Consider the following 56,507-nt stretch of genomic DNA (forward strand, 5'->3'; position numbering starts at 1 on the left):
AGACACCAAGCAGCTGGCCATGGAGATCGATCGGCAGATCCTGGGCGGCTATCGCCTGTTCCCGGTGCACTACCTGGCCTACGCGCAGTGGGCGGATGCCGACCCCGAGCTGCAGGTACCTGTGGCAGCCGATGTATTTCCGGCCGCCGAGCTGGAAAAGGCGCGTGCCGAATGGCTGCGACGGCTGCGCGAGTGCCCGGTGGAACAACGACCGTTCCTGGTGGTGCAATACGCCACGCCGGTGCGCAACCAGTATCGCGTCAAGGCAGGGCTGCCGCTCTAGGGTCACTCTGGGGCATGGGGTGTCATGCGGCCGTCATGGGTCTGTCATGCGCCCTTCATGCACCCTTCATACAAAACAGGCATCGTGTTGCACCCTCACCCAACACGCTTCGGATGCCCATCATGCTGCACGCCCTGAACCAGGATCGTCTCTACCACATTACCGCCAGCGACGAGCAGGAAGCCCTGATCGACGCCCTGGCGTTCAATGTCCAGGACCGACAGTGGCTGGTGTATTGCGCCTTAGGCGGTCATCAGCACGGTGACTGGCCCGATCTGGACCTGGGCACGGGCATCAGCGTGCTCGACTTCCACCTGCAGGCGGCCTGAAGCCTGCACGCAGCCGAATCCGGCCCATGAAAAAGCCCGCGAACATCGCGGGCTTTTTCATGGCTGGCAGAGGCTGTCAGAAATTGCTCTGGGACAGGGTCTGGCCGATGGTGGCGTCCTTGAACACGCGCGTCAGCGCATCGCTCAGCACATCGCTGACCAGCTTGGTGTTGGTTTCCTGGTTCGGCGCCATGCCGAAACGCTGGTTCAAGGAAGCGCCATAGCGGCCGCTGTAGTGGCGGCCACCGTTGGTCACGTCGGCCTTGAACGTGGCGCCGATGTTGGCCTCGGTGACGTACATCTTGTCCTTGGGCGACTGGTACTTGAGCTCGGCCAGGGTGATGGTCAACGTGGGTGCGCTGCCGTTGTTGCCGGTGGGCGTGAAGCCGAGCAGGCGCACGGCCGCTTCGGCCTGGGCCTGCAGCTTGGGCAGCACGTCGTTGGCGGCAACGCTGACCGCGCTGGTTTCCGGATACAGGCCGCCACGGGTGCCCAGGGTCGGCGAAGGTCGACCGTCGACCACACGCACGGCCACTGCCTGGCCCTGGCCTACGGCGGCGAACTGCGAGGTCAGGCGCGGCTGCGGGCTGAGTTGTTGCGGGCTGTTGGCACAACCGACCAACGTCAGACTGGTCACAGCGATCATAGCGAACAACAGGCGGTGCAACATGCGCATCTCTCCGGCAACGGGCAGTGGATAAGTCGCGAGTATAGCGGGGCCTGCGGGCAATGGACCAGCCATGAAACGCGTGCAGGCCAGTGCGGTGCGGTCCGTGTCATCAGCCTGTCACCGTCGGCGGGCAGTATCGCGTCTACAGTCCACTGCACGCCACCACACGGAGAATCGCTCATGGGTTTTCTCAAGTCTCTGTTCAGCGCCAGCCAGCCCTACCGTTGCTACGTCGCGCTCGACCAGCAGGGCCTGTGCCGCGCCTTCAAGCAGTGCCAACAGGCGCCCGTCGGCGAGGGTTGGGTCGAGGTTGGCGATATTCGCCCACAATGGCTGGGCCAGCCATTGCCTGCCCATGCCCGCGTCAGCTCCCGTGCCACGGGGGCTGGCGGGATTCGGGCCGTGCACGCCTGACCGGCCGGTCACCAAAAGCCTGTAAATAACGATCAACTCGCCGCGTTTCATCGCTATAATCTTCCCCCGATTATAAGGACGTCTCCTGATCGGGCCTCGCAGCACTGCCAACACACTCGTCTTGGCCTCCGCACCGCCCACAGAGAGCCGCCCACGCAGGTCACGCGCTGGCGTTTCCATTCGCTCGTGCCACCCTGCCGCTGCCGATCCTCCAAGCAGCCTTCTTGAGGTTCACGACTCCAAAAGAGCGTGAAATAAACGGGTTTCACAACTTCACAAGAGTGTGGCGAGCAAATGAAAAGTCTTGGATCTGTACCAGCACTATCTGCGTCCCGAACAGCCCAACGAGGAAGGATCGAACGCTTCGCATGATGGCTCCAGTTCGCTGAACGCACGTATCAACCATGGTCCTATGGCGTTGGCGGGCCGAACGTGAGTTCATGGGCAATGCCCGGCAGACTTGTCGGCACAGGCCATTTCAGCGATGCAGTTGCGAAGATTCGGACATGGCGACCCAGGCCTGCACAGACGTACCGGGGTCCCATGCTGTCAATGGGTGCTGAAGATTTTGGAGACGCGTTAAATGGCGCAAAACGAAGCAGTCGACGTGGTATTGGTAGGGGCCGGCATCATGAGTGCCACCTTGGCCGTACTGCTCAAGGAACTCGACCCGGCATTGAAGCTGGAAGTCGTCGAGCTCATGGACTCCGGTGCCGCGGAGAGCTCCAATCCGTGGAACAACGCCGGGACCGGCCATGCCGGCCTGTGTGAGCTCAACTACACGCCGCAGGCCGCCGATGGCTCCATCGACATCAAGAAAGCCGTACAGATCAACACTCAGTTCGAGGTCTCGAAGCAGTTCTGGGCCTACCTGAGCAGGAAGAGCAGCTTCGGCTCGGCACGTTCGTTCATAAGCCCGGTCCCGCACCTGAGCTATGTCGAGGGTGACAAGGGTGTGGCCTTCCTCAGGAAGCGCTATGAAATGCTCAAGGCCCACCATGCCTTCGCCGACATGGAATACACCGAAGACAAGGCAAAGATGGCCGAGTGGATGCCGCTGATGATGCCGGGGCGTCCCGCCGACCAGCAAATCAGTGCCACCCGTGTGATGGGCGGTACCGACGTCAACTTCGGCGCCTTGACCAACAAGCTGCTGGCTCATCTGGCCAGCGCACCCGGCGCGCAGGTGAAGTACTGCAAGAAGGTCACCGGCCTGGCGCGCAAGGGTACTGGCTGGACGGTCAGCGTCAAGGACGTCAACACCGGCAATACCCGCGAGATCGACGCCAAATTCGTATTCCTCGGCGCAGGCGGTGCTGCTTTGCCACTGCTGCAGATGTCCGGGATCGAAGAGGGCAAGGGCTTCGGTGGTTTCCCGGTCAGCGGCCAGTGGCTGCGCTGCGACAATCCCGAGGTGGTCAAGCAGCACCAGGCCAAGGTCTACAGCCAGGCGGCGGTGGGCTCACCGCCCATGTCCGTGCCCCACCTGGACACTCGCGTGGTCGATGGCAACAAGTCGCTGCTGTTCGGCCCTTACGCCGGCTTTACCACCAAGTTCCTCAAGCATGGCTCGTTCCTCGACCTGCCGCTGTCGGTGCGCGCGGCGAATATCGGCCCGATGCTGGCCGTGGCCCGCGACAACATGGACCTGACCAAGTACCTGATGAGCGAAGTGCGTCAGTCCATGGAGCAGCGCCTGGATTCGCTGCGGCGCTTCTACCCGCAGGCCCGGGCCGAGGATTGGCGCCTGGAGGTGGCTGGCCAGCGCGTGCAGATCATCAAGAAGGATCCGAAGAAAGGCGGCGTGCTGCAATTCGGCACCGAGTTGGTATCTGCCGCCGACGGTTCGCTGGCGGCCTTGCTCGGTGCATCACCAGGTGCCTCAGTGACCGTGTCGATCATGCTCGACCTGCTGGAACGCTGCTTCCCCGAGCAGACCCGATCACAGGCGTGGGCGACCAAGCTGGCGGAGATCTTCCCTGCCCGTGAACAGGTGCTGGCGAACGATGCCGAAACCTACCGTCGCGTCAGCCATGACAGCGACGTGGCGCTCGAGCTCGCGGAAAAAGCGGACGGCGTGCAGCATTACGCCTGATACACCGCACGTACCGCCGACGCGGCTCGCGCCGCTGCTACAGGGAATTGCATCGCTCCCGTAGCAGCAGTGCAAGCCGCGTCCGGTGGCACCGCCCTTGTAGCAGCGGTGCAAGCCGCGTCCGGGCTCACCGCGTTTCTACAGACACACCGCGCGTGCCGCCGACGCGGCTTGCGCCGCTGCTACAGGGGTCGTTTCAGGCTCGCTGGATCAGGTCGATGTATTCCTGGGCGTTGCGCTGGTCGCGAATCAAGGTGATGAAATCGTTGCCGTGTTCGTCCTTGCCGTCGAACTCGTAACCGGCTTCCTTGAAGAACACCAGAAAGCGTGCGAAATCATCGACGCGCAGGCCACGGTACGCCTTGATCAGCTTGTGCAGCGACGGCGAGGTGGCATCGACCGGCTCGAAATTCAGGAACAGCTTGATCTGCTCATCGCCGATCTCGTCGCCAATCAATTGCTTCTTGTCTTTACGCATTACCGACTCCAACTCGCTATCACGGTCATTCACGGGGCAGGCAGTTTACCCTCGGCTTGGCGATGGGCTCAACGCGCGCGTAGGCTGCCGGTGTGCAGATCGGCCCAGACATGCCCATTGGGGTAGCTGAGGAACTGCACGTAGACGGTGTCGTTGCGCAGCAGGTCGAGCAGGATCCGGTACTGGCTCAGCGGATAGGTCAGGGCCAAGGTGCCAGTGGCCGCATCGAAGGCTGGCCGCTTCAGGCTTTTGCTCTCGCCATCGAAGGTGATCAGCACTTCGGCCAGTTTCGCGTCCTTGCTCAATGCCTTGCCCTTCAAGCGCAACAGCATGGGCGCGGTCACCGGTATGGGCTGCTGGTTGGAAAGGCGCTGATTGCCCATGACCACCGAGTAGCTGGTCACCTGCACCAGTTGCTGCTGCGGATCGCCTTCGCGCAGGGACTGCTCATCGGGCGGCAGGAACTGTTCATGTACGAGCCCATGCACAGGCGCTGCGGCCAGCGGCAGACAGGTCAGCAAGGCAATGGCGGCAACGGTCAGGCGCATGGGCGGCTCCTTGTGGAAGAGCCGCGGACTTTAGCATGTTGCAAGGGGGGCGGGTCTGCGGCGAGGCCGGACGCGGTTCGCGCCGCTGCTACAAGAACGACGCAACCCCTGTAGCAGCGGCGCAAGCCGCGTCTGACAGCGCACGCAACCCCTGTAGCAGCGGCGCAAGCCGCGTCCGACAGCGCCCGCAATCCCTGTAGCAGCGGCGCAAGCCGCGTCCGGCAGCGCCCGCAACCCTTGTAGCAGCGGCGCAAGCCGCGTCCGACAGCGCCCGCAACCCCTGTAGCAGCAGCGCAAGCCGCGTCGGCAGCGCCCGCAACCCCTGTAGCAGCGGCGCGAGCCGCGTCGGCGGTGCGCGCCATGGGTCTGGAGGAATGCAATAAACCCGGGGTCGGTTTCGGGAGGGAGGCCTTACATCCCCTTGACGGCGAAGATACCCGCAGCGTTGCGCCAGTAGCCCTTGTAGTCCATGCCGTAACCGAAGATATAACGGTCGATGCACGGCAGGCCCACGAAGTCGGCCTTGAGGTCGGGACTGGCCTTGCGGTCGTGGTCCTTGTCGATCAGCACGGCGGTGTGCACGGCGCGGGCGCCGGCGTGCTTGCAGAAATCGATGATGGCGCTGAGCGTGTGGCCCTCGTCCAGGATGTCATCGATGATCAGCACGTCGCGGTCGATGAAAGAGATTTCCGGCTTGGCCTTCCAGAACAGATCGCCGCCGCGGGTTTCGTTGCGATAGCGGGTGGCGTGCAGGTACGACGCCTCCAGCGGGAAATCCAGATGGGTCAGCAGCTTGCCGGAGAAGATCAGCCCGCCGTTCATCACGCAGAACACCACGGGGTTGCGGTCGGCCAGTTCAGCGTTGATCTGTGCGCCGACCTTGGCGATGGCAGCCTCGACCTGGGCTTCTGTGTACAGGCAGTCGGCCTCTCGCATGACTTGACGGATGTGCTCGAGATCAGCGGACATGACGCTCTCCAAGGGGGGCGGTGGAAGAAAAGCGGGCAAAGGTACGCACACACCTGGCATGAATCAAGCACAATCCAGGCTTTCATGCACTAACGTGCAGTATGTCTATAGGACAGCCCGATACAATAGATTAATCTACCGCCGTTTTTTTTGCCCGTTCGGAGCCTTTCCCCATGCCTATCCGTGAGATCCGCCACCCGCTGATCCGCCACAAGCTCGGCCTCATGCGCCGTGCCGACATCAGCACCAAGAACTTCCGCGAGCTCGCCCAGGAAGTGGGAGCCCTGCTCACCTACGAGGCCACCAAGGATCTGCCCCTGGAAAACTACGAAATTGCAGGCTGGGCCGGCCCGGTGGTGGTCGAAAAGATCGCGGGCAAGAAAATCACCGTGGTGCCCATCCTGCGCGCCGGCATCGGCATGCTCGACGGCGTGCTCAGCCTGATCCCGGGTGCCAAGGTCAGCGCCGTCGGCGTTGCGCGCAACGAAGATACGTTGCAGGCGCACACCTACCTGGAAAAGCTGGTCGATGAAATCGACGAGCGCCTGGCGATGATCATCGACCCGATGCTGGCCACCGGGAGCTCCATGGTTGCCACCATCGACCTGTTGAAGAAGGCCGGCTGCAAGGAAATCCGCGCCATGGTGCTGGTGGCTGCCCCCGAGGGCATTGCCGCCGTGGAAAAGGCACATCCCGACGTGCAGATCTACACCGCCTCGATCGACGAGCGCCTGAACGAGCATGGCTACATCATCCCCGGGCTGGGCGATGCCGGTGACAAGATCTTCGGCACCAAGCAGAAGGACGCCTGACCCATGCAGGACGAGTTCAACGATCCGCTCTGGCGGCAGGTGCTGTCAGGCGCGCAAATGCTCTTCGTGGCGTTCGGCGCGCTGGTACTGATGCCGCTGATCACTGGCCTGGACCCGAACGTGGCGCTGTTCACTGCGGGCCTGGGCACGTTGCTGTTCCAACTGGTGACGGGTCGTCAGGTGCCGGTATTCCTGGCATCGAGCTTTGCTTTCATCACACCGATCATTCTCGCCAAGGGCCAGTTCGGCCTGGCCGAGACGATGGGCGGGATCATGGCGGCCGGATTCGTCTACACCTTCCTCGGGCTTGCGGTGAAGATCAAGGGCACCGGCTTCATCGACCGCCTGCTGCCGCCCGTGGTAATCGGCCCGGTCGTGATTTCCATCGGCCTGGCGATGGCGCCGATCGCCGCCAACATGGCGATGGGCAAGGCCGGCGATGGCACCGAACTGATCCCCTACGCCACAGCCATGTGGATCTCCATGCCGGCGCTGCTCACCACCATCGTCGTCGCCGTGTTCGGCAAGGGCATCTTTCGCCTGGTGCCGATCATCGCCGGGGTACTGGTCGGCTTCGCCATGGCATTCGTCTTCGGTGTGGTGGACACGGCCAAGATCGCCGCAGCTTCCTGGCTGGCCCTGCCACACTTCACGGCGCCGGCGTTCAACTGGCAGGCCATCCTGTTCATTGTGCCCGTGGCATTGGCACCGGCCATCGAGCACATTGGTGGCGTGATCGCCGTGGGCAGCGTGACCGGTCGTGACTACCTGAAGAAACCCGGCCTGCACCGCACCCTGCTGGGCGATGGCATTGCCACCACTGCCGCCGGGCTGTTCGGCGGACCGCCCAATACCACTTATGCGGAAGTGACCGGCGCGGTCATGCTGACCAAGAACTACAACCCCAAGATCATGACCTGGGCGTCGATCTTCGCGATCAGCCTGGCGTTCGTCGGCAAGTTCGGCGCGCTGCTGCAGAGCATTCCGGTACCGGTGATGGGCGGCATCCTGTGCCTGCTGTTCGGTTCCATCGCAGCGGTGGGCCTGAACACGATGATTCGCCACAAGGTCGACATGGCCGAGGCGCGCAACCTGGTGATCGTCTCGGTAACCCTGGTGTTCGGTATCGGCGGGGTGCTGGTCGGCACCGGAACCGGGCCCGATGACTTCGGCCTCAAGGGCATTGCCCTGTGCGCCGTGGTGGCGATTGCCCTGAACCTGTTGCTGCCGGGGCATGGTGACTGGAAAAAGAACTCGCAGGCCTGAAGCCGTCAGGGAGCGCCATGGCGGCGCTCCCTGCTGGCAGATTCAGCGTCAAAGCATCAAGGGTGCCCGCTCGCACAGGGTATTCAACGCTTCACCCCATTGCGGGTGATCATTCAGACACGGCACCAGCACCAACTCCTCGCCCCCCGCCTCGCAGAACTGCTCGCGCCCACGGTCGCCGATCTCCTCCAGGGTCTCGATGCAATCGGCGACGAACGCCGGGCACATCACCAGCAACTTCTTCACCCCTTGCTTGGCAAGTTCATCCAGACGCGCCTCGGTGTAGGGCTCGATCCACTTGGCCCGGCCCAGTCGCGACTGGAAGGACACCGACCAGCTACCGTCGGCAAGGCCCATGCGCTCGGCGAAGGCACTGGCCGTACGCAGGCACTGCGCGCGATAGCAGACGGCGAGCACTTCAGGCGGGGCATTCTGGCAGCAGTCGGCGGAACGCAGACAGTGGCCGCCGGTAGGGTCGATCTTGGTCAGGTGCCGTTCGGGCAGTCCGTGGAAGCTCATCAACAGATGGTCATGGGGTTGCGCCAGGTAGGGCTTGGCACTGGCCACCAAGGCATCCACGTATTCCGGCTGGTCATAGAACGGTTGCAGCACGCTGAATTGCATGGCCAGCTTGCGCTCGCGCACCACTTTGCGTGCCTGCTCGATCACCGTGGTCACGGTGCTCTGGGCGAACTGAGGATAAAGCGGAGCCAAGGTGACTTTCTGCACCCCCTGCTCGGCCAGGCGCGCGAGCGCCGTATCCAGCGAAGGCTCGCCATAACGCATGGCGACTTCCACCGGACCATGGCGCCACTGCTCGGCCATGACCGCCTGCAGGCGCCGGGTCAGGACCACCAGCGGCGAGCCGTCCTCCCACCAGATCGAGGCATAGGCGTGTGCCGATTGCACGGGGCGCTTGACCAGAATCAGCGACACGATCAGACGCCGCAGCGGCCATGGCACGTCGATGACATAAGGGTCCATCAGGAACTGGTTGAGATAGCTACGTACATCGGCCACCTGGGTCGATGCGGGCGACCCCAGGTTGACCAGCAGCAGGGCGTGATCGGTCATGCAGCGTCCTATTTCAGGTTCGTCGTTTAAAGCTCAGAGGCGCCGCGACAGTTCGGTCAGGGCGGCGGATAGTTCGCTGTAGCGGAAATTGAAACCTGCGGCCTGCAGCGCCACCGGGCGTGCGCGCTGGCCACCGAGCAACAGCCCTGACAGCTCGCCGAGCCCTGCCTTGAGCAACAGCGACGGCAGTGGCAGGAAAGCCGGGCGATGCAGGGCACGTCCCAGTTGTCGTGCGAATTCACGGTTGCGCACCGGCTCCGGCGCGCAGGCATTATAGGGACCGCGGCACTGGGTCTGGTGCAAGAGAAAATCAATCAAGGCGATTTGATCGTCGATATGAACCCACGGCATCCACTGCCGGCCACTGCCGATCGGGCCTCCCAGCCCCAGCTTGAACGGCAGCATAAGGCGCTTGAGAAAGCCGCCCTGACTTGCCAGCACCAGCCCGGTGCGTACCAGCACCACCCGCACGCCCAACGCTTCGGCGCGCAGGGCCGTCTCTTCCCAGGCAATGCACAAGTGACTGGCGAAGTCCTCCTTGACCGGTTGCGAGGTCTCGTTCAATTCACGTTCGCCACCATCGCCATACCAGCCTACCGCCGAGCCGGAAATCAACACTTCGGGCCGCTGCGCACGGCTTTCCAGCCATGCCAGAAGGCGCTCGGTGAGGGTGATCCGACTGCTCCACAGCAACGCCCGGCGCCGCGCCGTCCACGGACGGTCGGCAATCGGCGCGCCGGCCAGATTGACCACCGCATCCACCGTTTCTTCGCCGATTTCCTCGAGCTGCGCCACGCCACGCACGCTGGCTCCGCACAGCTGCTTGACCTGTCCCGGCTGGCGACTGAGCACCGTCAGCCGATGCCCCTGCCCTACCCAGTGCTGGCAAAGCTTGCGGCCGATGAGCCCGGTGCCGCCGGTCAGCAATATGTGCATAAGGTTTCTCCAATGTGGCGTTGCGTCTGCAGCGCTAGTCTATTTTCATGAGACAGGCACTTTCCATCCGCGTGCCTCTCTCATGAACCATAGGACACCTGAGCAAAAAGGATCCCGTTAACTTATACTTATTAAGTCTTTTGTACAGGTTTGTTTTTCCGAACACACGTGTGCATAGCGCTTACGAAGCTGTTACGAGGGCACTATGAGTTTACCTACGCCGACTTCATCTACGACGACTGGACCTGCAGCGACCGTATCCATTGCAATCATCGGTACCGGCATGGCCGGCCTCTCCGCTGCCCAGGCGTTGCACAAGGCTGGCCATGCCGTGCAGTTGTTCGACAAGGCGCGCGGTGTGGGCGGCCGCATGTCCAGCAAACGCAGCGAGGTCGGCTCCATTGATCTGGGCGCGCAGTATTTCACTGCCCGCGACCGGCGCTTCGTGGCGCAGGTCCAGCAATGGCAGGCCGAAGGTTGCGTGCAGCCGTGGTCGCCGTCGCTGTACAACGCCAAGCAGGGTCGCCTCAGCCCGTCGCCGGACGAGCAGGTACGTTGGGTCGGCGCACCACGCATGAGCGCCATTGCCAAGACCATGGCCGTTGACCTGCCTGCCGCTTTTTCCTGCCGCATCGCCGAGGTGTTCAAGGGCGAGGAATTCTGGGAGCTGCTGGATGCAGAGGGCACCAGCCATGGCCCCTTCAGCCACGTCGTGCTCGCTGTGCCGGCGCCCCAGGCCACGGCGCTGCTGGCCAGTGCGCCCAAGCTCGCCACGCAGGTGGCCGGGGTCAAGATGGACCCTACCTGGTCGGTGGCGCTGAGTTTCGCTACGCCGCTGGACACGCCGATGCAGGGCTGCTTCGTGCAGGACAGTGCACTGGACTGGCTGGCGCGAAGCGGCAGCAAGCCCGGCCGTGACGACAGCAGCGACACCTGGGTACTGCACGCCACCAGCGCGTGGAGCAAACAGCACATCGACCTGTCCCGCGAGGCAGTGATCGAACAGCTGCATGGCGCCTTCGCCGAGCTGGTGAACTGCCCGATGCCTGCGCCAAGCTTCAGCATCGCCCATCGCTGGCTCTACGCGCGCCCGGCCCAGCCCCATGAATGGGGTGCGCTGGCCGACCCCGACCTGGGCCTGTACGTGTGCGGCGACTGGTGCCTGTCAGGCCGCGTCGAAGGCGCCTGGCTCAGTGGCCAGGAAGCCGCGCGGCGCCTGCTCGAGCACCTGCAATGAATGCCCGGCATCGGCTCAATCCGCGCAAGTTGTTGCTGTCGAAATGGACCGCCGTGCGCCCGCTGAACCGGGAAAAGCATTTCCTGGTCAGCGAAGTGTTCTGCGATGACGAAGGCGTCGTGCTGGAGGTCGAGTTGCAGGCGGTTCTCACACACCGTGCCGAGCGCATGCCCTGGCAGGCTTTGCAGGATATGCAGAACTGGAAAATGGGCTGGCAGTGACACCCTGCCAAGAGCTGTATTTCTGTACAAAGCATTTGACCTGTACAAATACGGACCTAAGATGAAACTATGCTGTACAGCGTTGTCAGTATGTACAGGTTTCAGAAGAGGTCCGTCATGCAAGAGCCCAGCGTCAGCAAACCCAAGATCGGAATCAGCGCCTGCTTGCTCGGCGCACCCGTGCGCTACAACGCCGGGCACAAGGAATCGCGCTGGTGCAGTCGGATCCTGGTCGAGCATTTCGAGTTCGTCCCGGTCTGCCCCGAGGTCGCCATCGGCCTGGGTACGCCACGCGAGCCGATTCGCCTGGTCGGCGACAAGGATCACACCCAGGCCGTGGGTACCGTACACCCCGATATCAACGTCACCGCGCTCCTGGCCGCCTACGGCGAACGGATGGCCGGCGAGCTGACCGATCTCTGTGGCTACATCTTCATGCAGAAGTCGCCGTCCTGTGGCCTGGAGCGGGTGAAGATCTATCGAGACAACGGCGCTCCCCAGCGCGAAGGTGGCCGAGGCATCTATGCCCAGGCGTTCTGTGCGCGCCACCCCGATCTGCCAGTGGAAGAGGAAGGTCGCCTGTGCGATCCGGTGCTGCGGGAAAACTTCCTCGTGCGCGTCGGCGCCTATGCCCAGTGGCAAGCGCTGCTGGCGGACGGCTTGACGCGCCGCGCCCTGACCGAATTCCACTCGCGCTTCAAATACCAGCTGATGGCCAACAACCCGCTGCAGTACAAGGTTCTGGGCAAGTTGCTGGGCAGCATGGGCCGCGGCGATGCCGCGCAGATCGGCCCGCAGTATTTCAGTGAGCTGATGCAGGCGCTCAAGCGCTGCGCCACCCGCGGCACCCACAGCAATGTGCTGCAGCACATCAGCGGCTACCTCAAGCGCGACATCGATGCGCAGGACAAGCAAGAACTGCAACAACTGATCAATCAGTACCGCGAGGGCATTGTGCCGCTGGTGGTGCCGATGACGCTGCTCAAGCACCTGTTCCGCATCCATCCAGACCCCTACATTGCCCAGCAGACCTACCTGCAGCCGCACCCGGAAAACCTGAGCTTGCGCAATGCCATCTGACGCCAATGGCACCGACTGGCTGCCGATCCGCGAAGTCACCCGGCAAACCGGCGTGCACCCGGTCACCCTGCGGGCCTGGGAGCGGCGCTACGGCCTGATCGTGCCTCATCGCACCGCCAAGGGCCATCGCCTGTACGACGCCGCGCAGATCGCACGGATCCAGCACGTGCTGACCTGGCTCAACCGGGGCGTGGCCGTCAGTCAGGTGAAGCAACTGCTCGACGCTCCTCGCGATGCCCGGCCGCAAGTCCAGAGCGATTGGCAGCAGCTGCGCCAGACATTGATCCAAGCCATCACCGATATGGCCGAGCGTCAGCTGGATGATCTGTTCAATCAAGCGATGGCCCTGTATCCACCCGCCACCCTGTGCGAGCATTTGCTGCTGCCGCTGCTGACCGATCTGGAGCAGCGTTGGGCCGGCCAGTTCGGCGCGCAGATGCAGCGGGTGTTCTTCCATGGCTGGCTGCGCAGCAAACTGGGTGCGCGCCTCTATCACAATAATCGCCAGCTGAACGGTGGGCCCGTGGTGTTGGTCAATCAGGCCGACGTCACTCCGGACCCTTACCTGTGGCTGGGCGCCTGGCTGATCAGCAGCAGCGATTGCCCGGTGCAGGTGTTCGACGCGCCGCTGCCGGCGGGTGAGCTAGCCCTGGCCTGCGACAAGCTTGAGGCACGCGCTCTGGTGCTGTACGCCGACAAAGCCCTCAACCTCGCGGCGCTGGGGCGGTTGCTGGTCGGTTGCACGTGCCCCAAATGGCTGGTGGGCTCGGCCGTGCTCATTCACCGCGCCGCCGCAGGCGACGGCCCTTCCCCCATTGCCGATCTGCACCTGGCGACCGATCCGTTGCACGCCCAGCAGTTGCTGCAGGCGTCTGGCGTGTTGGCCGACCGGCAACCCTGAATTCGAATGACGAGGCTTTCATGCAATTGATCTGGCTGCGCAGCGACCTGCGAGTGCACGACAACCCCGCCCTGGCGGCCGCCTGCGAGCAGGGCCCGACCCTGGCCGTGTTCCTGCTGAGCCCCAAGCAATGGCTGGAGCACGACGACTCACCGAACAAGGTCGACTTCTGGCTGCGCAATCTCAAGGAACTGAGCGCCAGCCTCAAGGCCCTGCACATCCCCCTGTTGCTGCGTGAAGCCGATACCTGGGACAAGGCACCGAAGGTCATCAGCGCACTCTGCGCCGAGCACAAGATCGAGGCCGTGCATTGCAACGACGAGTTCGGTGTCAACGAGAACCGCCGCGACGAGGCAGTAGGAGCGGCCCTGGCCAAGGTGGACATTCCCCTGCATCGTTATCTGGATCAGGCGCTGTTCAAGCCCGGCAGCGTACTGACCAAAGGCGGCACTTATTTCCAGGTCTTCAGCCAGTTCCGCAAGGTCTGTTACGAACGCCTGCACCAGTCCGTCCCGGCGCTGGTGAAAAAGCCCCACGCGCAGAAACCGGTGCACATTGCCGCCGACACAGTGCCCGATCAGGTGAAGGGCTTCGCCGTCCCCGACAAGGCGCTCATCAAGCTCTGGCCGGCCGGTGAGGAAGAGGCGCACAAGCGCCTGGACACCTTCACCGACCAACCGATCGAAGACTACAAGGTCGAGCGCGATCTACCCGCCCACCCTGGGACCAGCCAGATCTCCGCCTACCTGACTTCCGGCGTGGTTTCTCCACGCCAGTGCCTGCATGCGGCGCTCAACAGCAATCGCGGTGAGTTCGAGAGCGGCAACGTCGGCGCCGTGACCTGGATCGGCGAGTTGATCTGGCGCGAGTTCTACCGGCATATCATGGTGGGCTATCCGCGCGTCTCGATGCACCGGCCGTTTCGCGAGGAATACGCCGCCCTGCCCTGGCGCAAGGCGCCCAGCGAGTTGCAGGCGTGGAAAGAAGGACGCACCGGCATCCCCATCGTCGATGCAGCCATGCGTCAACTGGTGTCCACCGGTTGGATGCATAACCGCCTGCGCATGGTTACCGCCATGTTCCTGAGCAAGAACCTGCTGATCGACTGGCGCGAGGGCGAGCGTTTCTTCATGCAGCATCTGATCGACGGCGACCTGTGTTCCAACAACGGCGGCTGGCAGTGGAGTGCATCCACGGGTACCGATTCGGTGCCCTATTTCCGGATCTTCAACCCGGTAAGCCAGTCGCAGCGTTTCGACGAGCAAGGCGTGTTTCTCAAGCAATGGTTGCCCGAACTGGAAGGGTTGGATCGCAAGCAGGTCCATGCGCCGTCAGGTGACGCACTCAAGCAGAGCGACTATCCCCGGCCGATCGTGGATCTGAAGGAAGGACGCGCACGCGCCTTGGCGGCATTCAAGAACCTGCCACGCAAAGCCAAATAGGAAAGAAGGATTGAAGCAATCGCGGGCAGGGAAACCTGCCCGCGCGACGGCCAATGCTGGCCGAGGGACAGCTTACAGCGGCATGCGGTAGTTCAGGGTGTAGGCTTCGATACCATCGTTTGGCTCTTTGATGCCGGCGTTGGAGTAGTGGATCGCTCTCACACCCAGCTCATGACCGCCACCGAAGCGCAGACCGAAGCCGATACGGTCTTCGAAGTTGAACGAGGAACCCAGCTTGTTGCCTTCGATCTGCGTGTGCGCGAAGGCGGCGACACCGATGCCGGCCTCGATGTAGGGCTTGATCGAACCGCCGCCGAATTCGTAGACGAATACTGGCGCGAACGACAGGCTGTGGTTGTCCTTGAAGTCCTTGCCATCCCAGTAGGTATAGCCGGCATCCCAGTAGCCGGTCAGGCGACCGATGTCGGTCTGGAACCAGCTCTTGTCCCAGTTGGATTGCAAGCCAATGCGATAGACCTGGGACGATTCGCCCGTTTCGCCCGCGGAAAACGATAGGTCGGCCGCGTTCGCGGTCACCGATTGCCCCAACATCAAAGCCGCAAGCGCAGCCAAACTGAACAGTCTCTTCATGAGAAACATCCTACCGAATGCAGTTGTAAGAATTTTTGTCGAAAAAATGGACATGCTATGGAATCGGAGTTGGAACGTAAGTTCAGTGTTACACCCCGTTTTTTTCACATTTTTTTTACAACGTGAATACTTGCACATTGTCAGAAAATTTCCACAGCTTCGGTAGGACATTTCGAAAAATATCTACCGATCCGCTGGTCCAGAACTGCGCGGGCCGCGCCGGCCCGTCAGCCAGCTGGTTTCCGGCACTCAGCAATCGCTGTAGCTGACGCGCTACTGCGGCGCCAGTATCGACCAGCGCCACGTGGGCCGGGACCATGGTCGCCAACAGGGGCTTGAGGAACGGATAGTGCGTGCAGCCCAGAATCAGGGTATCGCAGCCAGCGTCCAGTAACGGTTGCACGTACCCCTGCAGCAACAGACGCAGCGCCGGACTGTCCAGATCGCCGGTTTCAATCAGTTCGACCAGTCCGGGGCACGGCTGGGTGATGACCTGCACTTCGTTGGCAAAACGATCGAGCAGTGCCACGAATTTGGCGCTGCGCAGGGTGCCGGTGGTGGCCAGCACACCGACGACACCACTGCGGGTCGCTGCCGCGGCAGGTTTGACCGCTGGCTCCATGCCAACGATGGGCCAGTCGGGATAGCGTTGACGCAGATCCGCCACTGCAGCGACCGTGGCCGTGTTGCAGGCCAGCACCAATGCCTTGGCGCCCTGGCCGTGAAAAAAATGCGCAACCTTGGCACAACGCTCGCGGATGAATTCGCTGGATTTTTCGCCGTACGGAATGTGCCCGGTGTCGGCCACGTACAGCAGCGATTCGCAAGGCAGCAGCCGTTCGATTTCGCCAAGCACCGACAAGCCGCCGACGCCGGAATCGAACACGCCGACAGGCGCTTCAGACATGTCGGGCGCTGCAGACCGGGCACTTGGGATCGCGCTTGACCCGCATTTCGCGGAAATGGGTGCCCAGTGCGTCGATCAACAGCAGCCGACCGACCAGCACATCGCCGAACTGCGCCAGCAGCTTCAACGCCTCCAGCGCCTGCAGGCTGCCTACCAGCCCCACCAGCGGACCCACCACGCCGGCTTCGCTGCAAGTCAGCTCGGCATCGCTGCCCTCGCCGTACAGGCAGTGATAGCAGGGGCTTTCCGGACGCCGTGGGTCGAACACCGACAACTGCCCTTCCAGGCGGATCGCGGCACCACTGACCAGCGGTTTGCCGGCGGCAAAGCAGGCGGCATTCACCGCGTGGCGCGTGGCGAAGTTGTCGGAACAGTCGAGCACCAGGTCGACGGCGGCAACCGCTGCGCTCAGCGAGTCTTCATCCAACGCGGCGCGGTGCGCCACCAGGGCGATTTCGGGGTTGATCGCCCCCAGCCGGGCAATGGCCGAATCGACCTTGCTGATACCCACCGAGGTGCTGTCGTGCAGCACCTGGCGTTGCAGGTTGGTCACATCGACCGTATCGAAGTCCGCCAGATGCAGCTCGCCGACGCCCGCGGCAGCCAGGTACAGCGCCACCGGCGAGCCCAACCCACCCAGGCCGACGATCAGTGCCCGGCTGCCCTTGAGCCTCAACTGGCCCTGGATGTCGACCTGCGACAGCAGCACCTGCCGGCTGTAGCGCAGCAGCTCCTGATCGGTCAGCACAGCAAACGCCCCAGCGTGATGCGCTCGTGACCGCCGAGATCGATGCGGCTTTCGATCTGCTCGAAATCATGCTGAGCCAGCAGCTCACGCACCACTAGCGCCTGGTCGTAGCCGTGTTCGAGCAGCAGCCAGCCGCCCGGGTGCAGGTGCGCGGGTGCCTGGCCGATGATCAGGCGCAGGTCGTCTAGGCCGTCTTCGCCGGCCACCAGTGCACTGGCGGGCTCGAAGCGCACGTCGCCGGCACGCAGATGAGGGTCGGCACTGGCGATGTACGGCGGGTTGCTGACGATCAGGTCGAAACGCTCGCCCTGCAGGGCGCTGAACCAGTGGCTCTCGAGCACCCGGGCATTGCCCAGGTTCAGCCGCACCCGGTTGCGCTCGGCCAGGGCCACTGCTTCGGCGACGCGGTCGACTGCGGTGACTTGCCAGGCACTGCATTCGCCGGCCAGGGCCAAGGCAATCGCTCCCGTACCCGTGCCCAGATCCAGTACTCGCGCCGAGCTGGCCGGCAGCAATTGCAGCGCAGCCTCTACCAGCAGCTCGGTTTCGGGACGCGGAATCAATGTGTGCGAGGCCACTTCCAGGTCGAGCTTCCAGAACCCTTGCTGGCCCAGGATATAGGCAACCGGCTCGCCCGCCTGGCGACGCTTTATGAAGGCGGCGAAGGCGTTGGCAGCTTCGCTGGGCACGATGCGCTCGGGCCAGGTGTGCAGGTAGCTGCGCGACTTGCCCAGTGCCGCGGCCAGCAGCAGCTCGATATCCAGGCGCGCGGTCGGGGAATCGGGCAGTTCGACAGCGCGCAACAGACTGGCAATGATGGTCATGTTCTATTCACCCAACGCGGCCAACTGATCGGCCTGGTATTCAGCCAGAAGCGGCTCTATCACTGCATCGACGCCGCCGGCCAGCACTTCATCCAGACAGTACAAGGTCAGGTTGACACGATGGTCGGTTACCCGGCCCTGCGGAAAATTGTAGGTACGGATACGCTCGGAACGGTCGCCCGACCCGACCAGCAGCTTGCGCTCGCTGGCGATGGCATTGGCCGCGGCGCTGCTCTGCATATCGTTGAGCTTGGCCGACAGCCAGCTCATGGCGCGGGCGCGGTTCTTGTGCTGCGAGCGCTCTTCCTGACATTCCACCACGATGCCGGTCGGCAGGTGAGTGATGCGGATCGCCGAATCGGTCTTGTTGACGTGCTGGCCACCGGCACCGGAGGACCGGTAGGTGTCCACGCGCAGATCGGCCGGGTTGATCTCGATCGCCACCTGCTCGTCCGGTTCAGGCAATACGGCCACCGTGCAGGCCGAGGTGTGGATGCGGCCCTGGGATTCGGTTTCCGGCACGCGCTGGACACGGTGCGCGCCGGACTCGAACTTGAGCTTGCCGTAGACGCTGTCGCCTTCGACGCGGGCGATGACTTCCTTGTAGCCGCCATGCTCGCCTTCGTTTTCGGAAAGAATCTCCAGGCGCCAGCCACGGCGTTCCGCATAGCGCGAATACATGCGGAACAGATCGCCGGAAAAGATCGCCGCTTCATCGCCGCCGGTACCGGCGCGGATCTCGAGGAAAACGTTGCGACCGTCGTTGGGGTCCTTGGGCAGCAGCATGCGCTGCAGCGCGCCCTCCAGTTGCACCAACTGCTCGCGGGCTTCGCGCACTTCCTCGGCAGCCATCTCGCGCATGTCCGGGTCGTTGTCCTTGAGCAACGCCTGCGCGCCCTCCAGGTCAGCCTGCACCTTGGCCCATTGCTGGTAACCCAGCACCACGGGCTCGACTTCGGCGTATTCCCTGGAATAGGCGCGGAAGCGGGTTTGCTCGGAAATGACTTCAGCGTCGCCCAGCAAGGCGGTCAGTTCCTCGAATCGGTCCTGGAGCGTGTCCAGCTTGTTGAGCAGTGACGCTTTCATTGCGGCGGTTTATCCGTTGAGCCCTCATCGAGGGCAAAGAGTTCCTGGGCCATGGCCAGCGCATCGACGCGGCCTTCGGCAGAGAGCTTTTTCATGTGCACGCTGGGTGCGTGCAGCAACTTGTTGGTCAGGCCCCGGGCCAATTGCGCAAGCACCTCTTCGGCGTTGCCGCCGTTGGCCAGCAGGCGCATGGCCTTCTGCAGCTCCTCGTCGCGCAGGCGCTCGCCCTGCTGGCGGTAGGCCTTGAGCACGTCCACCGCCGCCAGCTCGCGCAGGCGCAGCATGAAATCGTCGGCACCCACGCTTACCAGTTCTTCGGCGGCCTGGGCGGCACCCTGGCGGGTTTTCAGGTTCTCGGCAACCACTTCATGCAGGTCGTCGACGGTATAGAGGTAGACGTCGTCCAGCTCGCCGACCTCGGGTTCGATGTCGCGCGGCACGGCAATATCGACCATGAAGATGGGCTTGTGCTTGCGCAGTTTCAGCGCGCTCTCGACCGCGCCCTTGCCCAGGATCGGCAACTGGCTGGCGGTGGAGCTGATGACGATGTCGCTGTTGACCAGCTCCTGGGGAATATCGGAAAGCAGCACGGCATGGGCGCCGAACTGCGCAGCCAGGGTACTGGCGCGCTCCAGGGTGCGGTTGGCCACCACGATGCGCTTGACCCCCTGCTCGTGCAGGTGACGTGCGACCAGGGTGATGGTTTCGCCGGCGCCGATCAGCAAGGCCTGGCTGCGCGCCAGGTCGCTGAAGATCTGCTTGGCCAGGCTGACGGCGGCAAACGCCACCGAAACCGGGTTCTCGCCGATTGCGGTGTCGGTGCGCACCTGCTTGGCAGCGCTGAAGGTCGCCTGGAACAGACGCCCCAGCAGCGGCCCAATGGTGCCGGCCTCGCGGGCCACGGCGTAGGCGGATTTCATCTGCCCGAGAATCTGCGGCTCGCCCAGCACCAGCGAATCGAGCCCGGACGCCACGCGCATCATGTGACGAACAGCCGCATCTTCTTCGTGCACATAAGCGCTCGCGCGCAGCTCTTCCACACTCAAACGGTGGTAATCGGCCAGCCAGCGCAGCACGGCATCGGCAGCCAGGTGATCCTGTTCGATGTACAGCTCGCTGCGGTTGCAGGTCGAGAGGATCGCGGCCTCACGGCTGTCGGTCAGCCGGCAAAGCTGCTGCAGGGCCTCTACCAGCTGCTCCGGGGTAAACGCCACGCGCTCGCGCACGTCTACCGAAGCAGTCTTATGGTTGATACCGAGGGCGAGAAAGGCCATTCAAGGTCGCTGATGATGTCGAGAAGCCGGTAATTGTCCTACTTCGTCCGGCCCAGAACAACCACCGCTATCTATTGTCCTAATAGGCAACCTCGAGTTATGGGTTTGACCTGTGGCTTGTGTCATGATGATCCGACCGCAGGTAAGCCGCCAAAATCCCCTCTATGAATAGAACCTCCACGTTGCTCCTCGCCTTCGCCTTGCTGCAGGGCTGCCAGTCATGGCCACCCAAAGAGCAGGCGACTCCGGTTCCCGTGGCGCAGCCGGCGCCTGCGCCGGACGAGACGCCCAAGGTCTACGGCTCGTTCAGCGAGGAAACCGTGTTCAGCCTGCTCAGTGCAGAGTTGGCCGGGCAGCGTGATCGCTTCGATCTTGCCCTGGGCAACTACGTGACCCAGGCCCGCAAGACGCAGGATCCGGGCATTGCCGAACGCGCTTTCCGCATCGCCGAATACCTGGGCGCCGATCAGCCAGCGCTGGAGACCGCGCAGTTGTGGGCGAAAAACGCCCCCGCCGACCTCGACGCGCAGCGTGCTGCTGCCATCCAGTTGGCGCGCAATGGCAAGTACGACGAGTCGCTGGTGTACATGGAGAAGGTCCTGCAGGGCCAGGGTGACACCCATTTCGACTTTCTTGCGCTGTCGGCGGCCGACACCGACGAAAGTACCCGGCGCGGCTTGCTGCAAAGTTTCGATCGCCTGCTGGACAAGTACCCCGGCAACGGCCAGCTGATCTTCGGCAAGGCCTTGCTGATGCAACAGGATGGCAATACCGAAGGCGCCCTGGCGTTGCTGGAAGACAATCCACCCCAGGAAGGTGAAATCGCCCCCATCCTGCTGCGCGCCCGTCTGCTCGCCGCGCTGGATCGCGGCAGCGAGGCCATGCCACTGCTGGAAAAAAACCTCAAGAAAATCCCCGACGACAAGCGTCTGCGCCTGACCTATGCGCGCATGCTGGTCGAACAGAACCGCATGGACGACGCCAAGCTGCAGTTCGCGATTCTCGTTCAGCAATACCCGGACGACGACGAACTGCGCTATTCGCTGGCCTTGGTGTGCCTCGAAGGCAAGGCCTGGGACGAAGCCTACAATTACCTCCAGCAACTGGTGGAGCGCGGCAGCCACGTCGACTCCGCACACCTGAACCTGGGCCGGATCGCCGAAGAACGCGGCGATCCACAGACAGCGCTCGATGAGTACGCCCAGGTGGATGTCGGTACCGACTACCTGCCCGCCCAGCTGCGTCAAGCCGACATCCTGATCGCCAACGGCCGCGCCGACGAGGCTTCACGGCGCCTGGCCGAGGCACGCGATGCCCAGCCCGACTACGCGATCCAGCTGTACCTGATCGAAGCCGAAACCCTGGCCAACAACGACAAGACCCAAGCCGCCTGGCTGGTGCTGCAGAACGCCATCAAACAGAATCCGGACGACCTGAACCTGCTGTACACACGGTCGATGCTGGCTGAAAAGCGTAACGACCTGGTACAAATGGAAAAGGACCTGCGGGCCATTCTGGCGCGCGAGCCGGACAATGCCATGGCGCTCAATGCCCTGGGCTACACGCTGTCCGACCGCACCACTCGCTTCGAGGAGGCCCGCACCCTGATCGAGCGGGCCCACCAGATCAACCCCGAAGATCCAGCCGTGCTGGACAGCCTGGGGTGGGTCAATTACCGACTGGGCAACCTCGACGCCGCCGAGCGCTATCTGCGCGACGCGCTGGAACGCTTTCCCGACCACGAAGTGGCCGCCCACCTGGGCGAAGTGCTGTGGGCCAGCGGCAAGCAGCGCGAGGCGCGCAAAATCTGGGGCAAGGCCCTGCAAGAACAACCCGACAGCCCTGTCCTGCGCAGCACCATCCTGCGCCTGACCGGTTCAGAGAATCTTTAATCCATGTCTTTGCGTCCTACCTCCTACATGATGCGTCACCTGCTGGTTGCCACTTTCATCGCCGTGCTCACCGGCTGCGCCGGCATGGGCTCCCACGAAGCCCTGCAGGGTCAGGGCAACCCGCAACAGTGGCAAGTGCACAAACAGCAACTCACCCAGCTCGACGGTTGGGAGATCAACGGCAAGATCGGCATCCGTGCGCCCAAGGACTCCGGTTCCGGCACCCTGTACTGGCTGCAGCGTCAGGATTACTACGACATCCGCCTGTCCGGCCCTCTGGGGCGCGGCGCGGCGCGCCTGACCGGACGCCCGGGCGATGTCAGCCTGGAGGTGGCCAACCAGGGCCGCTACCAGGCCACTACCCCCGAAGAACTGCTGGAACAGCAACTGGGCTGGAAACTGCCGGTTTCGCACCTGTCCTGGTGGGTCCGCGGCCTGCCGGCCCCCGACAGCAAGAGCCAACTGACCCTGGATGGCGACAGCCGCCTCGCGGGACTTTCCCAGGACGGCTGGAAAGTCGAATACCTGAGCTACACCGAACAGAATGGCTACTGGCTGCCCGAGCGGATCAAGCTGCATGGCCAGGACCTGGACGTGACCCTGGTGGTCAAGGATTGGCAGCCGCGCCGGCTGGGACAGTGACATGAGCGCAGGCACTTTCATGAACCCCATACTGACCCTGCCCGCGCCGGCCAAGCTCAACCTGATGCTGCACATCCTCGGCCGGCGCGCGGATGGTTATCACGAGCTGCAGACGCTGTTCCAGTTTCTCGACCACGGTGATGAGCTGGATTTCGCCCTTCGCGACGACGGCGTGGTGTGCCTGCACACCCAGATAGCCGACGTGCCCCACGACAGCAACCTTATCGTCAAGGCCGCGCGGCAGCTGCAGGCACTGACGGGTACGGCGCTGGGCGCCGATATCTGGTTGCGCAAGGTACTGCCCATGGGCGGTGGTATCGGCGGTGGCAGCTCCGATGCCGCCACTACCCTGCTCGCTCTGAACCACCTCTGGCAGACCGGCTGCAGTGAAGATCAGCTCGCGCAGCTGGGGCTTTCCCTGGGCGCCGATGTGCCGGTGTTCGTGCGCGGCCATGCGGCGTTCGCCGAAGGCGTGGGCGAGAAACTGACCCCGGTCGAACTGCCACAGCCCTGGTATCTCGTGCTTGTACCGCAAGTCTCTGTAAGTACAGCGGAAATTTTTTCGGATCCGTTGTTGACACGTGACTCGGCGCCCATTAAAGTGCGCCCCGTTCTTGAGGGAAACAGTCGTAATGACTGCCAGCCAGTAGTAGAGCGTCGTTACCCTGATGTACGTAACGCACTGAATTTGCTTGGCAAATTCACTGAAGCTCGGCTAACAGGCACTGGAAGTTGTGTGTTTGGGGCCTTCCCAAGCAAAGCGGAAGCTGATAGAGTTTCGCACCTTCTTGCAGACACCCTTACAGGGTTCGTGGCCAAGGGAAGCAACGTTTCGATGTTGCATCGCAAGCTGCAGAGTCTGTAACAGGAAACGAGTGCTGGGCACTCGGAAGTTTCAAGCTACAGGGGCGTCGCCAAGCGGTAAGGCAGCAGGTTTTGATCCTGCCATGCGTTGGTTCGAATCCAGCCGCCCCTGCCATTTTCCTATACTCATCCAGGTATACCCTCAGCCGGCAGGTACTGCGCGTGTCCAAGATGATGGTCTTTGCGGGGAATTCAAACCCCGATCTGGCTCGACGCGTTGTGCGTCAGCTGCATATCCCTCTCGGTGATGTCTCCGTCAGCAAGTTTTCCGATGGTGAAATCAGCACCGAGATCAATGAAAACGTTCGCGGTAAAGACGTCTTCATTATCCAGCCTACATGTGCGCCGACCAACGACAACCTGATGGAACTGGTGCTGATGGCCGATGCCTTCCGCCGCTCCTCGGCTTCGCGAATCACCGCCGTGATCCCCTACTTCGGTTACGCTCGTCAAGACCGCCGTCCGCGCTCTGCCCGTGTGGCAATCAGCGCCAAGGTCGTCGCCGACATGCTGACCGTGGTGGGCATCGACCGTGTCCTCACCGTCGACCTTCACGCCGACCAGATTCAAGGCTTCTTCGATATCCCGGTCGATAACATCTACGGTTCTCCGGTTCTGGTGGACGATATCGAAGACCAGCGCTTCGAGAACCTGATGATCGTTTCCCCCGACATCGGTGGCGTGGTGCGTGCACGCGCCGTGGCCAAGTCGCTGGGCGTCGACCTGGGCATCATCGACAAGCGTCGCGAGAAGGCCAACCACTCCGAAGTGATGCACATCATCGGTGATGTCGAAGGCCGTACCTGCATCCTGGTCGACGACATGGTCGATACCGCCGGCACTCTGTGCCACGCGGCCAAGGCCTTGAAAGAACATGGCGCGGCCAAGGTGTTCGCCTATTGCACCCACCCGGTCCTGTCGGGGCGTGCGATCGAGAACATCGAGAAATCCGTGCTGGACGAGCTGGTGGTGACCAACACCATCCCGCTCTCCGCAGCCGCACAAGCCTGCGGGCGTATCCGTCAACTGGATATCGCCCCGGTTGTTGCCGAAGCGATGCGTCGCATCAGCAACGAAGAATCGATCAGCGCGATGTTCCGCTGAGGGCCCTGCCCTTCGCGAACACCGTTCTGACGAAAAGCGCCCCGGCCCGACAGTCTTGTCGGGCCGGGGCTTTTTTTGCCCGTATCGCCTTGGCGCTGGTCGCAAACGCTGGGCGAACGTGGTTATTTTGGAGAAACACATGAACGATTTCACTTTGAATGCCGAAGCGCGTTCCGACCTGGGGAAAGGTGCGAGCCGCCGCCTGCGTCGTCTCGCCAGCCTGGTACCAGCTGTTGTCTACGGTGGCGAAAAAGCCCCTGAGTCGATCAGCATGCTGGCCAAGGAAGTTGCCAAGCTGCTCGAAAACGAGGCTGCCTTCAGCCACGTGATCGAACTGAACGTTGGTGGCACCAAGCAGAACGTCCTGATCAAGGCACTGCAGCGTCACCCAGCCAAGGGTCATGTCCTGCACGCTGACTTCGTACGCGTGATCGCCGGCCAGAAACTGACCGCCATCGTGCCTCTGCACTTCATGAACCAGGAACCGGCTGTCAAGAAAGGCGGCGAGATCTCGCACACCGAGACCGAGCTGGAAGTGACCTGCCTGCCGAAAGACCTGCCTGAGTTCATCGAAGTCGACATGGCTGACGCTGAAATCGGCACCATCATCCACCTGTCCGACCTCAAGGCTCCGCAAGGCGTCGAGTTCGTCGCACTGGCTCATGGTACCGACCTGGCAGTTGCCAACGTCCACGCTCCGCGTATCGTTGCCGACGAAGAAACCGAAGAAGGCGCTGCCGAGTAATCTTACTCGCACGCCGAGCTGTGGATGACACCCTCGGGTGGCGTCCACGACTCGACAAGGAAGAGCCCCTGCCGTGACCGCCATACAACTGATCGTTGGCCTGGGTAACCCCGGCCCCGAATACGAACAGACCCGGCATAACGCAGGGGCTCTTTTCGTTGAGCGCATCGCCCAGGCACACCGTGTGAACCTGGTAGCCGATCGCAAGTATTTCGGCCTGACGGCGCGTTTCAGCCATCAGGGCCATGACGTTCGTCTGTTGATCCCCACCACCTACATGAACCGCAGCGGTCAATCCGTCGCAGCGATGGCGAATTTCTTTCGCATACCGCCGCAAGCGATCCTGGTGGCCCACGACGAACTCGACCTGCCCCCCGGCGTCGCCAAGCTCAAACTGGGCGGCGGGCACGGCGGGCACAACGGCCTGCGCGACATCATCGCGCAGCTCGGCAATGACAATGGCTTTCACCGTCTGCGGCTTGGCATCGGCCACCCGGGTGACAGCAAGTTGGTGTCCAATTTCGTTCTTGGCCGCGCCCCGCGCGCCGAACAGGAAAAGCTGGATGCCAGTATCGATTTTGCCCTCGGTGTGCTGCCGGATATCTTCGCCGGCGAGTGGAATCGCGCGATGAAAAACCTGCACAGCCAAAAGGCCTGACTCTTCGAAGAGGGATTCACCATGGGATTCAACTGCGGCATCGTCGGCCTGCCCAACGTCGGCAAGTCCACCCTGTTCAACGCCTTGACCAAATCCGGGATCGCGGCCGAGAACTTTCCGTTCTGCACCATCGAGCCCAACAGCGGCATCGTGCCGATGCCCGATGCGCGCCTGGAAGCACTGGCTGCCATCGTCAATCCCAAGCGCGTGCTGCCCACCACCATGGAGTTCGTCGACATCGCGGGCCTCGTGGCCGGCGCTTCGAAAGGTGAAGGGCTGGGCAACAAGTTCCTCGCCAACATCCGCGAAACCGACGCCATCGCCCACGTGGTGCGCTGCTTCGAAGACGAGAACGTGATCCACGTTTCCAACAGCGTCGACCCCAAGCGCGACATCGAGATCATCGACCTTGAGCTGATTTTCGCCGACCTCGACAGCTGCGAGAAGCAACTGCAGAAAGTTGCGCGCAACGCCAAGGGCGGCGACAAGGACGCGGTCGTGCAAAAGGGCCTGCTGGAGCAGTTGATTGCCCACTTCACCCTGGGCAAACCGGCCCGCAGCCTGATGCGCACCATGGGCAACGACGAGAAGGCGGTCGTGCGCGGCTTCCATCTGTTGACCACCAAGCCGGTCATGTACATCGCCAACGTTGCCGAAGACGGCTTCGAGAACAACCCGCTGCTGGACGTGGTACGGGTGATTGCCGAAGAAGAAGGCGCGATCGTGGTGCCGGTGTGCAACAAGATCGAAGCCGAAATCGCCGAGCTCGACGACGGCGAAGAGAAGGACATGTTCCTCGAGGCCCTGGGCCTGGAAGAGCCCGGCCTGAACCGGGTGATCCGCGCCGGCTACGAACTGCTCAACCTGCAGACCTACTTCACCGCCGGCGTCGAGGAAGTCCGCGCCTGGACCGTGAAGATCGGCGCCACCGCGCCACAGGCCGCCGGTGTGATCCACACCGACTTCGAAAAAGGCTTCATTCGCGCGGAAGTCATCGCCTACAACGACTTCATCCAGTACAACGGCGAAGCCGGTACCAAGGAAGCAGGCAAATGGCGCCTGGAAGGCAAGGAATACATCGTCAAGGACGGTGATGTGATGCACTTCCGCTTCAACGTCTGATCGGCATATTAAGTTTCAGGGTGTTTTTTGAAACACCGAGAAATTGATCGACCCCCAGTAAAACCGCGCCTTTGCGCGGTTTTGCTGTTTCAGAACGTCCCATTTTGTTTCTGCCGGTTCCATCCAAAAGGTGAGTAGGTTTCTGAGTACAGGAATTTGCCAAGCACCAAAGCGGTGAGTACAGTGGGTTCTCAGCCCACGGAGACCTGAGTTTGCTAACCGATGCCCACTGCCGCAGCGCCAAGCCGAGGGAAAAGCTATATCGGCTCAATGACCAACGTGGTCTGTACCTTGAGGTCAAACCTACAGGCGTGAAAGCATGGCGGTATCGCTTTGCGCTGAATGGCAAGTCCAGCATGATCGGACTAGGCGATTACCCAACCGTGAGGCTGTCAGAAGCAAGAGAACGAAGTGAAGCGGCACGCAAGCTGGTCAAGGAGGGCGTAAATCCAGCCCGCCAAAGGCAGCTCGACCGGGTTAGGCAAGCAAACGAAGCGACCAATACGTTTGATGTCATAGCCAAAGAGTGGTTGCAGACCAAAGACTGGGAGGACATCACCAAAAATCGACGCCTCGATATGTTGGAGCGAGTGGTGTTTCCCAACATTGGAAAACTTCCTGTCCGCGAGGTTACCTCAGCTCAGATACTTAACATCCTCCAGTCAACATTCAAGCGCGGCGCTCCGAGCGTAGCAGCAGAGGCTCGTCGCACCATGTCTGCGGTATTTGAATATGCCGTCGCCACGCTCCGAGCCGATAGCGATCCAGTCTGGCCGGTTCGTAAAGCACTACCCACCAACAAAACACAGCATAAGACTGCCCTAACCACGGATCAGATCGGCAAGCTATTACGTGATTTTGACAACCACCGTTGCAGCTTCCAGCTCAATTACTGCATCCGACTGATGTGGTGGACGCTAGGGCGGCCCAGCGAGGTAGCCGAAGCCGAATGGGAGGAGTTTGATCTTGAAGCAGCGATTTGGCGAGTACCTTCACGGAGAATGAAAGCACGAAAGGAACACATTGTTCCCCTGCCCCACCAAGCAATCCAAATGCTCAACGTACTTAACGGCATCACTGGCAACCGGACGCATTTATTCCCCGGCCGAGATAATCGGCAAATGCCAATGGCCGTCGCATCGATGCGTCAGGCTTTGAAGGTGTTAGGGTGGAGCGGCAAATACAGCCCCCATGGTACGCGGACGACTGGCAGTACTCGGCTAAATGAGCTCGGATACAGACCCGATGCCATCGAAGCTCAACTTGCTCACGCTGACCAGAACAACGTTCGTCGAGCCTATAACCATGCGACATACTTCGACGAACGACGCTCGATGATGCAGGATTGGGCAGATCACCTTGACGCCTGGAGTAAGGAATGAACGAGCCGCGATATCTACCCGAGGGTTTTGCCAGCAGCTTGAGCAAGCAAGAGGCTAAGTTGATCAATATCGTGGCCGGGATCGCCTACAAACGTCGTGAAGCCGGATTGCCCACCATTGGCCAACTCCAGCCATTCTGCATGCAAATATTACAACTTGCGGCCGACTACACCCGACTAAAAGAACATGAGAAGTTGAAGCAAGCTAGAGGTCCTGCGCTTCAAAATATTGCACGTGCATGCTCAGACCTTCAGATCGCACTACAAACGCTGGATCCAGATGGAATTGAGGCGTTAATACATATCACTAATCGCCAAAGCGGTGAGACTGAGGAGACCCTTCGGCAGCATTGCTTAACCCCTTCACCGCACTTATCGATCATGGAGCGGCTCCAAATCCAAGAGTTGGAAGCCATCCAAAAAGCTGCCAATGGCGCTTCCAGTGCGCGAAGTCGTGGCCGTCGGTCTCAGGCTGCTGAACGGTGGACATCGCTGGAGTTCGTCCGCCTATGCCACTCGATGGGCTGGTCCAACGTACAGGTAGCAAATGGTGGATCGGAAAGCAAAAACAGGCGGCTTCCGGTGCCATCTGACGCTGTGATCTGTTTGGCAGCCATTTTTGAGTTTTCGGGAACACCTTCGGCACGCTCGTTCACACATGCGAACACTGCACTTCGATCATTACGCAAAATTACCCAACATGCTGTTGTCCATACCTATGGCACCGCGGATGACGCTTATGAGGAGTGCGAACACTATGAAATTTCGCTCAAGACAAGCGTAAGTGACTCGTTAAAGCTGCTTGCGGAGCTACCCAATTTCATTCCAAAGGAGACTCTACCTCCACCCTGCGAGTGAAGGGCCTTCGTCCGGTCTGAGACCCACTTGCAGATCTTGGCAGCTCACCTATTTGAACCAACCATAGCTCATGCGTGAGCGATAGCGTTCAGGCGCAGATCCGAACTCATGGCTCGCGCAACCTGAGGGCCCGCTCAAAAGGGCAATTTGTGTATCACCAAAACCAGTTCTCAAAGCGGAGATTACCCGCATGAGATTGAAATCTTTAAACATCGCATAGGTCATTCGGCCCCAGATTTCACGTAACAGCAAGCAAAACTGGGTCCTTCACTTATCAGATTCTTGAAATTGAGAAAGCCGACTTTTTAACAAAAGCGGCCAGAAGCAGCTCTTTCAGATACCGGTAACCACTACCTTAGCGAACCTGTACTGCTCTAGATAACTGCCGATAAAATGGGTTATCACCAATTATTGCCGTTTATCGGTTTCGAAGGCGGCTTCCATACTTGACGTTGCTTTCGTGACCAAAGACGTGGCCAACGATCGCCGGTGAGCCAATGATGAGAAATATATGCAGGAACTGACCAGTGCCCATCAGAATGATCAGCGTCGGCTCACGTCGGTCGAATTTCAGACGCTGGCCCAAGTTCCGGCCGCGGTCGAGTGGTTTGCCAACCTGGACAATCCTCGGACACGACGTGCCTACCAAAATGACCTGGAAGACTTCTGCGGTTTTGTCGGATTGGCTTCGGCCGATGAATTTCGCGTCGTCACCCGATCACATGTTTTGGCTTGGCGCGCTCAGCTCGAGCATCGCGGTCTGGCGGGCGCCACAATCCGGCGCAAATTGGCGGCGCTGGCCAGCCTCTTTGATCACCTCCTGGAGAGCAATGCGATCGCCGGGGGCAATCCCGTGCACGGCGTGAAACGCCCGAAGATCGAAAGCAACGAAGGCAAGACTCCGGCATTGGGCGATCACCAGGCCAAAGCGCTGCTCGAAGCCCCGGATGAAACGACCCTCAAAGGGCAACGCGACCGGGCGCTATTGGCTGTTCTTCTTTATCACGGGCTGCGCCGCGAAGAAGCGGCGCTGCTGCAGGTGAGCGACATTCAGGATCGCCGCGGAATTCAGCATTTGAAGGTGCATGGCAAGGGCGGCAAGGTGCGCTACCTGCCGTTGCACCCGGTGGCGGCTGGACGCATTCACCAGTACCTGGAGAGCTCAGGGCATCATTTGGCGGACAGGAAGGTGCCGGTCTTCATCCCACTGCGCGGCAAGTTGACCGGTGCCGGCATTACGGCCAACGGCATCTACACCGTGGTGGCGGCCTACGCGAAGATGGCTGGGATTGAGGTCGAAGGCCTTGGGGTTCATGGACTCCGAGCAACGGCAGCCACCAACGCCTTGGAGCATGAAGCCGATATCGCCAAGGTCCAGGCCTGGCTGGGTCATGCCAACATCAGCACGACCAAGATCTACGATCGGCGGGAGAACCGGCCGGAGGATTCACCCACCTATAAAGTGAAGTATTAATTGAAGTGATCGAGGCCTAAGCGGCAGCTCACCCACGCGCACTGCCGAGGATGTGGTGCAACGCTGCCCCTTGGATGATGACCTTCCACATCGCTGGCTGGACAGGTGTCGGCATGTAGAAAGGGGCTTTCGCAGTCTTCCAGCGCTTGGCTTTCCATGCAGCCAGTGCATACAGCACGTCCGGCAACGATCGACCATCGACCGTTCCATTCCTCAACACCTCGTTCAGTCTCCACTGTTTCGACTCCTCAGCGTACGTTTGTTAGATGCTGAAAGTAGCGCTGTGCGGGCCGGTTTGATACGCCCAAAACCATACCCTTGTTTGAGTTGTAAGCTATGCGCACCAACCAATAAAGCGACGCCTGTTGGTCGGCTTATTAACGGCAGCTTTCGGCCATAAGCAGACCTTCGCCCGCATATCTACGATGCCCTACCGTTCTAATTGGCGTTGCCTCAGAATATCGGTCCACTAGCGGCTGGATGGAACCACCATGCGCATCGTCACAGACTCCCGGCCAAACGAAATCCTCAGGCTGGCGTTACGGGAATACGTCCAAGGTGTACCGTACCTCGGCCCCATTTTTCGTTGAAATGATCCATCAAAGATTTATGAGGCGCGGCGGCTACATGTTGGCGAAAATATCAGGTGTGTATTCTTCTGGTTTGCGCCACTGACAAAGCCAGTGGCGTAAGCCAGCCTATTAATTATTTGACGTTACGGCTTGGCAACGTGCCAGACCTGGTTGACGCCGTCACCGGTTGTATCCCCTGGCTTGGTATCTTTGACCCAGCTGTAAAGTGGCATGCCTTTGTATGCCCATTGTTTTGTGCCATCGTCTCGAGTGACGACAGAGTAATCATGACCCGCTTTCGCGTCTGCGGATACCGGTAAAGGTGGCCAGTTTGAAGCGCATGGCCCATTGCAGACCGACTTGCCCGAGGTGTCCTTACCGAAGGTATAAAGAGTCATTCCTTTCACGTCTACGAGTACTTTTCCCTTGTCCGTTTCAGCAAGCTTGACTGGCGCATCGGCGAGCGCCAAACCCGACATGCAGCTGGCGGCAACAGCGACGGTGAGAATCATCTTTTTGAACATATGTATTTCCTTTGGTCATTTTTAATTTTTAAAAGACCCACCTGCTTTTGAAACGGCAAGCGATCAGACAGTAGACGAGCCACAAACAGGTTAATTCGATTCCGTAGAAAAAACGTCCCGATATCATTTTTTGCTGGAATGCTGGGCTCCCCCCCCCCCGGACCCTATGCCTTCCTCAATTGAGCAAAGCGACGCTCACGGTCACGCATCACTGGCTCATCTCAATGAGCGACGGCGATCCATCATCCAGGACTCATCATTTTCACTCATTATTATTCACTTGGTCGTGGAGTATCAGCAGGCCCCCATGAAGGCCTGCGCTGTTCAATCAGTCGGCCTTGAGCGTCGACACCACCTTGTTGCTGGCGAGATCGACTGTGGAGATACTCAAGTCCTCATTGAGGACATACGCCTTCGACTTGTCTTTGGTGAAGACAATGGCCTGGCGGGGTGCCTTCAAACCGGTCACAGTGGTGGTCACTTTCAGCGTTTTGGTGTCGATCACTGAAAGGCTGTTGTCACCGAGGTTACCCGAGTAGACGTGCAGCCCGTCTGGAGTGAGGGCTGCGCCGTAGGGGTCTTTGCCAACCATGACGGTGGTTGTGATGGCGCGTTTTTGAGTGTCGACAACTGCGATGCTGTTACTGCCGCTGTTAGCCGCGTACAGCGTATTGCCGTCCGCCGATATGGAGATGGCGCGCAACTTGTTGAAGCCAGTGATCTCACCTTCAATCGTATTGGTCTTGCTGTCGACCAAGGTAATTTTGTCCCCAAGAAAGTTGGTGACATAGACGGTTTTGCCGTCAGGACTTACTCGGATGCCCTGGCGCGGTTGGGAGAAGCCAGGTACCACAGCTACTGGCCGCTGGTGATCAAGGTCAATGACCGACAGCGTGCTGGCCGCTTCATTGTTGACGTAGAGCAGGCTTCCGTCCTTGCTGAGTGTGGTACCAAAAGCACCTGCGCCCAACGGAATATTTGCGATCACTTTTAAAGTCTTGGTGTCAATCTTGCGCACGACCCCCAAACTGCTGTCGGAGAGGTAGAACACATCGCCAGTTGGCGAAAACACAATATTTCGCGGCGTGACGTAGCCGGTGAGAACCTGGCGAACCTTACCGGTTTTCAAATCATAAACCACTACATCTGGACGCTGACTGTAAGAGACCACCGCCGTCGTTTCATCAGGGCTGACGGCCAGCGAGTTGTTGTGAATATCGCCGTCAAACGTCCAGCGATCTTGCGCGGCCCACGCGCTCATCGATGCGGCCAACGCAACACCCAACGTCAGGGCTGTGACGGTTTTCTTTATCACATTCATCAGAATTTCCTCATAGGGTAAGCAAGGCACCCAGTCGCGCCTTGGCATATACAACTCGTTCATCGCTGCAGGGCAATGAGTTGACTTTATGCGTCGTTGATAAATTCCGGAAACAACTTGTTTTGGTAGCTCTTACCTGTTTTATAAATAGGTCCAGCTATTCCTGGCTCACGAATTGACTGCATTTTTCCCAGAATCGCTCAAGCCCAGGCGAGATGTATTTGTCCCGGTGGCGGATCAGAAAAAAACGTCGGGTCAGTGCAGGCAACGCGTGCGGCAGTTCAACCAAGACTTCAGAGGCCAGTAGATCCCGAACGACCCAGCGGGACAGGCAACTGATGCCGATGCCTTGTGCGAGGGTATGCTTGATGGCCTCTGAACTGCCGATCTGGCGCGTTTCGGCGAGATCGTGCAAATGACGCAGCAGCAATTGTTCGACTTCTTCACGGGTACCAGAACCTGGCTCGCGCAGTAGCCATTCAGCGGTACGAAGATCATCAAGTGTGACCTGCTGCTTTAGTGCCAAGGGGTGCCGTTGGCCTGCGACAATAAGCAACTCATCAATTAGCCAAGGCTCGGCACTGAGTTCGGGCAGGTGGCAAGGCCCCTCGATCAGGCCCATATCAATCTCGAAATCAGCGACTCTTCTTGCGATAGCCATGCTGTTGGCCATGTCGACATCGACCCTCAAATGTGGTGTTGATTGACGTAGCTCACCGAGAATCAATGGCAGAACATAATTGCCTATCGTGGTACTGCATCCTACCCGCAAGCGTGTCTTCAGCCCGGCATGGCCGGGTAAGAAACTGGCCTCTATCTGTTGTGCATTCTCAAGCATCCTTCTGGCTTGAGGCAGTAAGGCATGGCCGTTATCGTTCAGCACTAAACGCTTGCCTACACGGTCGAACAGCCTGGTATCCAAGGCGCTTTCCAACTCGTTCAGTGCGGCGCTGGTTGCAGATTGGGACAGTGACACCGAAATGGCGGCGCTGGTGGTGCTACCGTGCTGCGCGACGGCGCAGAAAATTTGTAGCTGGCGTAGGCTTAGCTTCAAGTAATCTACCTTCTTAATAGGTCATATAAACCTATACTATCCGTTTTTACCGCTATTCCCATCAAGCTATACTTCAACCATGTCATATCGAAGGCACACTGAAGCGGGAGCGCGAAAATGAGTGAGACACGACTCGCAGCTATAATGGGCGGCAGCCATCCACTGGCGGCTTTGTCCAATCCACGAGAAGCGATCCGGCAGTTCACACCCAACTGGTTCGCCGCCACGATGGGCACCGGGATTCTGGCGCTGGCTCTGGGCCAACTGCCCTTTGTTGCGCAGTGGCCCAAAGCGTTAGGGGAAGCCTTGTGGTTTTTTAATATCGTGCTGTTTTGCCTGTTTACGCTGATGTACGCGAGCCGTTGGGTATTGTTCTTCGATGAGGCCAAACAGATCTTCGGCCACTCCACTGTATCGATGTTTTTTGGAACTATCCCCATGGGATTGGCGACCATCATCAACGGTTTTCTCCTTTATGGTTTGCCACGCTGGGGGGTGGGGTAGTCGCTTTAGCCGAAGTGTTGTGGTGGATCGATGTCACCATGGCATTGGCCTGCGGGGTGCTGATCCCGTATATGATGTTTACTCGCCAGCAGCACAGCATTGATCAGATGACAGCGGTATGGCTGCTGCCAGTAGTTGCGGCTGAGGTGGCTGCCGCCAGTGGCGGTCTATTGGCTCCGCACCTCGCTGATGCGAGCGCACAGTTCACCATGCTCATCACCAGCTACGTGCTGTGGGCCTACTCGGTGCCCGTCGCCTTGAGCATACTGGTGATCCTGTTACTGCGCATGGCGCTGCACAAACTACCTCATGAAAGCATGGCAGCATCGAGCTGGCTGTCTTTAGGGCCGATCGGTACCGGGGCTTTGGGGATGTTGCTGCTGGGCAACGATGCTCCAGCAATCTTTGCTGCTCATGGAATGGCAAGCATCGGCGGCGTAGCCGAGGGCATTGGCTTGATCGGTGGTGTGCTGTTCTGGGGGCTGGGATTGTGGTGGATGGTATTGGCGCTGCTAATTACCGGGCGCTACTTCAGGGAGGGCATTCCCTTCAACCTCGGCTGGTGGGGCTTCACCTTTCCGCTGGGAGTGTACGCCGTAACAACCCTCAAATTGGGCTCTATGCTGCACCTCACGTTCTTTAGCTTCTTTGGCGTGGTGCTGGTGTTGATGCTGACTGTCATGTGGATGATCGTCGCGGCTAAAACCCTGGCTGGTGCCTATCGCGGCAACTTGTTCGTCTCGCCGTGTATCCACTCGCTGAGCAAGGCGAGCAAAACCTGAGCCTTTGGCTACTTGATCGACTGTTTGGCGTGACGCAGTGTGGACAAAATGCGCTGCCTAACATTCGGGTGAGTGCAAACAGAAAGGGGACTTGGGTGTGGCATTTCCAGCAATGAAAAATTAGGGAAGGCGAGCCGAACACGCGGTATGGCTTTCTGGGCAACACGTCCGGCAAACACGATAGTGACGAGATCAGGGAAAAGCGTCAGTAGCGTGATCAGCATCTCGATACCTTCCTCAATTTGCGCTCTGCGGAGCGGACCCTTGGGCTTATCGAGATCTGGTAACCAAGGGTACAAATTCCAAAGGACGGTTTTGTGACGTGCCAGTCCAACCTGCTCAATGAAACCTTTCAGGTTGCGTTGTGCAGGCCCCGGATTGTCTCTTGAGACATACCGTGGAAGACTGACCGTTCGAGCGGGCGATTCCAACAAGATCAATACCCTTGCGAAGACGCCGCCATCCAGTGGATCGAAATACGGTAATGTTCTTTCGCCCGTGGACTGGGCCATTACCCAGCGCGTCAATTCAGCAGTTTTCGGCAGCAGCAAAAAGTCTTCTCTTGCCTTCAGAGAAATTTCCTGCTCTGCGCTCTTCTGATTGAGTAACACTACTTGGAAGCCTCCTTCTTCAGGTTATAGGCCGCTACCGATTTACGAATATCTTCCCGCGCTTCGTCTGCGCTCCCCCAGCGGCCCATTTTCACCCACTTACCCGGCTCTAACGCTTTGTAGTTTTCGAAGAAGTGCTGAATCTGTGCGAGGAGTAACGCAGGGAGGTCAGAGCATTCCTTTACATTGCTGTACATAGAGCTGAGTTTTTCATGAGGCACTGCGATTACCTTGGCATCCGCACCAGCTTCGTCCGTCATGTACATCACACCTACTGGGCGACTGCGGATGACAACGCCAGGTGATACCGGGTAAGGGCAAATCACGAGGACGTCCAAAGGATCGCCGTCATCGCTCAAGGTATTTGGAATGAACCCGTAGTTAGCCGGGTAGAACATCGGCGTGCTGAGGAAGCGATCAACGAAGATCTGTCCACTTGGCTTGTCCACCTCGTACTTGATCGGCGAGTGGTTTGCAGGAATCTCGATAACGGTGAAGAAGTCATCGGGGATCGCGTTACCAGCTGGAATATCCGTGTAGCTCATGCTCATATCTCCAAGCGTCTAGGAAAGGCCAATGCCACTGACGTTTTTGCCAACAGCTATACGTGGTTCGTTTTTTTACGGTCACCAGTCCAACAGGTTTACCGGCGATAGGCCGTCAGCGCACGAATGCATCATGTCCTGCATAAAACGCACGGCTGCCAAGATACTCTTCTATTCGCAGAAACTGATTGTATTTCTCGACCCGCTCCCCCCGGCATGGAGCTCCTGTCTTGAGATGGCCAGTCCCCATCGCGACAGTCAGATCAGCGATGGAGCTGTCCACCGTCTCCCCGCTACGATGAGAAACCATCGCCCCCCAATTTGCCCCATAGGCCATTTCGATGGCGGCTTTGGTCTCAGTCAGCGTTCCGATTTGATTAGGTTTGATCAATACGGCATTGGCGACGTTTTCTGTGATGCCTCGCTGAATCCGTTCGACATTGGTGACAAATAGGTCATCTCCAACCAACTCGATCCGGTCACCCAGAGCAGCATTCAATAGCTTCCAACCTGACCAATCGTCTTCCGCGAGGCCATCTTCCAGTACCGCAATCGGATACTTGTCGACCCAGGAGGAATAGAGACTAATCAGCTCTTGAGCATCGACCTTACGACCCTCAGAGCGCAGATGGTAAAGCCTGTTTTCATAGAAGCCGCTGGATGCTGGATCGATAGCGATCTCGATCTGAGATCCAGGCGCGTAACCAGCCCTTTCGATTGCCTTGATGATCAGCTCAATGGCGTCTGAGTTTTTCTTGAGTGCCGGCGCAAAGCCGCCCTCATCTCCGACCGCAGTTGAATAGCCGACGTCCTTAAGCACCGCTTTCAGCTCGTGGTACACCTCGGCGCCCCATCGCAAGGCTTCCTTGAAACTGCCAGCCCCTGTAGGTGCAATCATGAATTCCTGAAAGTCAGGGCCTTGCCAGTTGGCGTGGACACCTCCATTGAGAATATTGAACATCGGGACGGGCATTCTTGCTGCTTGCTCGCCGCCCAGATATTGGAACAAGGGCAAGTTCAGCGCAGAAGCCGCCGCTCTGGCAACGGCGAGGCTCACGCCCAAGATCGCGTTTCCTCCAAGCCTGGATTTATCAGAGGTTCCATCCAGCTTAATCATAAAATGATCAATTTGTTCCTGGTCAATCGCATTCATGCCCCTCAGAGACTCAAGTATTTCGGTATTCACATTGCTAACGGCCTTTAACACTCCCTTGCCGGAGTACCGCTGTGTATCTTTGTCACGCAACTCAACTGCTTCGTGAGCGCCTGTAGAGGCACCGGACGGTACTGAAGCCCGGCCCATGGCGCCGCACTCCAAGGTGACGTCGACTTCAACGGTAGGGTTACCGCGTGAATCGAGAATTTCACGTGCATGAATGGCCTGGATTTGCGTTTTCATTGATCTTCTCCAAGTAACGATTCGGGAGCGTCATTAACCATTTGAATCCGTTGAGAGGCCTCTATGTCGGACGTCAGCTCTCCATGAGTATCCTGAACAGCTGCACTGCCGACACCGCAATTGCGGGAACCAAGAAGCCTCCAATAATTAGTTCAGGAATCTCTCCCACCAAGGGCATGAACTGCCCTCTTTTTGCCATCTGGAAAAGCTCCATCATTTGGTTTGAAGCAACCATTACAGAGCAGCAATACGCCGTCTGGGCTTGTAGCCTGACGCGCCTTTGATTTAGCAGATGAAAGGTCAGCAAGGACACTCCAACGCTTACGATGAAAAGCGCGGCGAACTCATAGACGGATCCTGTGAAAAACCTGCCCATCACAAGCCCGAATACGATGCTCAGCGTCACTGCGCTCATGTGGTCTCCCAATTCTCTAAAATGATTTTGATGAGCCGACGTCGGTGAGCTCCATTTCGCGATCTCATCTTTGGATTGCCAACCGCCATCGCGCTCAATGTTGCTGTGCTCTCAGCTCGTAGCCCGGTACGCAGGTCTGGGCTACGTCGGCCTTGCAGGACTTTTCACTGGGCATACGCATCGTGACTAATGCGCCTTCGAGCGGGGTGACGACGTACCACCCCTCGCTCGAAATCTTTTGATTGTCTGCGATGCCCGCCAGAAAAAGCGACCAAAAAACCAGTCCTACGAGGAGCTGCCTGTTGTCATGAGCCCAGTTAGCGGGGGCTGGCTGTGGACGTAGGTTATAAACTAGGTACATGGCGTTTATCCTTTTTATTGGTTGTCCAACAAGGTGCGTTTTTTAGTTTTTCGCCTGGCCCACTCGACCGTATTCGATGGGCAATTTGATATAGCTCAGTGAAAACGACTCCTTGGCCAATGCCTCCAGCAACCTGTCGCACCCAATTTCATCAGTGGATATAGTCACCGTGACGGGATGGTCGGCACCGCCGAGGAAATGCGCCGTATGCAAATGCCCCAAATGATCTAGCCCCTCTGTACCGCTCACCAACGTCGCACCCAACGCGCCCTCTCGCTTGGCGAACTCGACCAACCACTCTCCCAGTGGAAGGTGCTGGTAGTTGGTACTCTGTTCGGTGAAAAACGTCAGTTGAAAGCCGTTCATAGCTACATCCTCTAATGTCGCGAGTGACCGACGCTTCGGTCGGCCTTACCTCTTCATTTCCGAGCTGTTTTCAAACTGAATTACGACGCGTCAGTGAGCGGTAACTCACATAAGAGAAGAACTGCTCGCACTTTGCGTAACTCGTCAGCGTGGTCGCGCAGGAATGCGCGCAGCTTGTCCTCTGTATCTAGCAATTCCAGACACTGGGGATGACGCATATCGCCAAGCTCCGGGTGATGATGGGAGATGCGATAGCCTGGCAAATAACCTGCAGAAATCGTCTTGAGCATGACCTGCTCAATTTTTGCTTTTTGAGCAACTTTAAGGAGGTGCTGGGCTAGTGCAAGTGCGCTTAGGTGGTGCCAGAAGCTGGTCACGCGAGCCCGGCTAGCGCCAGGAAAATAGAGTTGCAAAGCTGTCAGGCGATCTTGGTGATGTTCAATCATTTCTCTTCCCCCGCAAGAGTCACTTTCCGCTCGCTGGCGGATTCACTTTGAGCATGAAATTGCTTGATATCAGAGAGCCGGATTTCCTCCGGAAGAGGACGGTGATGCTTGCTGTGGCCGACGCGCTGGGCGTGATAGATCCCGGTGTGTCCGGATACGAGGTAACTTGCGATACAGGCAATGGCTGCAAGCGGAGCAATTTCGGGCCCGAAGAGCTCCATGGCCATAACGATGGTTGCCAGTGGCGTATTAGCTGCACCGGCAAAGACGGCGACAAAGCCGATACCAGCCAGCATGCCGAAGGGAAGGTGCAAGACGGGAGCCAGCGCATTCCCCAAGGTGGCACCGATGTAAAACAGCGGTGTCACTTCACCGCCTTTGAATCCAGTGCCCAAGGAGACAACGGTGAACACCATCTTTCCAAGCCAATCCCAAGGGGCCATTGGCATTTGAAAGGATTGGACGATGCTCGGAATGCCTAGCCCGATGTACTTATCAACGTCGATGTAATGGTTACTACTGAGCGCCCACACTGAGACTGCGATCAGCAGGCCGCCGGCGAAGGGTCTTAATGGTGAATAGGTGATAAGCCGCTTAACGAAGGCTCCGAGCTTGTGGGTTGCAGTCGCGAATAGCAGGCCGGTAAGGCCAAAGATAATCCCAGCTGCCACCACAGCCATGACGCTCCACAGCTGCACCGGAACCACTTCGCCAATGACGTAATGCGTGTGAACCACGCCCCAGGCTTGCCCCACCTGGTCAGCAACGATTGCCGCAACCACGCAAGGGAAAAGCGCGTCGTAACGCATACGTCCAATGGCCAATACTTCAAGTCCGAATAAAGCCCCGGCAAGAGGGGTGCCGAAGACGGACGCAAAGCCAGCACTGATACCGGCCATGAGAATCACCCGACGGTCTTCGCGGCGCAGACGGAAGACATGCGTCAGTTGATCGGCAAGGGCACCGCCCATTTGCACCGCCGTCCCCTCACGTCCCACAGATGCACCAAAAAGGTGGGAAACCACGGTTCCAATCAGCACCATCGGCACCATGCGCAAAGGCACGATCTTCTTAGGATCATGGATTTCATCGATGATCAGGTTGTTTCCGGCATCAACGGGTTTGCCTATCAAGTGATATGCAAGTCCCACAGCAAAGCCAGCCACTGGCAGGAGCCAGATCACCAAAGGATGGGTTTCTCGCCACTGGGTGGCATGATCCAAGGAAAGGAGGAATAACGCAGAAGCAGAGCCTGCCAAAAGAGCTACAAGACCTGCAAGCGCAAGCCATTTCGCTATATAGGGCAGTAAGTCGAGTTGTTCAGGTCGTCGAAATTTAGACATTTGGCCAGCCACAAAAAAGTAAGTGGGCCTGACCAAAAAGGGAATCTGAGCGCGAACGCCTACAGACCTGATTGATCAGGTTTCTGTAGGCATCATCAGCTGCTACGGGCGCAGCGGTTGGTTAATGGAGGAATGCCATCTCCAATGCGCCGAGCTTAGCTAGGTCTGTCCAAAATGTAAAATCGTGTTTCGGATTACGAGGCAAGCGAAGGCGTCTTCGAGTCACCGCTTATGAAAGAGGGCCAAACTAGGTGACCTCTGTTCCGACGAAGCCCAGCTCGACTGGGGTTTTTATGTAAAACAACGAGATATGTTCAAGCTCCAATCGCTTGAATAACTGTTCAGATTCGTCCTCGGTAATGGCCATACGAATTTCGGTAGGCTGATCCGCCAGTTCAAAAAAATGCGAGGAATGCAGCCGGCCGGTATGCCCAAAGCCTTCGATACCTGTGGACAGGGTCGCACCCCGCAGTCCCATTTCTTTCGCCAAATCAACGACCCAGTCGCCGAGCATCTTTCCCTGATAGCGACGATTCTGTTGAGTAAAGAAAGTCACCAGAAAACCTTTCATATTCCTCTCCTCAGCGCGTGCTGATTATTTGATAGGACAGAAGCCCGGCAGCCGTCATTACCAGCGAGCCCACGACGTGTATTGCTGACCGGGTGGAGCGACTGGCTCATACCTATGGCAAGACGTGGCACACCTGGCACACCGATCAAGACAAAACACTTCCCCTAGGTGTTCCACAACTGATGATGGGGATCACAGCTGACGGCCAGGCTGATCCCGCAATGCAGCAACAACGCAACCAACGCTTGGGAATCGTCAAGTCGGCAATCAAAGCTCAACGAGCCGATATTCAGATCCCCAAAGCAGATCCAGGTGCGGATGGATGGCAGCATGGGAAGACAATTCAGATCAATGATCCTACGGGACATCTTCACGGGCCCGCAACGTCACCCACCCCACAAAACACAAACAGCCGATCAACCCAATAGCCAATAGACTGTGCAATCCCTGCAGGCTCAGGCTCAGGCTCAGGCTCAGGCTCAGGCTCAGGCTCAGGGAGGACGGTATATCGCCAGACAGTCTAGGTCCGATATCCAAGGACATCGGACGAGTCCGCTGACGTACGTGAATACCTTAAACCTTGAAACGATTGACCAGCTGATTCAGATTAACCGCAAGCTTCGACATCTCGTTGCAAGCGCTTGCAGTCTGGCTTGCACCTGCAGAACTTTGGGAGGCCAGCTCGCGAATGCTAACCAGATTGCGATCGACTTCCCGGGCGACGTGCGCCTGTTCTTCCGAAGCGGTGGCGATGAGAATGTTACGCTCGTTGATGCCCGTAATAGCTGTCGCGATCTGGTCAAGCGAACTGCTGGCATCGCCTGCGACGCTTAGGGATTCTGCAGCCAGTTCTCTGCTGGTGGCCATCGCCTTCACGGCCTGGTCAGAATCGTTCTGAATGGCCTGAATCATCTGCTCAATTTCTTGCGTAGACACTTGCGTGCGGTGAGCGAGGGCTCGAACTTCGTCGGCAACGACTGCGAAGCCTCGGCCTTGTTCACCCGCCCTAGCGGCCTCGATCGCGGCATTGAGCGCAAGCAGATTGGTCTGCTCAGCAATGGCTCTGATCACCTCAACCACTTTGGAAATGTTCTGTGCACGATTGGACAAGCCAGTGATCTGCTCGCTGGTGTCGCGCACGTTGCTCGACAGCTTTTCGATGGACTTAAGCGTCTGCGATACACGCTCCAAACCAACCTCCGTATAGCCCTGACCTTTCCTGGACTCTTCGGAAGCTGATTCGGCATTGCGTGCTACCTCGTCCACTGCAGCGCTCATCTCGGTGACAGCAGTTGCAGCCTGATTTACTTCATCATTCTGCGACACTAGGCCAAGGCTGGATTGCTCAGTCACCGCGGTCATTTCTTCCGAGGCGGCAGCCAGTTGGGATGAGGAGTCAGCGATCTGCATGATCGTGCTTCGAAGGTTCTGCTGCATCGTGGCCAACGCGCTCAAAAGCCTGCCTGCCTCGTCGGTACCGCTTACCTCAACCTCCTTCGTCAGGTCGCTTGAGGCAATGCGTTCGGCGACGCTAAGGGCGCTCCCGATGGGCGACGTAATCGTTTTGGTTAGAAGAGTTGCCAAACAAAGAGTCAGGAGCGCGACGAAGATAATCAGGCCGATGACGATGTAAAGACCTGAATCATAAACTTGCGTCGCTTGAACACCGGCAAGCGCAGCGCCTTTGTTATTGAATTGTGTTAATTCCTCGACCTGAGTTTCCATTTGGTTCGTGAGGGGACGTATACCGGTAGCGACGAGTTTGACAATCGAAGCGGTGTCGCCTGCCTTCAACAAAGGTTCCAGCAGATCCAGTTGGCTTGCGTAATCGTCGTAGGACTTTTTCACGGCCAAGAACAACTGTCGCTCCTGGTCACTCGCAATGAGGGTCTCATAGTTATAGACCGCATCCTTCATGGCTTTCCGGTAGGCAGGAAATTTGACGATGGTCTGCTGAACGGTTTGAGGATCGGCAACGGCCCGCTGGGTCTCCAACCGGACGCGAAGGACGGTGGAGTTCATCATCGCGGTTTGCCGAATACTGGGTAGCCAATTCAGTTCGACATCCTTTTCCGTATCGCGAAGCTTGCCCATCTGCAGTATGGCGATGACGCCCAAGACCACGACCAGCAAAATGATGGCCGAAAAAAACAAGGTGGCGCGTGGAGCGAGGTTTATATTTCTGAGCCGCATAGGACTTCCCACTGCAAGATGGCCAGAGGCCTGGTCTTGAAGCTATCGGCTAGAAATCGTGAAGGATTATGGCTGTTCGTCAGCTCGTTGACACCACGTCCCCCGGCGGCGCATGCGTACCATTGTCGGTTATGGCCGTTACTTACCAATGTAAGAAATACGTTATCACCAATTATGTCCTCACTGAGTCACTACTTTCCTGAATAACCTAGCGTCGCCGAGCATCTTCCAGCACACGGCGCTGCGCTTTTAAAAAGGCCTTGAGCGCGCGCGGCTGCTTCGACCCAAAGCTGCTGTTCGTGTACCCAACTGCTTCCCGTTGCTCGAAGCCATATTCCCTCTGATTTAAGAATATTAGAGGAGCCTGGCCCGCCAAGGTCGGCAGCATAAACGTGCGAACGGCGTTCTACAGCGACCTACCCGAATATTAAGTGCTATCGGGACGGTGCGTCGCCGGCACAGTAGCCATCGCAACAGTCCTGAGATAGCGAACCGTAGGCATGCCATATACCGGGTGAGGGTTCGCCAAATTCTCAGTGCACGGACAAAAAATCATCGAAAAAGGAACAAATGATGTCCGTGCTCCAGACGGCAGATCAAATGACCATGGCCACGATTCCACAACGTTTCGGGGTGTGCCGTGAGAGTTCTTCGTATCCAAGATACCTGCTCAAAAATTGCTGTCAGCCGGACATCTTTGTGGAGGCTGTGCAAACAAGATGACTTTCCGCAACCGATCAGCATCGGAGGCGGACGTGTAATCGGTTTTCTTGAGCACGAGATTGATCATTGGCTGGAGGCCCGTGCAGCAGCCCGCAATACCACGCAAGGGAGAAGCTGAGATGGGCCGACAGCGCACGATCAATGATCAAAATTTTTGGCACTCACCGAAGCCTTGCAATTGCACGACAGAAGATAAGGTGGCACTTCAGCACCTTCTGGCTGGTCCGGTGAGCAATATCACTGGAATCTACTCAATACGTCCTCTTATTACTGGAGCAGAAATCGGCTGGAGAGCGGACCAATCGCTTCAAGTAATAGTACGCCTCCAGGAAGCAGACCTCGCTAGGTTTGACCGTCAGAAAATGGTCGTCTGGGTGTATGTCTGGTGGGATCACCACAACCCGTCTCAGGTATTGAGACCCAAGCTACGAGCGCGGACAAGGCAGGAAATCTTCAAGCCGTCAAAAGTGAAGTCTTCAGTTCGCCGCTGAACGGTGGACTTATGGAAAAAATTCTCCAGCGGCTGTGCGTCCTTGATGACAGCACCCTGCCCCGCCAGTTGACCCCTTGTGTCACACCCTTTCACGCCGTTGGCCAACCTGCTGGCCAAGGCGGTGAAGCATGATCCACGACAATGCGATCAGTCTTGCCCACTCGACCTCACCCTCGGCCAAGGTCGATCCGCTGGCCACCAGCACCCACATGCCTCCGGCGCGTGTTTTCGAAGACGGCACTGCGCTCAACCGATTATTGCTGGAAGCGCCGTACATGGCGCGGTGCAGTGACGACAAAACCGCGACCCGCGTTCGTCCCCGTGAATACGCGCTGCGTTATCCCTATATGCAGGTCAATCGCCTCGGCATGGTGTCCTGGCTGGTGTTCGACCTGGACCATGCCAACGCCTTGGCCTGGGACGATGCCGGGTTGCCCGCGCCGAACCTGATGGTGCGTAACCGCAAAAGCGGCCATTCCCAGTTGTTCTATGCCGTGCCGTCCGTGTGCACCACAGAGAACGCACGGGCCAAGCCGATTCAGTACATGAAAGCGATCTATACCGCGTTTGCGGCTCGCCTCGACGCGGACATGGACTACCACGGTGGCCCGGTGGCCAAAACACCCGGTCACCCCTGGTGGGAGACGACCGAATTTCACAGCCACGTGTATGAACTGGGCGAACTGGCGAACGCGGTGGAGCTGACAGTCAAACCCTGGGCCACAGGTCCGAAGCTTGATCAGGTCAGCCATTCGCGGCACTGCATCCTGTTCGAGCAACTGCGCTATTTTGCGTACAGCATCGTCAATCGCGAGCGTGAGCTGGGGTCGTTCGAGTCGTTCATGCGCTCGCTCGATGCGTATGCGTACAACCACAACAGCTTTCTCAAACAGGGTTTTTCGGAAAACCTGCCGCTGTCGTCGATACGCTCCACGGTCAAATCCGTAGGTCGCTGGACGTGGGATCGGTACACCGGTGATCGTCGTTGCCATCGAGGCGCAATGCAGCTCGATGGCAGCCTGTCGCTCACAGAGCGGCAGAGCCTGGCTGCGCAGCGCACTAATGAGCTGCGGCACAAAGCCACAGAATCCAAAATACGCGCTGCTTGCAGGCAGCTTCAAGACCAGGGCAAGGCACTGGTCCGTTCTGCGATAGCGACTCTCGCCGGCGTTTCGGTGAGAACGGTGGCCAGCTACAAGCGCATTCTCAGGGAAATATCACAACCGGCCACTGTGAGAGTTCTCAGGCCTGCCGAGGCTGCGCCTGGGACACGTGGCCAAGTCGATTCAGCTTCCCCACAACCCACTCCGAGCCAGGCTGCAAATAGTCGCGCTCTGGGGGTGCAATCCGGTGTACATCAGATATCTGCGGTCCCGCAGGGGCCGCAAGCCGGAGAGTCTTTAAAGAGAGAACATGAGGATGGTTCATCCATAGGCATTTTGAAATTCCTATACATGAACGTTCCGCCCGAGTGGAAAGAGGATTTCGTCACTAATTCGAACTCTCGATTAACTAACAGAGAGAAGCAAGCTTGGATAGACAAGGCTATGCCGCGCTCGGACGATGATACCTCTGCGATACCTGATGAATATGGGATGGATACCGTATCGGGAAGCGTTGTAGATAACACCAACTACCAACCTAAACAGAAAGTAGTAAAAGAAAACACGACACTAGGGGGCAACGCCGTTCGATTTGTCGGAGACCCCGCCTAGCAAACGGATCGACGTCCACAACGCGCTCGTCCAGGCCATTGCGCAAAAAACACTGATTCATGATGCGCGGATGGTAGTCGACCTGATAGTCAAACAGTTCACATCCACTGCCAATTCTCCAAAATCTGCTTTTGCACTCACTCACAAATCGGCTACTCGGAGAGAGTTAAATACCTAACAAATAATTCAGAGAGCGCTTTTCACTTGGGTCCTACCTTAGATAGGCGCTCTCGAAAACTCCACAGAAAACCTTCAAAAAATGCACCATCCAGATACCCAAAACACAAACTAATTGTTATTAGCCAAATTAGATCAACCAAAGTGAGCCAAGTCATACATCGTAAGTTTTCGGACACTACGAGCATAGATCACATCAGCACGCCACACTCACCCCACCAAGTCGGCTCGTTCAAGCAAAGCTCTAACAAACCTTCTCTTAGTCAAATCTGAGCATTTGCCTCTGTAGGTTTCACTAACCAGCTCGAAAACACCTATAGACATCGTCAACAACAACCTAACAATCAAAACTAGAGTTAGTGAAATAAGAAAAAGGGTGAGCGAATATTTCGCAGCAGTTATCATGAAAACCGAGAGGTTAATATTCGACACTTTGAATTCCACGCCAGGTATTTTAAATGCGAAATTTATCATAGCCAATATAACTGGAATTGAAAGCAAGGTCTGAAACGGCTTAAGGCTGAAAAAGCTACTCAAAAAACGATCGCCCAGCTGCTTATTCTTTCTAGACTCGGAGAGCATACCCTGAACCTCATACAAATTCTTGGCCAACTCAAAATACTTATCAGGCGGGACAGATAAATTCTTTTTACGCCAAATGCCTTTGATAATTTCTCTATCTTGTTTTTTACAAAGCACATCGGAAATATTTAAGCCTGACCTTTTTAGCTTGTCATATCTGTAAGCAGGCTCATAAAAAGCAATCCAAACTGCCAAACCGACGATTTCAAAAAGAACAGCTATCATTGCTAGGCCTGTGTTCGCATCCCGCCCTAACGCTAACTCAACCAAACTGTAGAACATAAAAAATATTGTTAGCACAAAGAAAAAAACTGATATCCAATACGCGATATTTTTCGGACCATCCTTGAGAGATCTTGAATAGAACAAAGTTGAATATCTAACGGCCACTTTTTCAAAATCTGAAACTGTCAAAATCTGCACCGCAACCCCCTCTTAATTTTATACTGACTTTTTCATTACGCGTCGCTCATCATATCTTGAAAATGTCTGAAGTCTAATGGTCGAGTCAAGGGGTTGGTGCGGCCCGCAGCACCGAAGGGGCGAGGACTCGGCCCCTTGACGCGTTCGAGGCCAATAGCCTTCGCTAGGGTGACTGGGAGCGCTTCTATCCCAGGCTCCCGACGCCACGCGGGCGAGTGTGGGGAGTCCAGAGGGGCAAAGCCCCTATGCGGCGGATCGGAAACCACGGCCCGTTCTGAAGGCTGATCAACCTTCCCCTTCAAAAAGCCCTTTGCTTTTTTGTATAGCGCCTCAACGCGCCAAGTCATTTTATGAAAAAACCGAAAAATTTCGACCCATATATCGTGCCAAAAAATAGTGGTACTAGTATGGTAAGACTGTGCTAACAAGCTGGTAACTCTGTGGCTATAGCCTGTAACCATTGTGGTAGCAATGTGGTAGCAATGTGGTAACTGCATGGTAAGATTGTGTACATATTGCGGCAACTCTGTGGCAACTCTGTGGCAACTCTGTGGCATCATGGTGCGAACATTGTGTAAGTACGTACTTTCTCTAGGCGCCGAGCCGTATTTGACCATATAAAAACTCCAAGCTACCTTCTCCGTGGAAGTCATGATGATCGAGGACAGGGTGTGGTTTGAGCTACCGCGCACTTCGTGCTGGTATCTCACCGGAGCTCTTCCTCGCTTCGCTCGTCATCCCCCCTAACCTGCCCTGCTCAGGGCTCCGCCCCGAGGCCCCTGCCGCCGTGCGGCCATTAGAGTCGGAGTTTGTTATGGTCAATGGTCGTTCTGGTTCGGATACAAGGAAACGAACTGTGGTCGTTCACACTCGCTGTTTGCCCGAAGAGGCAGATGCATTGAAAGCTAAAGCTGAGGATGCAGGCATATCGTTGTCGATGTTTATTCGTTGTGCTGGATTGAGTCGCCGCATAAGGAACCAATCAGATCGCATCATCTGTGCAGACATAAAGACGTTTGCAGCTCAGCTTCGTAGTTTAGGTGGACTGCAAAAAGATTTATTTAATAGCAGCCGTGGTGCGCATTCACAGCAAACATCTGAGTTATTGATTGCGTTTAAGAATGCCGTTGACGAGGCAACAAGGGCACTCAAACGTATAGCGCCTGACGTCGAGGAAGTGGATAGCGATGATCGCTAAGATCGTTGCCCGACGAAGCGATGGAAAGACAAGCTTCCGTAGTCTATCCAAGTACATAAATAGTTTTCGGCATGGTATTGATCCTGAGACCGGTGAGGTCACTGAAGGAGCTGTGGCAGTGCAAACAAACTGCCTTTCTGAGGACACCGCATGGATTGAAATGTGGGGTACTTCGGTTCGAAGTAAGCGCACGAAAGATCCGGTAATGCACCTCGTTCTGAGCTGGTCAGAAGGAGACTGCCCAACCGATGATCAAGCTTTTGATGCGGGTAAATTTGCGCTCGCTGCTATTGGACTTAACGGTCATGAGTATCTGTCGGCCATACACCGTGATACCGACAATGCGCACTTGCATATCATGGTGAATAAGGTTCATCCAGATAGACACCGAGTACCGAAAATGTCGTATTCGAAATTCACATTGGATAAGGCAATGCGGCAGATCGAAATTGACCAAGGGTGGAAACACGACAATGGGCCTTTTTCTGTCAAAGAGGTTGACGGTAAGAAGTCTATAGATTGGACTTATACGAGTGCGGCACACCGGCTCAAGGCACGGGAAGGGAGTCGCGCTGATTTGCCAGAGAAGGCCCGGCAGCTTGAAGTTCACAGTGGTAATGAGTCGTTAGCGAGCTATGCCAAAGGACCGCCCAAAGATGATGCCAAGGCGCTAATGGAATCCGCGAAAGCTTCGTGGCAGGAGCTGCATACGATACTTGCCACTCATGGACTTGAGTTGAGACCAGCAAATGACCGAAACAACGCTTTCTACGTGGCGTCGGTAAGTGATCTCGCCCAGGCTCCGATCAAGGCATCTGAGATGGGGTTGGGTGGGGGAAAACTCATAAAGCAGCTTGGCCCATACGAGCCACTTAAAACCAGGTATTTTGACCGGGAAGCGTTAGAGAATCAGACCTACAGCAAACATCGCCCATTGCGCGATCCAACCAAGCGTGCCGACAACCGCGAGAAGCGCGCCAAAGAACGCGCAGAGTTGCGCGCCAAATATGAAGGTTCTGTCGTTGAGTGGAAGGCGATGAAAGCTCCGGCTAAGGTTGAGCTAGCCCGCACCCAGAAGTTGCGGCGTAAGGCCCTCACCGATCTACTTAGGGCAGAACGCGAAGGCATCCGTCGAAGTGGGCTAGACGGCAACCATCGCAGAGCACTTCTGTCGGTCGCAGCGTTTACCGCTGCGGCCAAACGAGACGAATTAAAAGTCATATTTAAAGCTGAAAATGCCAGTTTACGAAAAGAGCAACATCCTTCTTATCGGGAATGGGTTGCAGATTGTGCTGAGGCTGGCGATTCAGCAGCTATAGCGCAACTTCGAGGCTTTTCCTACGCAGAAAAACGCACAGGCAAACATCCGCAAGAGCCAGATGTCGCGGACGTACGGCGACCCTACTTCACGACTACTTCGGATAGCGATCTTGACCCGGCTAGGCCTGCAAGGCTTTCGGCGCGCGTTACGTGGGCTGTTGATCGTTCGACTGGTGCGGTGAACTATTCGGTAAATGACCGGCTGGCGTTCCGTGATGAAGGACGGCGCATCACCTTCAACAAGGACAGTCGAAACGATGCAGATAGTATCGAGATGGGGTTGCTGCTGGCGAAAGAAAAGTTCGGCGCTGTAGCGGTACACGGTGGCCAGGAATTCATGGATCGAGTGCTTGCGACGGCGGTGAAGCGACGGCTGGATGTGCGGTTTGCCAATCCTGAGTTAGAGCAGCAACGCAAAGAAGCAATAGAGGCAGACATTGATCAAAAGCGTCAGCGCTTCGTGGAGGATCAAAAGCAGCTCGATGCTATCCGTCAGCACGATGCCAACAAAGCGCCCTGGCAGGCCGCTATGGCGCGAGATGAGGCCCACCAGGCTCTATCAGCGCCAGCACCGGTTCGGCCAGTCCGTGATTATGTTGAGATGGATGCTGTCGAGGCTGATGTGGCTCAGTATCGGTCCAGGCTGGATTGCACATACCGGGAGTCATGGGGTGAGCGGCCAGACCTGGAGAAGACGGTCGGCTTCATTGGCCAACACATGGCGAAGGGCAAGGCCATGCAGTGGGACAATGATTTTGGCAAGAACGTAGAGCGACCATCCGAGGCTCGGCGCGATCACTTGAACAGCGATCATCCCGACGCTATTAAGTTAAGAGACGATGCTTGGAGTCAGGCTTTAAAAACGCATGGTTCATCAGTAAATGCTTGGACAGAAAAGTGCGATTATGCGAGGCAAACGTTGATGAATACGCACGTGGATAGTGAGCCAACAGCACCGAATCAGGACGATCAGCGAGCAGCACGGCAGACCCAAGCTCAGCGGTTGCAGCAGCGTAAGGAAGAGCAAGAGCGTGAGCGTCAGAGCTCATTGAACAGGGACTCGCCGGATTTGGATATGTGAGGGTGGCACCATGCTCGATAGAATGAAGTACGTGTGGCGGTTCAACCCGGAAACGCAAGATTTCGACGATGTCTTGCCGCTCGTGGTTCGTAACGACCCCGGCGCGTATTACGTCGTTCGGGACGGTTTTGGTGACTTGTGGGTGCATGATCCTTGGGGGCGTGAGTGCCATGCGAATTTTGAATATGTAGAGGTATGCGGTATGACATTCGATAGAGAGCAGTTCGACCCGGACGGGGTCGATGGGCAGCGCACAACTGAAGAACCACCCACGAGGTCGCTGTATTATTCGCTCACCCCAGAGGAGCTGGACGACCTGCGTGCAGAAATGCGGCGTGACGGCCAATTGATGAAAGAGCGGCTTGCTGTCTTAGGTAAAAGATTCTAAGGCATCTAATCAGTAGCTGATTTTTCGGCGACGCAGCGTGCCTGTAACGCTTTGTAGCGTTCCACTATCCCCCGATAGGCACACTCAAGCGGGGAGCCAAGTTGTTCTAGGTTCGGCATTATGGGCATTCCTATTTCTGGGGAAGCCAATTTTGTCGAAGATGGCCGACCGCGCCCCCTTGTAGGACGATCTATTCCAGCTTTCACCATGGCACGATTGAATGCGTCCAGGGCCAACCAAATAGCGGTTTTCTGTGCCTCATCGACGGTACACGCTTCCTCAGTCAAGGCGGTAGCTGCATAGCTCAACGTAAGAGGTAAGGCATCCAGTGATGCTTCGAGCTGCTTACGTCTGAACGCAGCATCATGGGCTGCCTTCCATGCCTTCCACTCCTCGACTTCAACCTTTGTCAGCAACTGGACTGCGTGTTCTGGCAGCTTGGTATCCCATCGGCTGATCGTGCAGACATAGCTTTGCTTTTGGTTGCCGCTCTCGGTCGTTTCATCGAGAAGGCGTACGCAAGCTACGGGGTTGCCAATGTACTGGATACCTAATGTTTTATTGTCTTGATACTTGAGCTTGAATCTCACTTTTCACCGTATCTGCTGGCAAATTTCGGGATGCTGGAGTCTACGTGACAGACCTTGTTAAATAAACATTATTATTTATCGCCTATTAGAAATATTTTCAGTACTAAAAAATATATTTTCTATTTTAAAAACAATGAGTTGATAGGGCGTTGTCCATAATAGATGGACTATAGTCCATGTCCCATTTTTGCCTGCCTTTTAAAGGATGCAGTGGGCCTATAGACTCTCTCGTGAATTCCCCCGCGAGATTTTCCAGATGGCAGGAATGCCCTTTTCACCGTGTGACACAACGGACGGCGCGAGCAGTTGCTCAGACGCAAGTGTTGGAGTGCTTAAAGCAGTCTTTGGGCCGGTCATTGACGCTTTGGCACAAGGCAATGACCCTGAAACTGTTACTACCAGCTCTAACGTGCTGGCCTCGATGTTCGTGCAGTACAACTCTGGTCTGCTGATACTGGCGTCTTTATTCGTTTCGTATATCGCCATTGTCGGGGTCGCCAACACGGCTAATGAGGGCGAAGCGATGGGCAAGGCATGGAGTTCGCTTTGGACTCCGCTGCGCATCGTGTTCGGTGGTGGAGTCTTACTGCCCGCTTCAAGCGGTTATTCGATTATCCAGATCATCGTACTGACAATTGGACTTTGGGGGATTGGTTTTGCCAACGGCGTATTCAAAGCCGGTGTGGAGAACGGGATTGTTAACGGCTCGCTCAGCAGCGTGAGTAGCCAGCTTGGATTTGGTAGTGGCGCGAAGCCGAACCCCAACTATCCGTTGTACGACATTCGCCAGTTCGGCCAAGCCTATTTGGCGTCGAGCTGGTGCGCCCGATCCCTCAATGCAATTTATAGGTCGCTTGACCAGCCTACCGCTGTACAGGCGCTTTCCAAGCCTGACTCCAAGGTACAGGACGGCATAGGACGACAGGCTGCGATCTACCTCATCAAAGATAGAAATGCGGCCACCAACCTTGGCGGTGGCACCCCAATTTGTGGGTCGATTAAGGTCTATAGCTTTAGCGTCCCTGCGGAACTGGTGACGACCTCAACCTCTACGAGTTCAATTTTCGATCCTGCTACGATTACCAGCAACAAGGCCGCGATGCAGGCAGTACGCCATGCCACGCTTAACGCCAAGATCGCCGCCATGAACAAGGTGATGGCCGATATTGATGCATGGGTTAACACCTGGCCCACGGATATAACCAAGACCGGATGGGATGCTGTTAAGAGTGACCGCTTTAACTCCATTATCAATCAAGCCCAAAATACGCTTACTCAAAATCTAACGTCGCAAATGACGAATGATAAGACGCTACAAAAAATAATGGCGAAGTACGTCGAGGATGTGACTAAAGACGGTTGGGCGATGGCTGGGGGTTTTTATCAGCGCCTCTCTGGAATTCGGCAAGAGATGGGAGCTATGTTTGCAGAGCCTGTTGCGGTTGCAACGCAGCCGAACCTGAACATGCTGCCTAGAGGCCCGGGGGGCCAGTTAGCGTTAAACAGCTATCAGACTGTATATCAGGCAATCATTAGCAAGTCGCTTGATGGCTCAAACTATAAGCAGCCCGTCACGCCCAATGCAGCAGACATTAAAGCGGCTTTAGCGCCGGCATCGCTGGATGATTTGAACATCGATACCTTGGGTAGTCGTGGCGACAGCATTATGAGCAACTTTATCGGCTGGGGTATGGAGCGAGTTACGGCCACGCTAATTGGTACAGACGGTGATGTTGATGCAATTGCGCGGATCAAGACGACTGGTGATGTTCTGGCACTTATGCAGGCATCCGCCATCACAACAAATCGCATCGTGCATACTGCGCTATCAGGCGCTAAAGCGGTAGCTGCTGGGGTTGGGTCAGTATCATTTTTCGGAACTAGTATTGATGCAACTCCGTTGGCTGACACATTGCTTGAATGGGTTGTCTATAATTTCTTAAAGCCACTTGTTGAAGTTGCTAGCTGGGTAGGAATACTAGCATTTTACTTTGGTGTTTTTCTGCCATCTCTGCCCTACACCATTTTCATTATTGCCGTGGTCGGGTGGGTTCTTGGTGTTCTGCAAGCAGTTGTGGCTGCGCCACTTTGGGCGCTGATGCACATGACGCCAGAGCGTTCTTTTGTCGGTTCGCAGATACAAGGTTATTTAATGCTGTTATCGCTGTTTGCTAGACCTGTACTGATCGTTTTCGGTTTGTTTGCAGCGATGGCAATAGCAAATCCAATCCTGCTGTATATCAGTAAAGCGTTTTGGGCAATGCACGCGGCCAATGTGACCAGTGCGGAATCTTTGGGCTGGTTTGTTGAGTTCTTCCAATGGCGCAACTGGTTAATCATGTATGGCCTGCTATTGCTGCCTGTTATCTACATGATCTTTGGGTTGTCGCAGACTTTGCCAGATGTGGTCTTGAAATGGATCGGCATCGGCATCGATTCTATGGGATCGACACAGGCCACTAGTGAGATGCGAAGCAACACAGAAAAATTTGGGCCAAGCAGCTTGGGCAATGGCTCTACCGGTGGCGGGAAAAAGCCAATTCCCGGTGGGGGGACGTCTGGCCTTCAACATAAAGTTGGTGATGGTGATGGTGGTGGCCGTAGTGGCCAGAGCGGTGCATCTAAGTTACTTAGTTCAGGCCCGCAGGGGGTCGCCCCGTCCGGGGCTGATGATGATGGGCCTATCGGATTTGGTGGCGGATCGTTTGCTTCTGAAACTTCACCAAAGACTAGTGGCCGAGATGGCAACGTTAACAATGACAAGCCGATTATTACTTAAAGGGGACTGTAACTATGTCTTATGACTTTAACGCAGAAACCACTGGGGTAATTATTGGCCGCAGGCAGGGTTATCAAAAGGGGCATAATGAAGGTTATGACGCAGGGTTTGAAGACGCAAATAGCCAATGGATTCAGGTAAACAATAAATGGAAGGCTGGCTATGCCGCATTGCAAAAAGAGAACGCTAATCTATTGGTGACAATACAAGAAGCAAACTATGCAATATCTAGCCTTTCGATTATTTCCATGAGCACAATGGAAGTATTAAAAAATGCTCCACAAGATACGATCACTAAGCTTGTTTTGCATTACTACGATCTGTCTAAAAATTGGTTAAGCGGTAAACATATCCGAGTGCTGCCGGCTGATGAGCCTGTGCTGCAAGAACTCACGCCCCACACGGTAGCGCTCATGAAAAAATGGTGGGATCAGACGGTAGAAGCCGCGAAACCAGCAACCCCAAATAATAAGGGTGACAGCGATCCGTCGCTGTAATTATCCGGCCCCTGCGGGCCGGTAATTTGTACCACTGACCCCGGAAGTCGGAACCATGAAACAAGGATGCAAGGTAGAAGAACTCCCCTCTCAGGACATCATGGCGGTGCTTATCGCTGTAGCTGAAAAAGTTCTGTCCAATATCTCTGTGAAACGTCGCCGTCGTGCGAGTAAGGTGCTTTGAAATGAAGATTGTGAAAACTGCAAAGAAGGCTGCAAAATTCATGTGCGTTTCCATGCCTCTTTCGATCTTTGGGTGGCGCAGTATTTCAACGAACCACCAACATTTAAAAGACTTGGTGAACACGATCAGGAACCCGCATTGTCCTGTGTGCGACAAGGGGGTGATGTTCGTTCACAAAGACGCAGAACCAGACGAAAATGCGATTTACCCATGGACTTGTTCGGGTGGCTGTGGCTTCGGCGTTTTTACCAAGCGCGATCAAAACTCAATCAATGAGGTGCTGATTCCCCTTATTAGTAAAAAGGGTCGTGCCCGCCTCAATGGCATGAGTGAAGAAGAGCAGATGGGCTTGATTAAATCACACACACGACAATCTCGGATGTTTTGGGTATTAGCTGCGCTTTGTCCTTTGATCGCCTTGTACA

At 57.4% G+C, this 56,507-nt stretch carries 55 protein-coding genes, 1 tRNA gene, 3 pseudogenes and 1 riboswitch (2 of these 60 only partly in view); of the genes and pseudogenes, 32 read left to right on the plus strand and 27 right to left on the minus strand.

From position 1 onward, the window contains the following. Together ONG87_RS17120 and ONG87_RS17125 are read left to right on the plus strand one after the other, a co-directional pair. Positions 1-283: the 3' portion of a 1-acyl-sn-glycerol-3-phosphate acyltransferase gene (locus ONG87_RS17120; RefSeq protein WP_185795018.1), read on the plus strand. Its footprint begins 884 nt before the window's first position; only the last 283 of its 1,167 coding nucleotides appear in the window; the start codon falls outside the window, past its left edge; its stop codon occupies positions 281-283. 122 nt (positions 284-405) lie between these two features. Next, positions 406-612, plus strand: a complete 207-nt coding sequence (locus tag ONG87_RS17125) for a hypothetical protein (protein WP_192054690.1) — start codon at positions 406-408, stop codon at positions 610-612. A gap of 76 nt (positions 613-688) precedes the next feature. Here the strand turns inward: ONG87_RS17125 and ONG87_RS17130 are convergent, their stop codons facing one another. Next, on the minus strand, positions 689-1,282 hold the full coding sequence (locus ONG87_RS17130) for a YajG family lipoprotein (protein ID WP_122475200.1): 594 nt from the start codon (positions 1,280-1,282) through the stop codon (positions 689-691). Between the two features lie 180 nt (positions 1,283-1,462). Between ONG87_RS17130 and ONG87_RS17135 the strand changes: the two genes are divergently transcribed. Continuing rightward, positions 1,463-1,696, plus strand: coding sequence for a hypothetical protein (locus ONG87_RS17135; RefSeq protein WP_122475201.1), 234 nt, complete (start codon positions 1,463-1,465; stop codon positions 1,694-1,696). A gap of 583 nt (positions 1,697-2,279) precedes the next feature. Then, positions 2,280-3,791, plus strand: a complete 1,512-nt coding sequence (gene mqo / locus ONG87_RS17140; RefSeq protein ID WP_264381724.1) for a malate dehydrogenase (quinone) — start codon at positions 2,280-2,282, stop codon at positions 3,789-3,791. A 196-nt stretch (positions 3,792-3,987) separates the two neighbouring features. On the opposite strand, the gene ONG87_RS17145 is transcribed toward mqo, so the two are convergent. From ONG87_RS17145 to ONG87_RS17155, 3 genes are all read right to left on the minus strand, one after another. Then, positions 3,988-4,269, minus strand: a complete 282-nt coding sequence (locus ONG87_RS17145; protein ID WP_122475204.1) for a PA4642 family protein — start codon at positions 4,267-4,269, stop codon at positions 3,988-3,990. Positions 4,270-4,337: 68 nt separating this feature from the next. Beyond that, positions 4,338-4,817 carry a hypothetical protein gene (locus ONG87_RS17150; protein ID WP_122475206.1) on the minus strand — a complete coding sequence of 160 codons (480 nt, stop codon included), beginning with the start codon at positions 4,815-4,817 and terminating at the stop codon, positions 4,338-4,340. A 411-nt stretch (positions 4,818-5,228) separates the two neighbouring features. Continuing rightward, the gene (locus tag ONG87_RS17155; RefSeq protein ID WP_122475207.1) at positions 5,229-5,786 is read right to left on the minus strand and encodes a hypoxanthine-guanine phosphoribosyltransferase; all 558 of its coding nucleotides are present in this window, start codon (positions 5,784-5,786) and stop codon (positions 5,229-5,231) included. A 173-nt stretch (positions 5,787-5,959) separates the two neighbouring features. Here ONG87_RS17155 and upp point away from each other — a divergent pair, with 173 nt between their 5' ends. Together upp and ONG87_RS17165 are read left to right on the plus strand one after the other, a co-directional pair. After that, positions 5,960-6,598, plus strand: coding sequence for a uracil phosphoribosyltransferase (gene upp, locus ONG87_RS17160; protein WP_122475209.1), 639 nt, complete (start codon positions 5,960-5,962; stop codon positions 6,596-6,598). A gap of 3 nt (positions 6,599-6,601) precedes the next feature. Then, positions 6,602-7,864, plus strand: coding sequence for a uracil-xanthine permease family protein (locus ONG87_RS17165; protein ID WP_264381725.1), 1,263 nt, complete (start codon positions 6,602-6,604; stop codon positions 7,862-7,864). A 48-nt stretch (positions 7,865-7,912) separates the two neighbouring features. Here ONG87_RS17165 and hemH read toward each other — a convergent pair whose 3' ends face one another. Next, complete coding sequence (gene hemH / locus ONG87_RS17170) at positions 7,913-8,938, minus strand: ferrochelatase (RefSeq protein ID WP_122475212.1); 1,026 nt, start codon at positions 8,936-8,938, stop codon at positions 7,913-7,915. 33 nt (positions 8,939-8,971) lie between these two features. Beyond that, positions 8,972-9,874: a TIGR01777 family oxidoreductase gene (locus ONG87_RS17175; RefSeq protein WP_264381726.1), complete on the minus strand. Its 903-nt coding sequence runs from the start codon at positions 9,872-9,874 to the stop codon at positions 8,972-8,974. Between the two features lie 205 nt (positions 9,875-10,079). Between ONG87_RS17175 and ONG87_RS17180 the strand changes: the two genes are divergently transcribed. From ONG87_RS17180 to phrB, 5 genes are all read left to right on the plus strand, one after another. Then, entirely contained in the window at positions 10,080-11,111 is a 1,032-nt protein-coding gene (locus ONG87_RS17180) for an NAD(P)/FAD-dependent oxidoreductase (protein WP_264381727.1), read from the plus strand. Further along, entirely contained in the window at positions 11,108-11,332 is a 225-nt protein-coding gene (locus ONG87_RS17185) for a TIGR02450 family Trp-rich protein (RefSeq protein ID WP_122475217.1), read from the plus strand. Before ONG87_RS17180 ends, ONG87_RS17185 begins: the two co-directional genes overlap by 4 nt. Before the next feature lie 117 nt (positions 11,333-11,449). Beyond that, a complete protein-coding gene (locus tag ONG87_RS17190) occupies positions 11,450-12,412 on the plus strand; it encodes a DUF523 and DUF1722 domain-containing protein (RefSeq protein WP_264381728.1) in 963 nt (320 codons plus the stop codon). Next, positions 12,402-13,313: a MerR family transcriptional regulator gene (locus ONG87_RS17195; RefSeq protein WP_264381729.1), complete on the plus strand. Its 912-nt coding sequence runs from the start codon at positions 12,402-12,404 to the stop codon at positions 13,311-13,313. Before ONG87_RS17190 ends, ONG87_RS17195 begins: the two co-directional genes overlap by 11 nt. A 20-nt stretch (positions 13,314-13,333) precedes the next feature. Then, positions 13,334-14,755 carry a deoxyribodipyrimidine photo-lyase gene (phrB, locus tag ONG87_RS17200; protein ID WP_264381730.1) on the plus strand — a complete coding sequence of 474 codons (1,422 nt, stop codon included), beginning with the start codon at positions 13,334-13,336 and terminating at the stop codon, positions 14,753-14,755. A 72-nt stretch (positions 14,756-14,827) separates the two neighbouring features. Here phrB and ONG87_RS17205 read toward each other — a convergent pair whose 3' ends face one another. From ONG87_RS17205 to hemA, 6 genes are all read right to left on the minus strand, one after another. After that, positions 14,828-15,346, minus strand: a complete 519-nt coding sequence (locus ONG87_RS17205) for an acyloxyacyl hydrolase (RefSeq protein WP_122475223.1) — start codon at positions 15,344-15,346, stop codon at positions 14,828-14,830. A gap of 115 nt (positions 15,347-15,461) precedes the next feature. Further along, a complete protein-coding gene (gene murI, locus ONG87_RS17210) occupies positions 15,462-16,253 on the minus strand; it encodes a glutamate racemase (RefSeq protein WP_122475224.1) in 792 nt (263 codons plus the stop codon). Continuing rightward, on the minus strand, positions 16,246-17,001 hold the full coding sequence (locus ONG87_RS17215) for a molybdopterin-synthase adenylyltransferase MoeB (protein WP_122475226.1): 756 nt from the start codon (positions 16,999-17,001) through the stop codon (positions 16,246-16,248). The genes murI and ONG87_RS17215 overlap by 8 nt, the downstream gene beginning before the upstream one ends. After that, positions 16,995-17,825: a peptide chain release factor N(5)-glutamine methyltransferase gene (gene prmC, locus ONG87_RS17220; protein WP_264381731.1), complete on the minus strand. Its 831-nt coding sequence runs from the start codon at positions 17,823-17,825 to the stop codon at positions 16,995-16,997. Before prmC ends, ONG87_RS17215 begins: the two co-directional genes overlap by 7 nt. Positions 17,826-17,828: 3 nt before the next feature. Continuing rightward, entirely contained in the window at positions 17,829-18,911 is a 1,083-nt protein-coding gene (prfA, locus tag ONG87_RS17225) for a peptide chain release factor 1 (protein WP_122475230.1), read from the minus strand. Next, complete coding sequence (gene hemA, locus ONG87_RS17230; protein ID WP_122475232.1) at positions 18,908-20,185, minus strand: glutamyl-tRNA reductase; 1,278 nt, start codon at positions 20,183-20,185, stop codon at positions 18,908-18,910. Before hemA ends, prfA begins: the two co-directional genes overlap by 4 nt. A 164-nt stretch (positions 20,186-20,349) precedes the next feature. Here hemA and ONG87_RS17235 point away from each other — a divergent pair, with 164 nt between their 5' ends. The 11 genes from ONG87_RS17235 to ONG87_RS17285 all read left to right on the plus strand — a co-directional run bounded on the left by ONG87_RS17235 (position 20,350) and on the right by ONG87_RS17285 (position 30,925). Next, complete coding sequence (locus tag ONG87_RS17235) at positions 20,350-22,077, plus strand: tetratricopeptide repeat protein (RefSeq protein ID WP_264381732.1); 1,728 nt, start codon at positions 20,350-20,352, stop codon at positions 22,075-22,077. Positions 22,078-22,104: 27 nt separating this feature from the next. After that, entirely contained in the window at positions 22,105-22,719 is a 615-nt protein-coding gene (gene lolB / locus ONG87_RS17240) for a lipoprotein insertase outer membrane protein LolB (protein ID WP_185795117.1), read from the plus strand. A gap of 19 nt (positions 22,720-22,738) precedes the next feature. Beyond that, positions 22,739-23,584, plus strand: a complete 846-nt coding sequence (gene ispE / locus ONG87_RS17245; RefSeq protein ID WP_264382878.1) for a 4-(cytidine 5'-diphospho)-2-C-methyl-D-erythritol kinase — start codon at positions 22,739-22,741, stop codon at positions 23,582-23,584. A gap of 39 nt (positions 23,585-23,623) precedes the next feature. Continuing rightward, positions 23,624-23,698: transfer RNA gene (locus tag ONG87_RS17250), tRNA-Gln, on the plus strand. A gap of 47 nt (positions 23,699-23,745) precedes the next feature. Then, positions 23,746-24,687: a ribose-phosphate pyrophosphokinase gene (locus tag ONG87_RS17255; protein WP_043192909.1), complete on the plus strand. Its 942-nt coding sequence runs from the start codon at positions 23,746-23,748 to the stop codon at positions 24,685-24,687. Between the two features lie 139 nt (positions 24,688-24,826). Then, positions 24,827-25,432 (plus strand): 50S ribosomal protein L25/general stress protein Ctc, encoded by a 606-nt coding sequence (locus ONG87_RS17260; RefSeq protein WP_122475235.1) that lies wholly within the window; start codon positions 24,827-24,829, stop codon positions 25,430-25,432. A 73-nt stretch (positions 25,433-25,505) separates the two neighbouring features. Beyond that, the gene (gene pth, locus ONG87_RS17265; RefSeq protein WP_043192904.1) at positions 25,506-26,090 is read left to right on the plus strand and encodes an aminoacyl-tRNA hydrolase; all 585 of its coding nucleotides are present in this window, start codon (positions 25,506-25,508) and stop codon (positions 26,088-26,090) included. Positions 26,091-26,111: 21 nt separating this feature from the next. After that, positions 26,112-27,212: a redox-regulated ATPase YchF gene (gene ychF / locus ONG87_RS17270; RefSeq protein WP_122475237.1), complete on the plus strand. Its 1,101-nt coding sequence runs from the start codon at positions 26,112-26,114 to the stop codon at positions 27,210-27,212. Between the two features lie 212 nt (positions 27,213-27,424). After that, positions 27,425-28,594: an integrase arm-type DNA-binding domain-containing protein gene (locus ONG87_RS17275; protein WP_192152089.1), complete on the plus strand. Its 1,170-nt coding sequence runs from the start codon at positions 27,425-27,427 to the stop codon at positions 28,592-28,594. Continuing rightward, positions 28,591-29,451: a hypothetical protein gene (locus ONG87_RS17280; protein ID WP_192152090.1), complete on the plus strand. Its 861-nt coding sequence runs from the start codon at positions 28,591-28,593 to the stop codon at positions 29,449-29,451. Before ONG87_RS17275 ends, ONG87_RS17280 begins: the two co-directional genes overlap by 4 nt. 511 nt (positions 29,452-29,962) lie before the next feature. Next, the gene (locus ONG87_RS17285) at positions 29,963-30,925 is read left to right on the plus strand and encodes a tyrosine-type recombinase/integrase (RefSeq protein WP_056843729.1); all 963 of its coding nucleotides are present in this window, start codon (positions 29,963-29,965) and stop codon (positions 30,923-30,925) included. A 715-nt stretch (positions 30,926-31,640) separates the two neighbouring features. Here the strand turns inward: ONG87_RS17285 and ONG87_RS17290 are convergent. The 3 genes from ONG87_RS17290 to ONG87_RS17300 form a co-directional block, all read right to left on the minus strand. Beyond that, positions 31,641-32,021, minus strand: a complete 381-nt coding sequence (locus ONG87_RS17290; RefSeq protein ID WP_010924793.1) for a hypothetical protein — start codon at positions 32,019-32,021, stop codon at positions 31,641-31,643. A 328-nt stretch (positions 32,022-32,349) separates the two neighbouring features. Next, entirely contained in the window at positions 32,350-33,342 is a 993-nt protein-coding gene (locus ONG87_RS17295) for a beta-propeller fold lactonase family protein (protein ID WP_056843728.1), read from the minus strand. A 157-nt stretch (positions 33,343-33,499) separates the two neighbouring features. Then, complete coding sequence (locus tag ONG87_RS17300) at positions 33,500-34,396, minus strand: LysR family transcriptional regulator (RefSeq protein WP_056843727.1); 897 nt, start codon at positions 34,394-34,396, stop codon at positions 33,500-33,502. Positions 34,397-34,513: 117 nt separating this feature from the next. Here ONG87_RS17300 and ONG87_RS17305 point away from each other — a divergent pair. Beyond that, positions 34,514-35,682: pseudogene (locus ONG87_RS17305) on the plus strand (TDT family transporter). 8 nt (positions 35,683-35,690) lie between these two features. Here ONG87_RS17305 and ONG87_RS17310 read toward each other — a convergent pair. From ONG87_RS17310 to ONG87_RS17350, 9 genes are all read right to left on the minus strand, one after another. Continuing rightward, positions 35,691-36,293: a uracil-DNA glycosylase gene (locus ONG87_RS17310; RefSeq protein ID WP_056843726.1), complete on the minus strand. Its 603-nt coding sequence runs from the start codon at positions 36,291-36,293 to the stop codon at positions 35,691-35,693. Beyond that, positions 36,293-36,838, minus strand: a complete 546-nt coding sequence (gene ppa / locus ONG87_RS17315) for an inorganic diphosphatase (RefSeq protein WP_003317533.1) — start codon at positions 36,836-36,838, stop codon at positions 36,293-36,295. Before ppa ends, ONG87_RS17310 begins: the two co-directional genes overlap by 1 nt. A gap of 115 nt (positions 36,839-36,953) precedes the next feature. Further along, positions 36,954-38,237 (minus strand): phosphopyruvate hydratase, encoded by a 1,284-nt coding sequence (gene eno / locus ONG87_RS17320; RefSeq protein ID WP_056843725.1) that lies wholly within the window; start codon positions 38,235-38,237, stop codon positions 36,954-36,956. A 73-nt stretch (positions 38,238-38,310) separates the two neighbouring features. Continuing rightward, positions 38,311-38,652 carry a hypothetical protein gene (locus tag ONG87_RS17325; protein ID WP_003317535.1) on the minus strand — a complete coding sequence of 114 codons (342 nt, stop codon included), beginning with the start codon at positions 38,650-38,652 and terminating at the stop codon, positions 38,311-38,313. A gap of 94 nt (positions 38,653-38,746) precedes the next feature. Next, positions 38,747-39,013, minus strand: coding sequence for a hypothetical protein (locus tag ONG87_RS17330; RefSeq protein ID WP_264381733.1), 267 nt, complete (start codon positions 39,011-39,013; stop codon positions 38,747-38,749). Between the two features lie 42 nt (positions 39,014-39,055). Beyond that, the gene (locus ONG87_RS17335) at positions 39,056-39,379 is read right to left on the minus strand and encodes a DUF190 domain-containing protein (RefSeq protein WP_003425060.1); all 324 of its coding nucleotides are present in this window, start codon (positions 39,377-39,379) and stop codon (positions 39,056-39,058) included. Positions 39,380-39,459: 80 nt separating this feature from the next. Further along, positions 39,460-39,825 (minus strand): hypothetical protein, encoded by a 366-nt coding sequence (locus ONG87_RS17340; protein WP_056843722.1) that lies wholly within the window; start codon positions 39,823-39,825, stop codon positions 39,460-39,462. Next, positions 39,822-41,168: a voltage-gated chloride channel family protein gene (locus ONG87_RS17345; RefSeq protein ID WP_192000393.1), complete on the minus strand. Its 1,347-nt coding sequence runs from the start codon at positions 41,166-41,168 to the stop codon at positions 39,822-39,824. The genes ONG87_RS17340 and ONG87_RS17345 overlap by 4 nt, the downstream gene beginning before the upstream one ends. A 79-nt stretch (positions 41,169-41,247) precedes the next feature. Continuing rightward, positions 41,248-41,320: riboswitch (Fluoride riboswitch) on the minus strand. A 95-nt stretch (positions 41,321-41,415) separates the two neighbouring features. After that, positions 41,416-41,739 carry a DUF190 domain-containing protein gene (locus ONG87_RS17350; RefSeq protein WP_192000392.1) on the minus strand — a complete coding sequence of 108 codons (324 nt, stop codon included), beginning with the start codon at positions 41,737-41,739 and terminating at the stop codon, positions 41,416-41,418. Positions 41,740-41,831: 92 nt separating this feature from the next. On the opposite strand from ONG87_RS17350, the pseudogene ONG87_RS17355 reads away from it, so the two are divergent. Beyond that, positions 41,832-42,167, plus strand: a pseudogene (locus ONG87_RS17355) (DUF1264 domain-containing protein); the annotation flags it as partial. 145 nt (positions 42,168-42,312) lie between these two features. Here the strand turns inward: ONG87_RS17355 and ONG87_RS17360 are convergent. Then, positions 42,313-43,932 carry a methyl-accepting chemotaxis protein gene (locus tag ONG87_RS17360; RefSeq protein ID WP_056843720.1) on the minus strand — a complete coding sequence of 540 codons (1,620 nt, stop codon included), beginning with the start codon at positions 43,930-43,932 and terminating at the stop codon, positions 42,313-42,315. 640 nt (positions 43,933-44,572) lie between these two features. On the opposite strand from ONG87_RS17360, the gene ONG87_RS17365 reads away from it, so the two are divergent. Then, positions 44,573-44,773, plus strand: a complete 201-nt coding sequence (locus ONG87_RS17365; protein ID WP_192152093.1) for an AlpA family transcriptional regulator — start codon at positions 44,573-44,575, stop codon at positions 44,771-44,773. Positions 44,774-45,276: 503 nt separating this feature from the next. Then, a pseudogene (locus ONG87_RS17370) lies at positions 45,277-46,575 on the plus strand (replication initiation protein); the annotation flags it as partial. Between the two features lie 675 nt (positions 46,576-47,250). On the opposite strand, the gene ONG87_RS17375 reads toward ONG87_RS17370, so the two are convergent. Then, a complete protein-coding gene (locus ONG87_RS17375) occupies positions 47,251-48,045 on the minus strand; it encodes a hypothetical protein (RefSeq protein WP_192152094.1) in 795 nt (264 codons plus the stop codon). Between the two features lie 814 nt (positions 48,046-48,859). Between ONG87_RS17375 and mobA the strand changes: the two genes are divergently transcribed. From mobA to ONG87_RS17390, 3 genes are read left to right on the plus strand one after another with little or no spacing between them, the layout of a single operon-like run. Further along, the gene (mobA, locus tag ONG87_RS17380; protein WP_199868957.1) at positions 48,860-49,243 is read left to right on the plus strand and encodes a plasmid mobilization protein MobA; all 384 of its coding nucleotides are present in this window, start codon (positions 48,860-48,862) and stop codon (positions 49,241-49,243) included. Next, entirely contained in the window at positions 49,233-51,644 is a 2,412-nt protein-coding gene (gene traI / locus ONG87_RS17385; RefSeq protein WP_264381734.1) for a TraI/MobA(P) family conjugative relaxase, read from the plus strand. Before mobA ends, traI begins: the two co-directional genes overlap by 11 nt. A 10-nt stretch (positions 51,645-51,654) precedes the next feature. Further along, complete coding sequence (locus tag ONG87_RS17390; protein ID WP_192152096.1) at positions 51,655-52,032, plus strand: hypothetical protein; 378 nt, start codon at positions 51,655-51,657, stop codon at positions 52,030-52,032. Between the two features lie 5 nt (positions 52,033-52,037). Here ONG87_RS17390 and ONG87_RS17395 read toward each other — a convergent pair whose 3' ends face one another. Continuing rightward, positions 52,038-52,622, minus strand: coding sequence for a hypothetical protein (locus tag ONG87_RS17395; RefSeq protein ID WP_264381735.1), 585 nt, complete (start codon positions 52,620-52,622; stop codon positions 52,038-52,040). A 328-nt stretch (positions 52,623-52,950) separates the two neighbouring features. Here ONG87_RS17395 and ONG87_RS17400 point away from each other — a divergent pair, with 328 nt between their 5' ends. From ONG87_RS17400 to ONG87_RS17410, 3 genes are all read left to right on the plus strand, one after another. Further along, positions 52,951-55,401, plus strand: coding sequence for a DotA/TraY family protein (locus ONG87_RS17400; protein ID WP_264381736.1), 2,451 nt, complete (start codon positions 52,951-52,953; stop codon positions 55,399-55,401). 14 nt (positions 55,402-55,415) lie between these two features. Continuing rightward, entirely contained in the window at positions 55,416-55,898 is a 483-nt protein-coding gene (locus ONG87_RS17405) for a hypothetical protein (RefSeq protein WP_192152098.1), read from the plus strand. A 185-nt stretch (positions 55,899-56,083) separates the two neighbouring features. Beyond that, positions 56,084-56,507, plus strand: the 5' portion of a protein-coding gene (locus tag ONG87_RS17410) for a hypothetical protein (protein WP_192152099.1). The gene runs 185 nt beyond the window's last position; only the first 424 of its 609 coding nucleotides appear in the window; its start codon is at positions 56,084-56,086; its stop codon lies beyond the right edge, outside the window.

This window comes from Pseudomonas sp. MM227 (genome assembly GCF_947090715.1).
GTDB classification, from domain to species: Bacteria; Pseudomonadota; Gammaproteobacteria; order Pseudomonadales; family Pseudomonadaceae; genus Aquipseudomonas; species Aquipseudomonas baltica.

Excerpts from the sequence above, each read along its gene's own strand:
- ONG87_RS17125 (WP_192054690.1), top strand. The coding sequence starts at position 406 with ATGCTGCACGCCCTGAACCAGGATCGTCTCTACCACATTACCGCCAGC.
- ONG87_RS17130 (WP_122475200.1), bottom strand. The coding sequence starts at position 1,282 with ATGTTGCACCGCCTGTTGTTCGCTATGATCGCTGTGACCAGTCTGACG.
- ONG87_RS17135 (WP_122475201.1), top strand. The coding sequence starts at position 1,463 with ATGGGTTTTCTCAAGTCTCTGTTCAGCGCCAGCCAGCCCTACCGTTGC.
- mqo (WP_264381724.1), top strand. The coding sequence starts at position 2,280 with ATGGCGCAAAACGAAGCAGTCGACGTGGTATTGGTAGGGGCCGGCATC.
- ONG87_RS17145 (WP_122475204.1), bottom strand. The coding sequence starts at position 4,269 with ATGCGTAAAGACAAGAAGCAATTGATTGGCGACGAGATCGGCGATGAG.
- ONG87_RS17150 (WP_122475206.1), bottom strand. The coding sequence starts at position 4,817 with ATGCGCCTGACCGTTGCCGCCATTGCCTTGCTGACCTGTCTGCCGCTG.
- ONG87_RS17155 (WP_122475207.1), bottom strand. The coding sequence starts at position 5,786 with ATGTCCGCTGATCTCGAGCACATCCGTCAAGTCATGCGAGAGGCCGAC.
- upp (WP_122475209.1), top strand. The coding sequence starts at position 5,960 with ATGCCTATCCGTGAGATCCGCCACCCGCTGATCCGCCACAAGCTCGGC.
- ONG87_RS17165 (WP_264381725.1), top strand. The coding sequence starts at position 6,602 with ATGCAGGACGAGTTCAACGATCCGCTCTGGCGGCAGGTGCTGTCAGGC.
- hemH (WP_122475212.1), bottom strand. The coding sequence starts at position 8,938 with ATGACCGATCACGCCCTGCTGCTGGTCAACCTGGGGTCGCCCGCATCG.
- ONG87_RS17175 (WP_264381726.1), bottom strand. The coding sequence starts at position 9,874 with ATGCACATATTGCTGACCGGCGGCACCGGGCTCATCGGCCGCAAGCTT.
- ONG87_RS17180 (WP_264381727.1), top strand. The coding sequence starts at position 10,080 with ATGAGTTTACCTACGCCGACTTCATCTACGACGACTGGACCTGCAGCG.
- ONG87_RS17185 (WP_122475217.1), top strand. The coding sequence starts at position 11,108 with ATGAATGCCCGGCATCGGCTCAATCCGCGCAAGTTGTTGCTGTCGAAA.
- ONG87_RS17190 (WP_264381728.1), top strand. The coding sequence starts at position 11,450 with ATGCAAGAGCCCAGCGTCAGCAAACCCAAGATCGGAATCAGCGCCTGC.
- ONG87_RS17195 (WP_264381729.1), top strand. The coding sequence starts at position 12,402 with ATGCCATCTGACGCCAATGGCACCGACTGGCTGCCGATCCGCGAAGTC.
- phrB (WP_264381730.1), top strand. The coding sequence starts at position 13,334 with ATGCAATTGATCTGGCTGCGCAGCGACCTGCGAGTGCACGACAACCCC.
- ONG87_RS17205 (WP_122475223.1), bottom strand. The coding sequence starts at position 15,346 with ATGAAGAGACTGTTCAGTTTGGCTGCGCTTGCGGCTTTGATGTTGGGG.
- murI (WP_122475224.1), bottom strand. The coding sequence starts at position 16,253 with ATGTCTGAAGCGCCTGTCGGCGTGTTCGATTCCGGCGTCGGCGGCTTG.
- prmC (WP_264381731.1), bottom strand. The coding sequence starts at position 17,825 with ATGACCATCATTGCCAGTCTGTTGCGCGCTGTCGAACTGCCCGATTCC.
- prfA (WP_122475230.1), bottom strand. The coding sequence starts at position 18,911 with ATGAAAGCGTCACTGCTCAACAAGCTGGACACGCTCCAGGACCGATTC.
- hemA (WP_122475232.1), bottom strand. The coding sequence starts at position 20,185 with ATGGCCTTTCTCGCCCTCGGTATCAACCATAAGACTGCTTCGGTAGAC.
- ONG87_RS17235 (WP_264381732.1), top strand. The coding sequence starts at position 20,350 with ATGAATAGAACCTCCACGTTGCTCCTCGCCTTCGCCTTGCTGCAGGGC.
- lolB (WP_185795117.1), top strand. The coding sequence starts at position 22,105 with ATGATGCGTCACCTGCTGGTTGCCACTTTCATCGCCGTGCTCACCGGC.
- ispE (WP_264382878.1), top strand. The coding sequence starts at position 22,739 with ATGAACCCCATACTGACCCTGCCCGCGCCGGCCAAGCTCAACCTGATG.
- ONG87_RS17260 (WP_122475235.1), top strand. The coding sequence starts at position 24,827 with ATGAACGATTTCACTTTGAATGCCGAAGCGCGTTCCGACCTGGGGAAA.
- ychF (WP_122475237.1), top strand. The coding sequence starts at position 26,112 with ATGGGATTCAACTGCGGCATCGTCGGCCTGCCCAACGTCGGCAAGTCC.
- ONG87_RS17280 (WP_192152090.1), top strand. The coding sequence starts at position 28,591 with ATGAACGAGCCGCGATATCTACCCGAGGGTTTTGCCAGCAGCTTGAGC.
- ONG87_RS17285 (WP_056843729.1), top strand. The coding sequence starts at position 29,963 with ATGCAGGAACTGACCAGTGCCCATCAGAATGATCAGCGTCGGCTCACG.
- ONG87_RS17290 (WP_010924793.1), bottom strand. The coding sequence starts at position 32,021 with ATGTTCAAAAAGATGATTCTCACCGTCGCTGTTGCCGCCAGCTGCATG.
- ONG87_RS17295 (WP_056843728.1), bottom strand. The coding sequence starts at position 33,342 with ATGAATGTGATAAAGAAAACCGTCACAGCCCTGACGTTGGGTGTTGCG.
- ppa (WP_003317533.1), bottom strand. The coding sequence starts at position 36,838 with ATGAGCTACACGGATATTCCAGCTGGTAACGCGATCCCCGATGACTTC.
- eno (WP_056843725.1), bottom strand. The coding sequence starts at position 38,237 with ATGAAAACGCAAATCCAGGCCATTCATGCACGTGAAATTCTCGATTCA.
- ONG87_RS17325 (WP_003317535.1), bottom strand. The coding sequence starts at position 38,652 with ATGAGCGCAGTGACGCTGAGCATCGTATTCGGGCTTGTGATGGGCAGG.
- ONG87_RS17330 (WP_264381733.1), bottom strand. The coding sequence starts at position 39,013 with ATGTACCTAGTTTATAACCTACGTCCACAGCCAGCCCCCGCTAACTGG.
- ONG87_RS17335 (WP_003425060.1), bottom strand. The coding sequence starts at position 39,379 with ATGAACGGCTTTCAACTGACGTTTTTCACCGAACAGAGTACCAACTAC.
- ONG87_RS17340 (WP_056843722.1), bottom strand. The coding sequence starts at position 39,825 with ATGATTGAACATCACCAAGATCGCCTGACAGCTTTGCAACTCTATTTT.
- ONG87_RS17345 (WP_192000393.1), bottom strand. The coding sequence starts at position 41,168 with ATGTCTAAATTTCGACGACCTGAACAACTCGACTTACTGCCCTATATA.
- ONG87_RS17350 (WP_192000392.1), bottom strand. The coding sequence starts at position 41,739 with ATGAAAGGTTTTCTGGTGACTTTCTTTACTCAACAGAATCGTCGCTAT.
- ONG87_RS17360 (WP_056843720.1), bottom strand. The coding sequence starts at position 43,932 with ATGCGGCTCAGAAATATAAACCTCGCTCCACGCGCCACCTTGTTTTTT.
- mobA (WP_199868957.1), top strand. The coding sequence starts at position 48,860 with ATGGTCAATGGTCGTTCTGGTTCGGATACAAGGAAACGAACTGTGGTC.
- traI (WP_264381734.1), top strand. The coding sequence starts at position 49,233 with ATGATCGCTAAGATCGTTGCCCGACGAAGCGATGGAAAGACAAGCTTC.
- ONG87_RS17390 (WP_192152096.1), top strand. The coding sequence starts at position 51,655 with ATGCTCGATAGAATGAAGTACGTGTGGCGGTTCAACCCGGAAACGCAA.
- ONG87_RS17405 (WP_192152098.1), top strand. The coding sequence starts at position 55,416 with ATGTCTTATGACTTTAACGCAGAAACCACTGGGGTAATTATTGGCCGC.